The sequence below is a fragment of the Providencia sp. wls1916 genome (assembly GCF_009706585.1).
GTDB classification, from domain to species: Bacteria; Pseudomonadota; Gammaproteobacteria; order Enterobacterales; family Enterobacteriaceae; genus Providencia; species Providencia lanzhouensis.
The window spans coordinates 1-57,671 of sequence record NZ_WLUL01000022.1 but is presented as its reverse complement, the minus strand read 5'-3'; the positions used below and the strand labels follow the sequence as shown (position 1 = coordinate 57,671).

At 42.9% G+C, this 57,671-nt stretch carries 50 protein-coding genes, 3 tRNA genes, 1 other RNA gene and 1 pseudogene (1 of these 55 running past the window's edge); 42 read left to right on the top strand and 13 right to left on the bottom strand.

Annotation, left to right across the window (positions count from 1 at the left end):
- The 3 genes in view from kdpB to kdpF are tightly spaced (at most 13 nt apart) and all read right to left on the bottom strand, a layout consistent with a single transcriptional unit that may run on beyond the window.
- Positions 1-2,040, bottom strand: the 5' portion of a protein-coding gene (gene kdpB, locus GKR61_RS15915; protein WP_036947835.1) for a potassium-transporting ATPase subunit KdpB. Its footprint begins 24 nt before the window's first position; 2,040 of the gene's 2,064 nt are visible here — the first part of the coding sequence; it begins with the start codon at positions 2,038-2,040; its stop codon lies beyond the left edge, outside the window.
- Positions 2,041-2,053: 13 nt separating this feature from the next.
- Positions 2,054-3,757: a potassium-transporting ATPase subunit KdpA gene (kdpA, locus tag GKR61_RS15910; RefSeq protein ID WP_036947830.1), complete on the bottom strand. Its 1,704-nt coding sequence runs from the start codon at positions 3,755-3,757 to the stop codon at positions 2,054-2,056.
- A 1-nt stretch (position 3,758) separates the two neighbouring features.
- Complete coding sequence (gene kdpF, locus GKR61_RS17985; protein WP_071524944.1) at positions 3,759-3,848, bottom strand: K(+)-transporting ATPase subunit F; 90 nt, start codon at positions 3,846-3,848, stop codon at positions 3,759-3,761.
- Positions 3,849-4,299: 451 nt separating this feature from the next.
- On the opposite strand from kdpF, the gene GKR61_RS15900 reads away from it, so the two are divergent.
- The 3 genes from GKR61_RS15900 to GKR61_RS15890 all read left to right on the top strand — a co-directional run bounded on the left by GKR61_RS15900 (position 4,300) and on the right by GKR61_RS15890 (position 7,220).
- Positions 4,300-4,506: a YbfA family protein gene (locus GKR61_RS15900; protein ID WP_036947824.1), complete on the top strand. Its 207-nt coding sequence runs from the start codon at positions 4,300-4,302 to the stop codon at positions 4,504-4,506.
- Positions 4,507-4,786: 280 nt separating this feature from the next.
- On the top strand, positions 4,787-6,283 hold the full coding sequence (locus GKR61_RS15895; protein ID WP_154600184.1) for a C69 family dipeptidase: 1,497 nt from the start codon (positions 4,787-4,789) through the stop codon (positions 6,281-6,283).
- A gap of 193 nt (positions 6,284-6,476) precedes the next feature.
- Positions 6,477-7,220 (top strand): type 2 GTP cyclohydrolase I, encoded by a 744-nt coding sequence (locus GKR61_RS15890; protein ID WP_036947820.1) that lies wholly within the window; start codon positions 6,477-6,479, stop codon positions 7,218-7,220.
- A 185-nt stretch (positions 7,221-7,405) separates the two neighbouring features.
- Here the strand turns inward: GKR61_RS15890 and GKR61_RS15885 are convergent, their stop codons facing one another.
- Positions 7,406-8,530 (bottom strand): multidrug effflux MFS transporter, encoded by a 1,125-nt coding sequence (locus GKR61_RS15885; RefSeq protein ID WP_036947818.1) that lies wholly within the window; start codon positions 8,528-8,530, stop codon positions 7,406-7,408.
- Positions 8,531-8,640: 110 nt separating this feature from the next.
- Here GKR61_RS15885 and GKR61_RS15880 point away from each other — a divergent pair, with 110 nt between their 5' ends.
- Entirely contained in the window at positions 8,641-9,417 is a 777-nt protein-coding gene (locus tag GKR61_RS15880) for an AraC family transcriptional regulator (protein ID WP_108479380.1), read from the top strand.
- 68 nt (positions 9,418-9,485) lie between these two features.
- On the opposite strand, the gene GKR61_RS15875 is transcribed toward GKR61_RS15880, so the two are convergent.
- Positions 9,486-10,772: a citrate synthase gene (locus tag GKR61_RS15875; protein WP_036947815.1), complete on the bottom strand. Its 1,287-nt coding sequence runs from the start codon at positions 10,770-10,772 to the stop codon at positions 9,486-9,488.
- A gap of 652 nt (positions 10,773-11,424) precedes the next feature.
- Here GKR61_RS15875 and sdhC point away from each other — a divergent pair.
- The 23 genes from sdhC to GKR61_RS15760 all read left to right on the top strand — a co-directional run bounded on the left by sdhC (position 11,425) and on the right by GKR61_RS15760 (position 31,818).
- Positions 11,425-11,814 carry a succinate dehydrogenase cytochrome b556 subunit gene (sdhC, locus tag GKR61_RS15870; protein WP_004909059.1) on the top strand — a complete coding sequence of 130 codons (390 nt, stop codon included), beginning with the start codon at positions 11,425-11,427 and terminating at the stop codon, positions 11,812-11,814.
- Positions 11,808-12,152, top strand: a complete 345-nt coding sequence (gene sdhD / locus GKR61_RS15865; RefSeq protein WP_036947812.1) for a succinate dehydrogenase membrane anchor subunit — start codon at positions 11,808-11,810, stop codon at positions 12,150-12,152. Before sdhC ends, sdhD begins: the two co-directional genes overlap by 7 nt.
- Position 12,153: 1 nt before the next feature.
- The gene (gene sdhA, locus GKR61_RS15860; protein ID WP_108479381.1) at positions 12,154-13,920 is read left to right on the top strand and encodes a succinate dehydrogenase flavoprotein subunit; all 1,767 of its coding nucleotides are present in this window, start codon (positions 12,154-12,156) and stop codon (positions 13,918-13,920) included.
- Between the two features lie 35 nt (positions 13,921-13,955).
- Complete coding sequence (locus GKR61_RS15855; protein ID WP_036947808.1) at positions 13,956-14,672, top strand: succinate dehydrogenase iron-sulfur subunit; 717 nt, start codon at positions 13,956-13,958, stop codon at positions 14,670-14,672.
- A gap of 378 nt (positions 14,673-15,050) precedes the next feature.
- Positions 15,051-17,858, top strand: coding sequence for a 2-oxoglutarate dehydrogenase E1 component (sucA, locus tag GKR61_RS15850; RefSeq protein WP_108479382.1), 2,808 nt, complete (start codon positions 15,051-15,053; stop codon positions 17,856-17,858).
- Between the two features lie 14 nt (positions 17,859-17,872).
- Positions 17,873-19,081 (top strand): 2-oxoglutarate dehydrogenase complex dihydrolipoyllysine-residue succinyltransferase, encoded by a 1,209-nt coding sequence (gene odhB / locus GKR61_RS15845; RefSeq protein ID WP_036947796.1) that lies wholly within the window; start codon positions 17,873-17,875, stop codon positions 19,079-19,081.
- 132 nt (positions 19,082-19,213) lie between these two features.
- Positions 19,214-20,380 (top strand): ADP-forming succinate--CoA ligase subunit beta, encoded by a 1,167-nt coding sequence (gene sucC / locus GKR61_RS15840; protein WP_006660449.1) that lies wholly within the window; start codon positions 19,214-19,216, stop codon positions 20,378-20,380.
- Entirely contained in the window at positions 20,380-21,252 is an 873-nt protein-coding gene (gene sucD, locus GKR61_RS15835) for a succinate--CoA ligase subunit alpha (RefSeq protein WP_036947794.1), read from the top strand. The genes sucC and sucD overlap by 1 nt, the downstream gene beginning before the upstream one ends.
- Before the next feature lie 828 nt (positions 21,253-22,080).
- Positions 22,081-23,649 (top strand): cytochrome ubiquinol oxidase subunit I, encoded by a 1,569-nt coding sequence (cydA, locus tag GKR61_RS15830; protein WP_154639896.1) that lies wholly within the window; start codon positions 22,081-22,083, stop codon positions 23,647-23,649.
- Between the two features lie 14 nt (positions 23,650-23,663).
- Positions 23,664-24,803, top strand: coding sequence for a cytochrome d ubiquinol oxidase subunit II (cydB, locus tag GKR61_RS15825; RefSeq protein ID WP_036947789.1), 1,140 nt, complete (start codon positions 23,664-23,666; stop codon positions 24,801-24,803).
- Positions 24,804-24,815: 12 nt separating this feature from the next.
- Positions 24,816-24,938 (top strand): cytochrome bd-I oxidase subunit CydX, encoded by a 123-nt coding sequence (cydX, locus tag GKR61_RS15820; protein WP_006660445.1) that lies wholly within the window; start codon positions 24,816-24,818, stop codon positions 24,936-24,938.
- Positions 24,939-24,943: 5 nt separating this feature from the next.
- The gene (gene ybgE / locus GKR61_RS15815) at positions 24,944-25,231 is read left to right on the top strand and encodes a cyd operon protein YbgE (RefSeq protein WP_036947787.1); all 288 of its coding nucleotides are present in this window, start codon (positions 24,944-24,946) and stop codon (positions 25,229-25,231) included.
- 135 nt (positions 25,232-25,366) lie between these two features.
- Positions 25,367-25,762, top strand: coding sequence for a tol-pal system-associated acyl-CoA thioesterase (gene ybgC / locus GKR61_RS15810; RefSeq protein WP_036947785.1), 396 nt, complete (start codon positions 25,367-25,369; stop codon positions 25,760-25,762).
- Positions 25,759-26,442 (top strand): Tol-Pal system protein TolQ, encoded by a 684-nt coding sequence (gene tolQ, locus GKR61_RS15805; protein WP_036947783.1) that lies wholly within the window; start codon positions 25,759-25,761, stop codon positions 26,440-26,442. The genes ybgC and tolQ overlap by 4 nt, the downstream gene beginning before the upstream one ends.
- An 18-nt stretch (positions 26,443-26,460) precedes the next feature.
- Positions 26,461-26,883 carry a colicin uptake protein TolR gene (gene tolR / locus GKR61_RS15800; RefSeq protein WP_036947778.1) on the top strand — a complete coding sequence of 141 codons (423 nt, stop codon included), beginning with the start codon at positions 26,461-26,463 and terminating at the stop codon, positions 26,881-26,883.
- A 70-nt stretch (positions 26,884-26,953) separates the two neighbouring features.
- The gene (gene tolA / locus GKR61_RS15795) at positions 26,954-28,090 is read left to right on the top strand and encodes a cell envelope integrity protein TolA (protein WP_036947774.1); all 1,137 of its coding nucleotides are present in this window, start codon (positions 26,954-26,956) and stop codon (positions 28,088-28,090) included.
- Positions 28,091-28,234: 144 nt separating this feature from the next.
- The gene (gene tolB / locus GKR61_RS15790; RefSeq protein ID WP_036947763.1) at positions 28,235-29,527 is read left to right on the top strand and encodes a Tol-Pal system beta propeller repeat protein TolB; all 1,293 of its coding nucleotides are present in this window, start codon (positions 28,235-28,237) and stop codon (positions 29,525-29,527) included.
- A gap of 43 nt (positions 29,528-29,570) precedes the next feature.
- Positions 29,571-30,068, top strand: a complete 498-nt coding sequence (gene pal, locus GKR61_RS15785) for a peptidoglycan-associated lipoprotein Pal (RefSeq protein ID WP_006660438.1) — start codon at positions 29,571-29,573, stop codon at positions 30,066-30,068.
- Between the two features lie 22 nt (positions 30,069-30,090).
- The gene (gene cpoB / locus GKR61_RS15780; RefSeq protein WP_036947759.1) at positions 30,091-30,873 is read left to right on the top strand and encodes a cell division protein CpoB; all 783 of its coding nucleotides are present in this window, start codon (positions 30,091-30,093) and stop codon (positions 30,871-30,873) included.
- Positions 30,874-31,078: 205 nt separating this feature from the next.
- Positions 31,079-31,154 (top strand) — tRNA-Lys (locus GKR61_RS15775).
- Positions 31,155-31,324: 170 nt separating this feature from the next.
- A tRNA-Lys gene (locus tag GKR61_RS15770) sits at positions 31,325-31,400 on the top strand.
- 171 nt (positions 31,401-31,571) lie between these two features.
- A tRNA-Lys gene (locus tag GKR61_RS15765) sits at positions 31,572-31,647 on the top strand.
- Between the two features lie 42 nt (positions 31,648-31,689).
- Positions 31,690-31,818: non-coding RNA, RtT sRNA (locus GKR61_RS15760), on the top strand.
- 47 nt (positions 31,819-31,865) lie between these two features.
- Here GKR61_RS15760 and GKR61_RS15755 read toward each other — a convergent pair.
- Positions 31,866-32,741: an aminoglycoside 6-adenylyltransferase gene (locus tag GKR61_RS15755; protein ID WP_154633856.1), complete on the bottom strand. Its 876-nt coding sequence runs from the start codon at positions 32,739-32,741 to the stop codon at positions 31,866-31,868.
- Positions 32,742-32,980: 239 nt separating this feature from the next.
- Here GKR61_RS15755 and nadA point away from each other — a divergent pair.
- From nadA to GKR61_RS15735, 4 genes and pseudogenes are all read left to right on the top strand, one after another.
- A pseudogene (nadA, locus tag GKR61_RS15750) lies at positions 32,981-34,020 on the top strand (quinolinate synthase NadA).
- Between the two features lie 95 nt (positions 34,021-34,115).
- Positions 34,116-34,838 (top strand): nicotinamide riboside transporter PnuC, encoded by a 723-nt coding sequence (gene pnuC / locus GKR61_RS15745; protein ID WP_036950573.1) that lies wholly within the window; start codon positions 34,116-34,118, stop codon positions 34,836-34,838.
- A gap of 332 nt (positions 34,839-35,170) precedes the next feature.
- Positions 35,171-36,226 (top strand): 3-deoxy-7-phosphoheptulonate synthase AroG, encoded by a 1,056-nt coding sequence (gene aroG / locus GKR61_RS15740; RefSeq protein WP_036950570.1) that lies wholly within the window; start codon positions 35,171-35,173, stop codon positions 36,224-36,226.
- 233 nt (positions 36,227-36,459) lie between these two features.
- Positions 36,460-37,431 carry a hypothetical protein gene (locus GKR61_RS15735; protein ID WP_154600188.1) on the top strand — a complete coding sequence of 324 codons (972 nt, stop codon included), beginning with the start codon at positions 36,460-36,462 and terminating at the stop codon, positions 37,429-37,431.
- 48 nt (positions 37,432-37,479) lie between these two features.
- Here GKR61_RS15735 and GKR61_RS15730 read toward each other — a convergent pair whose 3' ends face one another.
- The 4 genes from GKR61_RS15730 to modE form a co-directional block, all read right to left on the bottom strand.
- The gene (locus tag GKR61_RS15730) at positions 37,480-38,214 is read right to left on the bottom strand and encodes a hypothetical protein (protein ID WP_154639895.1); all 735 of its coding nucleotides are present in this window, start codon (positions 38,212-38,214) and stop codon (positions 37,480-37,482) included.
- Positions 38,215-38,389: 175 nt separating this feature from the next.
- Complete coding sequence (gene gpmA / locus GKR61_RS15725) at positions 38,390-39,142, bottom strand: 2,3-diphosphoglycerate-dependent phosphoglycerate mutase (RefSeq protein ID WP_036950561.1); 753 nt, start codon at positions 39,140-39,142, stop codon at positions 38,390-38,392.
- Between the two features lie 373 nt (positions 39,143-39,515).
- Positions 39,516-40,994 (bottom strand): molybdate ABC transporter ATP-binding protein ModF, encoded by a 1,479-nt coding sequence (gene modF, locus GKR61_RS15720; RefSeq protein ID WP_036950558.1) that lies wholly within the window; start codon positions 40,992-40,994, stop codon positions 39,516-39,518.
- A 134-nt stretch (positions 40,995-41,128) separates the two neighbouring features.
- Entirely contained in the window at positions 41,129-41,917 is a 789-nt protein-coding gene (gene modE / locus GKR61_RS15715; protein ID WP_036950555.1) for a molybdenum-dependent transcriptional regulator, read from the bottom strand.
- Positions 41,918-42,108: 191 nt separating this feature from the next.
- Between modE and GKR61_RS15710 the strand changes: the two genes are divergently transcribed.
- Entirely contained in the window at positions 42,109-42,261 is a 153-nt protein-coding gene (locus GKR61_RS15710) for an AcrZ family multidrug efflux pump-associated protein (protein WP_036950553.1), read from the top strand.
- A gap of 82 nt (positions 42,262-42,343) precedes the next feature.
- Here GKR61_RS15710 and GKR61_RS15705 read toward each other — a convergent pair whose 3' ends face one another.
- Positions 42,344-43,399, bottom strand: a complete 1,056-nt coding sequence (locus GKR61_RS15705; RefSeq protein WP_195848398.1) for an ElaD/SseL family deubiquitinase — start codon at positions 43,397-43,399, stop codon at positions 42,344-42,346.
- Positions 43,400-43,662: 263 nt separating this feature from the next.
- On the opposite strand from GKR61_RS15705, the gene modA reads away from it, so the two are divergent.
- From modA to modC, 3 genes are read left to right on the top strand one after another with little or no spacing between them, the layout of a single operon-like run.
- Positions 43,663-44,439: a molybdate ABC transporter substrate-binding protein gene (gene modA / locus GKR61_RS15700; protein ID WP_036950547.1), complete on the top strand. Its 777-nt coding sequence runs from the start codon at positions 43,663-43,665 to the stop codon at positions 44,437-44,439.
- Positions 44,440-44,461: 22 nt separating this feature from the next.
- The gene (gene modB, locus GKR61_RS15695) at positions 44,462-45,151 is read left to right on the top strand and encodes a molybdate ABC transporter permease subunit (protein ID WP_036950542.1); all 690 of its coding nucleotides are present in this window, start codon (positions 44,462-44,464) and stop codon (positions 45,149-45,151) included.
- A 1-nt stretch (position 45,152) separates the two neighbouring features.
- On the top strand, positions 45,153-46,220 hold the full coding sequence (gene modC, locus GKR61_RS15690) for a molybdenum ABC transporter ATP-binding protein ModC (RefSeq protein WP_036950539.1): 1,068 nt from the start codon (positions 45,153-45,155) through the stop codon (positions 46,218-46,220).
- Positions 46,221-47,008: 788 nt separating this feature from the next.
- Here modC and GKR61_RS15685 read toward each other — a convergent pair.
- Positions 47,009-47,827, bottom strand: coding sequence for a pyridoxal phosphatase (locus GKR61_RS15685; RefSeq protein WP_036949795.1), 819 nt, complete (start codon positions 47,825-47,827; stop codon positions 47,009-47,011).
- Positions 47,828-48,039: 212 nt separating this feature from the next.
- On the opposite strand from GKR61_RS15685, the gene pgl reads away from it, so the two are divergent.
- On the top strand, positions 48,040-49,020 hold the full coding sequence (gene pgl / locus GKR61_RS15680; RefSeq protein WP_036949793.1) for a 6-phosphogluconolactonase: 981 nt from the start codon (positions 48,040-48,042) through the stop codon (positions 49,018-49,020).
- Between the two features lie 47 nt (positions 49,021-49,067).
- Here pgl and bioA read toward each other — a convergent pair whose 3' ends face one another.
- A complete protein-coding gene (gene bioA / locus GKR61_RS15675) occupies positions 49,068-50,339 on the bottom strand; it encodes an adenosylmethionine--8-amino-7-oxononanoate transaminase (RefSeq protein ID WP_154600191.1) in 1,272 nt (423 codons plus the stop codon).
- A 159-nt stretch (positions 50,340-50,498) separates the two neighbouring features.
- On the opposite strand from bioA, the gene bioB reads away from it, so the two are divergent.
- The 6 genes from bioB to GKR61_RS15645 all read left to right on the top strand — a co-directional run.
- Complete coding sequence (gene bioB, locus GKR61_RS15670) at positions 50,499-51,485, top strand: biotin synthase BioB (protein ID WP_051422575.1); 987 nt, start codon at positions 50,499-50,501, stop codon at positions 51,483-51,485.
- On the top strand, positions 51,485-52,642 hold the full coding sequence (bioF, locus tag GKR61_RS15665) for an 8-amino-7-oxononanoate synthase (protein WP_154639894.1): 1,158 nt from the start codon (positions 51,485-51,487) through the stop codon (positions 52,640-52,642). Before bioB ends, bioF begins: the two co-directional genes overlap by 1 nt.
- Positions 52,620-53,435 (top strand): malonyl-ACP O-methyltransferase BioC, encoded by an 816-nt coding sequence (gene bioC, locus GKR61_RS15660; protein WP_036949785.1) that lies wholly within the window; start codon positions 52,620-52,622, stop codon positions 53,433-53,435. The genes bioF and bioC overlap by 23 nt, the downstream gene beginning before the upstream one ends.
- On the top strand, positions 53,428-54,102 hold the full coding sequence (bioD, locus tag GKR61_RS15655; RefSeq protein WP_036949783.1) for a dethiobiotin synthase: 675 nt from the start codon (positions 53,428-53,430) through the stop codon (positions 54,100-54,102). Before bioC ends, bioD begins: the two co-directional genes overlap by 8 nt.
- 624 nt (positions 54,103-54,726) lie before the next feature.
- Entirely contained in the window at positions 54,727-56,745 is a 2,019-nt protein-coding gene (gene uvrB / locus GKR61_RS15650; RefSeq protein ID WP_036949781.1) for an excinuclease ABC subunit UvrB, read from the top strand.
- A 222-nt stretch (positions 56,746-56,967) separates the two neighbouring features.
- The coding region (locus tag GKR61_RS15645) for an Rpn family recombination-promoting nuclease/putative transposase (RefSeq protein WP_154599953.1) at positions 56,968-57,671 on the top strand (704 nt) is incomplete at its 3' end.

Below are 57,671 nucleotides of genomic sequence, written 5' to 3'. Positions count from 1 at the left end.
CATATCGATAAGTTTGATCCCCACAAATGGGACAATCAATCCGCCTAACCCATACAGGCTCAAGTTACGCTGTAAAAGTGATTGAGAACTCATTGGGCGATAATTTACCCCTTTTAATGCCAGTGGAATTAAGAACACGATAATCAAGGCATTAAAAATAACCGCCGACAGCAATGCCGATGCAGGTGAGTGCAAATGCATAATATTCAAGGCATTGAGCTGCGGCCATGTGACCGCAAAACAGGCCGGAATAATCGCGAAGTATTTGGCAATATCGTTGGCAATACTGAATGTGGTCAATGAGCCGCGAGTCATCAGCATTTGTTTACCAATATGCACCACTTCAATCAGCTTGGTTGGGTTGGAATCTAAATCCACCATGTTACCGGCTTCTTTCGCCGCTTGCGTACCCGAGTTCATGGCAACCGCTACATCTGCTTGTGCTAATGCAGGGGCATCGTTGGTGCCGTCTCCTGTCATGGCGACTAAGCGACCTTCCGATTGATATTGGCGGATTAACGCAAGTTTTGCTTCGGGGGTGGCTTCAGCTAAGAAATCATCCACGCCTGCTTCTGCCGCGATTGCCGCTGCGGTTAGGTGGTTATCCCCCGTGATCATCACAGTTTTGATCCCCATCGCACGCATTTGTGCAAAACGCTCTTTCATGCCGCCTTTGACGATGTCTTTGAGCGCCACCACGCCGAGAACCGTTTGGCTATCAACCACCACTAACGGTGTTCCCCCTGTCTGCGCCACTTGTTCAACAAGTTTGTCGGCTTCGACTGGGAATTTGCCGTGGTTAGCTTCTACATAGCGGCGAATAGCGTCAGCAGAACCTTTGCGGATCATGCGTTCGCCGACGTTTACACCGCTCATGCGCGTCATCGCGGAGAAGGGCACAAAGGTGGCGTTCATGGCGTGAATATCACGCTCGCGTAAATTGAATTTCTGTTTTGCAAGCACCACAATACTGCGCCCTTCAGGGGTTTCATCTGCCAGAGACGAGAGTTGAGCAGCATCCGCTAATTGTTGCTCCGAAACTCCACTTAACGGTAAAAACTCAGAGGCTTGACGGTTTCCGAGGGTGATAGTACCCGTTTTGTCCAGTAACAGGACATCAACGTCTCCCGCTGCTTCCACGGCACGTCCGCTGGTGGCAATTACGTTGGCGCCCAGCATACGACTCATGCCGGCAACACCAATGGAAGAAAGTAGCCCGCCAATGGTGGTAGGAATAAGGCAGATCAGCAGGGCAATCAATACAATGATAGACACTGCGCCGCCTGCACCTGCGTATTCCGTAGCAAACAAGGTGAATGGATATAACGTTGCACAGACTAAAACAAAGATAATGGTCAGTGCGGTTAATAAGATAGTGAGCGCGATTTCATTGGGAGTTTTACGGCGCTGTGCGCCTTCCACCATGGAGATCATGCGGTCTAAGAATGTTTCACCCGGGTTAACCGTACATTCGACGATCAGCCAGTCAGAAAGTACGCGGGTTCCTCCTGTGACTGATGAAAAATCGCCACCGGATTCACGGATCACCGGCGCGGATTCGCCTGTAATGGCACTTTCATCCACTGATGCGCCGCCTTCAATCACTTCGCCATCACAAGGGATGGTTTCCCCTGCACGGATCAGGACGATATCGCCTTTGCGTAGTTGGTCTGAACTGACCATTTCTTGTGGCGCATCAAGAGAGGCAGTCGCCAGTTTAGTTGCACGGCTTTGCTGTTTGACGCCTTTTAAACTCTGAGCTTGAGCCTTACTACGACCTTCCGCTAAAGCTTCTGCAAAGTTGGCAAACAGCACCGTAAACCATAGCCATAAAGTGACCATGCCACTAAACCAAGCATTGCCTTCACTATAGCCAGCGACCATCGCTATCCATAATAAAGTCGTAATAATACTGCCGATGTAAACCACGAACATGACTGGGTTACGCCATTGTGCTTGTGGTGTCAGTTTTTTAATGGCATCAATTGTCGATTGGCGAACCAGTTTGCTATCAAATAATTGTGTTTTTTGATTTTTCATTTTTTCACCCTCATTATGCCGCTAACCAAATTTGCAGATGTTCCGCGATTGGCCCTAACGCAAGCGCAGGGACAAAAGTCAGCGCACCAATGAGAAGAACTGTCATGATTAATAAACCGATAAACAGTGGACCGTGTGTCGGCAATGTCGCAAGGCTAGCCGCTTGTGGTTTTTTCACTGCCATAGAGCCTGCGATAGCTAATACAGGGAAAATCACACCGAAACGTCCGAGGAACATGGCTAATGCCAGCATCACGTTGTAATACGGCGTGTTCGCGCTTAATCCTGCAAATGCACTGCCGTTGTTGTTGGCTGCGGATGAGAAAGCGTATAACACTTCGCTAAATCCGTGAGCGCCAGGGTTAAGAATGCCGGCACGTCCTGCTTCGGTCATCAGTGAAATAGTGGTACCAAGTAGCACTAAAGTTGGCGTAACAAGAATTGCCAGTGCCACCATTTTCATTTCACGTACTTCGATTTTTTTACCGAGGTATTCAGGAGTACGACCAATCATCAATCCCGCTAAGAACACGGCAAGTAAAACAAACAGCAACATGCCGTATAAACCTGAACCGACTCCACCAAAGACAACTTCACCAATTTGCATCAGCCACATAGGAACCATGCCACCTAATGCAGTGTAAGAATCGTGCATTGAGTTCACAGCACCACAAGATGCCGCGGTGGTGACGACGGCGTATAACGCAGATCCTAATGTGCCAAAGCGGCTTTCTTTTCCTTCAAGGTTGGCTGTGCTGCTAGCGTGTAGCTCCCCTAAGAATGGGTTGCCGACATATTCTTCATGGATCACAACGGCGGCGGCAATCACGAAAATAATCGCCATTGCCCATAACAGGGCGTGACCTTGCTTGTTATCACAAACGGTACGACCAAAAGCAAAGCAAAGTGCCGTTGGAATAAGGAAGATAGCCAGCATTTGAACAAAGTTGCTTAATGCCGTTGGGTTTTCAAATGGGTGAGATGAGTTAGCCCCAAAGAATCCGCCACCATTGGTCCCTAATAATTTGATGGCTTCTTGGGAGGCAACAGGCCCCATTGGTAACAGTTGCGGCGCACTATCAAGGTTGTTACTCAAAACATAAGGGGAGAAGTTTTGAATAACCCCTTGGCTGACAAAGAATAACGCAAAAATAATGGCTAATGGCAGCAGGAGATACAGCGTGATACGCGCTAAATCAACCCAAGCATTACCAATCGTTTTGCTACCGTGGCGTGAAAATGCACGGATAAGTGCAAACACGACGGCTATCCCTGTCGCTGCCGAAAGGAAGTTCTGTACGGTTAACCCGACCATTTGGCTCAGATAGCTTAGGGTATTTTCCCCGCTATAAGATTGCCAGTTGGTATTGGCAACAAAACTAATTGCTGTATTAAAAGCTAAGTCCCAGCTCATTCCCGGATAATGCTGAGGGTTGAGTGGTAACGAGCCTTGGCACATTAAAATGACGAATAGTAAGCCAAAACCTAGCAGGTTAAATAGCAAAATGGCGATGGCATATTGCCAGTAATTCATCTCAGGGAGATCGCGCCCCACTTGTTTGATGCCGCTTAATCGCCAAAATACGGATTCACTTTTGGCAATAGCACGCGGCATATCACCATCAATCAGATAAGCAATAAAGTTGCCGAGTGGTTTTGCTAACAGCATCAGAACCAGTAAAAAACTGGCGATCAATAAAAACGCATAGGTGGCCATATCAGAAATTCTCCGCGTTGAGCAGGGCATAAATCAGATAAACCAGCAGTACAACAACAAGAACTGCCCCAGAAATGGAAAGTAGCGACATTGTTATCTCCTTATTATTTCCATTGCGCTAGGTTAGGCATTTGCTTGTAAAGAAGCTGATAAAAAAACAAGGTGGGGTGTAAAAATAGTATAAAAATGCCCAATTAAAATCGCCTCGTGATGATAGAGGGATTCTCTAAGTATAGTGTGTTAATTAAATGTAATTTATTTGTTTGTTTTATACGGTATCTTGCTACATTTTGTAATAAAGCAACGAAACTGAGTCAAAAAGTTAATTTATTTTATATTTAAGTGGTCAGATGAGTAGTTTAATTACACAAATTGCGCTATTATAGATTCCGTTAATGAAGATTAACCTTGGTGTTCGATTTTAGTGCCTCTTTGATGATTTACGTTCAATGCGAATTGAGTTAAATGTGAATTAAGTAAAATAGAAGTAAAGAGCAAGACTGGAATCGGCAAAATTAAGTGGCTACTGAAGGAGGATATCGATGTCCACATATCAAGAATATTCCCGTAATCAGGTACTTTTACGCCGCACTGCTGCTGTAACAGCTGGCATTATTGCGTTTCCGGTTATGGTTTTTTACCCAAAAAGAGCAAGATTTTATAGCTACCTGCATAAAGTCTGGGCTAAAACGAGCGATAAACCTGTATGGTTGGCTAGCTCGGAAATGACGATGGAAAGCCATCGTTAATCAGTGATTCAATTCACTAAAAAGATATCCCTACAATAATTTAATTGTGGGGATTTTTTTATATAAAAATCATAATAATTAATTCCTATACTTCAATGTTATTTAAATTAAAGCCATGTTATTTAATTTGAAATTTAAATAAATTAACTTATTTGACACTGAGAAGTGAATCACGGTAATTGTCTTTATCTCATTGCTAATATCCATTCCCAATAAAATTAGATTTTATTTTATTAAAATCCAAAAGATATTTAATTATAAATAGCAAATGAGGAATATCATGATTCTATTTAAAAAATGTGTTATTGCATTGTCAATTAATATCGCATTAATATCATCGGGGTTGGCCTGTACCACGCTACTTGCAGGCAGTGAAGCCACGAATGATGGCTCGCTAATTATCGCGAGAAGCGCTGACAGCAGTGCATTAAAGGCTCAGCATTTTGTAATACATCCAGCAAAGAAAAATCAATCCGGAATATACAGTACAAAAGAACATAATGGTGCTAATAATTTCACCTACCCATTACCAAAAAATTCATTACGATATACAACTGTGCCAAATTGGAAAACACAATTACATGGTGCAACTGGATTTAATGAATTAGGTGTAGGAGTTAGTGGTACCGAATCTATATTTGCTTCTCCTAAAGCATTAGCGTTTGATCCCTATGTTGAAGAAACGGGAATTACCGAAGATGATATTCCAGATGTACTTCTTTCTCGTGCAAAAACAGCCCGTGAAGCGGTGGAGCTTTTAGGTGATATTATTGAAACCCAAGGTGCTGGTGAAGGTTTTGGTGTTGCTGTCGTCGATAAAAATGAACTGTGGTATTTAGAAACAGGGACGGGGCATCAATGGATGGCTCAAAAAATTGCAAAAGATAAATATTTTGCAACGGGTAATCAGGGGCGTTTACAAGCATTTGAGGTGAATAATCCCGATATGCTTGGTTCTAAAAACCTCGTTGAATTTGCAGTAGAAAAGGGTTTATACAACCCTGCTAAAGATGGCGCATTCAATTTCTCTAAAGCCTATACGCGTGATGATGAGCGTGATCGTGATTATAACGACCCACGAGTTTGGATCATTCAGCAGCAGTTTAATCCGTCGTTAAAACAAGATATTGCAGATGGTCGAAATTTTGCGCCTTTCTTAACTCCAGAGAAAAAAGTGTCTGTCGAAGAAGCGAAAGCCATGCTACGTAATCACTTTGAAGGCACGGAGCATGATCCGTATACCAACGGCTTAAATGGAAAAGAGCCATGGCGACCAATCAGTGTGTTTAGAACCTACGAGGCTCATGTGATGCAAGTACGTCCGGAGCTACCGCAAGAAATTGGTGAAGTGACATATGTTGGTCTAGGAATGGCTGATTTGACCGCGTTTGTTCCTTTCTATAGTGGGTTAGAAGCTTATCCAAAACATTATGGTATTGGGACAGACAAGGCAGACAGCGATTCTATTTATTGGAAATACCGTAAGTTACAAACATTAGTGATGACGGACTACCCTAAATTGGCGCCTATTGTTAAAAAAGCCTATCAAGAGTGGGAAGCGAAAACGGCGTTAGAGCAAAAAGCTATGGAAGTGAATTATTTAAAAATGGCGAAAACAGATAAAGCCGCCGCCAATAAAATGCTTAACAAATTTAATTTGGATGTGATGGCAAGCGCCGAGAAGTTAACTGAGGATTTAACTAACCAACTTTTCACTATTCGAACTGAAGATATTCAATCTGATATTTTCTTTGCGAATAAATCTAAGAAAGACTAAAAATAGTCGCAATTCTGTAAACTAAAAAAGGCTCTCAGTGGGGAGCCTTTTGTTTAATTCTCTCTCTTTCAAATTTAACTGAATTCTTCAGCTTGTGTGAGTTTGCCAATAAATACAGCAGAAAAAAATGTCATTTACGTTTATGCTAATTGAATACGAATATGTAGGAATTCAGTAGATAAAGGACACGATTATGCATAATTTTAAGTTAGAAGAACTGATTAACGACGAGCTGAAAGTCAGTGAAATCCAAGACTATGCTCCAAATGGATTACAAGTAGAGGGTCGCCCCCACGTTAAAAAAATCGTGACAGGCGTGACGGCTTGCCAAGCATTATTGGATGAAGCGGTCAGACTCAATGCCGATGCTGTGATTGTGCATCATGGCTACTTTTGGAAAAACGAACCGGCCATTATCAAAGGCATGAAAAGAAATCGCCTAAAAACGTTACTGGCGAATGACATTAACCTGTACGGTTATCACCTACCATTAGATGCTCACCCAGTATTAGGCAACAATGTGCAACTGGCTCATATTATGGGCGTGCAAGTCAATGGCAACATTGAGCCACTGATGCCATTTGGCTTTTTCGACCAACCCATTACCCCAGCGGAATTAACCCAACGTTTAGAAACACGCTTAGGGCGCAAAGTATTGCATTGTGGCGACAACGCCAAAGAAGAAATTCGTCAAATTGCATGGTGTACTGGCGGTGGTCAGGGCTTTATTATGCAAGCGGCGGAGTTTGGTGTAGATGCCTTTGTGACAGGGGAAGTGTCAGAACAAACTATTCATATCGCAAGAGAAATGGGGATCCATTTCTACAGCGCAGGGCACCACGCAACAGAGCGTTATGGGATTAAGGCGTTGACGGAGTGGTTGAATGATAATCATGAGGTAAATGCTACCTTCATCGATATCGATAACCCCGCCTAATTTTTTTCGTCATATTTCGCGCTGTAGCGTTGTTGGCTTCACTCACTAACCCTAGTCACATACTTTTGTATGCTCCTAGGGATTAGCTCATTTGCCGCCTAGCTACAACGCGAACTATTTAGAAAATAGCTATGTAATAAAGATAATTTGATTTTTTTCCGTTAAATATCAAATTTAAGTTTGATTTAAGTCCGGTATTTTAAAGCCACTAAAACCAGAATTAAGCTTGAAGTGATAAGCACTAATCCTAGGTTTTGAACCTCGCCGGCGGCCATTAATCCGAGAGCTAATCCTAAATAGTAAAACAAACCTAAAATTGCGCCGGCGGTGCCTTTTCTGTCTTGATAATGATCCAGAGCGTGCGCCAAAATATTCGGGATTGCGATCCCATATCCCACCACAATGCCCATTATTGGTAGCACAAACCCAATATGACCTTGTAATAGATAAACTAAGCCGCCGCTGATTAAAGAAACGCCACTTGCCAGTTTAACGAGCTTTTCGGGTGACCACTTTTTCGTCAATAATGTGCGATTGATCAGCGAACCGAGACCAACACCAAACGCTAACAGAATTCCAGTTAGACCAAATTGTTGTTGGTTGAACGCTAATTGCTCAAAAATGAAAGGTCCAAGCTGATAGTAACTGAATAAATTAATGTTGAAAAATGCAATCAACATCACATTTTGGAAAATTCGTTTATCCCCTAACATGTGTAAAAACGTGGTTAAAAATGGGGTTTTGATCACGTTCTGTGGTTTGGTCTCAGGAAGCTTATAACATGACCATAACAAAAGTATGGCGGCTAAAAGAGCCAAACCCATAAAAACGGCTCGGTAACTACCTAGCCAAACTAAGCTGGCACCGAAAATCATCCCAAGCGCGGGGCTTATCGCTAAGGCGATACCCATCACAGAGAAAACTTTGGCTAACGTATGACCTTGAAAACTGTCACGCATCATGGTTTGTGTGCCAATAGAACCTACCGCAGCGCCAAACGCAGATAACATACGCAGTAACAGTAACCCATAGAAATGTGAGACAAAAAGTGTGCTTACAGAGGCAATTCCATACAGAAATAACCCAAGCAAAATAGTGGGACGACGACCAATCACATCACACATTCTGCCCCAAAATACGACACCAAAAGCGAAAGAAAAGAAATACAGCGAAAGTGTTTGAGAGGCTTGCTCGGCATTCACCTGAAATGCAGCCGCAATATCTGTTAACGCAGGGCTATATAGGGTTTCGACAATTTGCGGAAACATCATCAGCGCTATTGCTAAAGATAATGAAAGTACGCGCTCCATATTGATTTACCTATTTATTTTCAATGTGTGTGGAATGGCGCAAAGTTTAGTGGCTTTTTATTTGTCTTATTACAATAATAAAGACAATAAATATCAAAAAAGAGACATTTATGGCGTGGTTATTACAGACGGATGAGTTTCAAACTCACTGGTATGATACCCCCGTATTGGGGATTGCAGCCCAAATGGGGCAACATGATTCAGGAGCGCATACCCATGAAATGGGGCAGTTATTATTTACACAACAAGGCTGTATTCGCATTAGCTTACAGAATGAAATTTCGTTACTACCGCCAGGGAGAGTCGCGTGGATCCCACCATTTACACAGCATCGAGCACAAATGCGAGCTTCGGTAGGGTATCGGTCTGTTTACCTAAGCCAAGAATATGCAGAGCAAATCTCTGATCAGGTGTCTATTTTAAGTATCTCTCCTTTGCTTCGAGAACTGTTGGAACGCATCGCGGTGGCGCCTTTTGAGAGTGACTGGCGAGAAGGGAGACTAGCAAGGTTACTTCCTGTTTTTATTGATGAATTACAATGTGCAACAAAGGAACCTACGCTACTTTCTTTACCTCAAGACCGGCGTTTTAAGTCCCTTGACCTAGAGCGACTTCCTCCGCCTCTAAATCAATTAGCTCAAACGGTTGGTGCCAGTGAGAAAACGATTACTCGAGTTTTTCTAAAAGAGACAGGAATGAGTTATCAGGCGTGGCGACAACAATGGCGGTTTATCAAAGGGATAGAGTTATTAGCACAGGAGAAAAGCTATGGATTTATTACTCAAGAGTTAGGTTTAGCCAGTGACAGCGCATTTATTAGTTTTTTCCGCAAAATGAGCGGGATGACACCGCGGGAATACAGCGGTGAATCAAGACTAAAAAAATAGAATAAATATAGAATGTTAGACATTTAAAAGCCCCGAATCTTCGAGGCTTTAGTGATGAGTGAGTTAAATTATTTTTTGTCTAACTCAGAACTGAATTCACGTCTGTCGTAGCCAGTATACAGTTGGCGAGGACGCGCAATTTTCAGACCTTCATCGTGCATTTCGTTCCAATGTGCAATCCAACCAATGGTACGTGCAATCGCGAAGATAACAGTAAACATTGAAGATGGAATCCCCATTGCTTTCAGGATGATACCTGAGTAGAAGTCAACGTTAGGGTACAGTTTCTTCTCAATGAAGTACGGGTCGTTCAGTGCGATACGTTCTAATTCCATGGCCACTTCAAGCAGGCTATCATTTAAACCCAGCTCGTTCAGTACTTCATGGCAAGTTTCACGCATAACGGTAGCGCGTGGGTCATGGTTTTTATAAACACGGTGACCGAAGCCCATTAAGCGGAAAGAGTCGTTTTTATCTTTTGCACGTTCGATAAATGCTGGGATGTGCTCAACAGTTTGAATCTCTTCAAGCATACGTAGGCATGCTTCGTTAGCGCCACCATGAGCAGGTCCCCACAGAGACGCGATACCTGCTGCAATACACGCAAATGGGTTAGCACCGGAAGAACCAGCGGTACGGACTGTTGAGGTTGATGCGTTTTGTTCGTGGTCAGCGTGTAGGATCAAAATTCTGTCCATTGCGCGCTCAAGTACTGGGTTAACCACATATTCTTCACATGGTGTAGAGAACATCATGTGCAAGAAGTTACCCGCGTAAGATAAATCATTACGAGGATAAACAAAAGGTTGACCAATAGAGTATTTATAACACATCGCTGCAACGGTCGGCATTTTAGACAGCAGACGGTAAGCGGTGATTTCACGGTGGCGAGGGTTATTAACGTCTAATGCATCGTGGTAGAATGCTGCTAGAGCACCTGTTACCCCACACAGAACTGCCATTGGGTGAGAGTCACGACGGAATCCATTAAGCATACGAGTGATTTGCTCATGGATCATGGTGTGGCGGGTCACCGTATTTTTAAATGTATTGTACTGTTCTTGGGTTGGTGCTTCGCCGTATAACAGGATATAACAGACTTCAAGGTATGAGGCTTGAGTGGCGAGTTGATCAATTGGGAAACCACGGTGGAGTAGAACGCCTTTATCACCATCGATATAGGTAATTTTTGACTCACAGGATGCGGTAGAAGTAAAACCGGGGTCGTATGTGAAGAACCCTTTAGAACCTAAAGCTCGTACATCGATAACATCTTGGCCAATGGTTGGGCTTAGGATGTCTAGTTCGAAATCACCTTTACTTCCAGTCATTATCTTAGCTTTGTTATCAGCCATTTACGGTCTCCTTAGCGCTTGATAATCCACACTCAACAACCCAGAACTCAGCGTTATACTGCGTCTTTGAGCATTGTTCTATCGGTGTGTTGAGAAAATCAGCGGGATATCACATAAAACCTTGAAATCCGGCAACCAATATCAATACCGATAACAATGTGGTTAGGTTGTTTGCGAGTGTATAGGGCGTTATGTTCTTTTTTTGTTGTTTTCTCTACAATATCATTATTTGTGGTAAGGGAAACAACTTTCATAACTTTTGTTTATACTTGCATACTCATTCACATTACTACACGACCCTGGGTCATCCGTAACGTATTCAGATAAATCTGTCAGGCATATATGTAAGATAAATGTTGAATCATTGTCAAATAAGATAAGCACATTTATATAAAATGTTTAAATCGTGATCCTTCTCACTGTTCGGGCTAAATGTCTCCAAACCTTTTGTGTGGGAATTGTAATAGCAATGTGAAGACTTTATACTGGCGCCAGGTCTCCGGATTACCCTGAGTAGGAGTTCCCAGCGTGATCAGTATGCAACTTTATTCAAACATGATGGATTAAAGTTTGTGTTAAGTTGCATTTTGTACCCCTGTCGCTGTCTGATTTCCACCCCAGGTCCGGAGGATGGAAAATAATAAAGAGCTGTGTGGGCAAAATTGTGAAAAAACAAAGACCTGTCAACCTTGATTTGCAGACGATTCACTTTCCGATTACTGCAATATCGTCGATCTTGCACCGTGTCTCTGGCGTCATTACTCTCATCGCAGTTGGTATTCTGCTTTGGTTGCTAGGGACTTCTCTCTCCTCTCCAGAAGGTTTTCAATACGCGTCTGAAATAATGACTGGCTTTTTTGCCAAGTTCATTCTTTGGGGGATCTTAACAGCGCTGGCGTACCACATTTGTGGTGGTATTCGTCATATGCTGATGGATTTCGGTTGTGTTGATGAAACCCTTGCTGCGGGCAACTCATCCGCAAAAATTACATTCGTAATTACTGTAATTCTGGCAATTCTGGCGGGGATCTTAGTATGGTAAGTAATGCATCAGCTTTAGGCCGTACTGGTATCCAGGACTGGCTGCTAATCCGTGGTTCGGCGATCGTTATCGTCCTCTACGTACTCTACATTGTTGGCTTCGTAGCAATTAATGATATTACCTATGAAGTATGGCGTGGCTTCTTTGCCTCCTCTGTGACCAAAGTATTCACCATCCTCACATTGTTCTCAATTCTTGTGCATGCCTGGATTGGTATGTGGCAAGTACTGACTGACTATGTTAAGCCGCTGGCGATTCGCTTAGTGCTGCAACTGGCCATTGTGGTTGGTTTACTGGCTTACTTAATTTACGGAACAATTGTTGTGTGGGGTGCATAAAATGAATCTGCCAATCAGAGAGTTTGACGCTATCGTTATCGGTGCGGGCGGTGCAGGTATGCGCGCAGCACTACAAATTTCTCAACAAGGCCTATCTTGTGCTTTGTTATCTAAAGTTTTTCCAACTCGTTCTCATACTGTGTCAGCGCAAGGTGGTATCACTGTTGCACTTGGTAACACACACCCTGACAACTGGGAATGGCACATGTACGACACCGTTAAAGGTTCCGACTATATCGGTGACCAAGACGCTATCGAATACATGTGTAAAACAGGACCGGAAGCTATCCTTGAATTAGAACATATGGGATTGCCTTTCTCTCGCCTTGATGATGGACGTATTTATCAACGTCCATTCGGTGGTCAGTCTAAGAATTTCGGTGGCGAGCAAGCGGCACGTACTGCTGCGGCAGCTGACCGTACTGGTCACGCACTGTTACATACTTTGTATCAGCAAAACTTAAAAAACCACACTACGATTTTCTCTGAATGGTATGCACTGGATTTAGTGAAAAACCAAGATGGCGATATCGTAGGTTGTACTGCAATCTGTATGGAAACGGGCGAGCTGGTTTACTTCAAAGCGAAAGCAACCATCTTAGCAACTGGCGGTGCAGGTCGTATTTACCAATCCACCACTAACGCACACATCAATACGGGTGACGGTGTTGGTATGGCCGTACGTGCTGGCGTTCCATTACAAGATATGGAAATGTGGCAGTTCCACCCAACGGGTATCGCTGGCGCAGGTGTTCTGGTCACAGAAGGCTGTCGTGGTGAAGGTGGTTACCTGCTGAATAAAGATGGCGAGCGTTTCATGGAACGTTATGCACCAAACGCGAAAGACCTTGCTGGTCGTGATGTTGTTGCACGTTCAATCATGATTGAAATTCGTGAGGGCCGTGGTTGTGATGGCCCATGGGGTCCACACGCGAAACTGAAACTGGACCACTTAGGAAAAGATGTTCTGGAATCTCGCTTACCGGGTATCCTTGAATTATCTCGTACTTTTGCTCACGTTGACCCAGTTAAAGAGCCAATCCCAGTTATCCCAACTTGTCACTATATGATGGGTGGTATTCCAACTAAAGTGACGGGTCAAGCAATTCGCTATAACGAAAAAGGCGAAGACGAAGTGATTCCGGGTCTGTTTGCTGTGGGTGAGATTGCTTGTGTATCTGTACACGGCGCTAACCGTTTAGGTGGTAACTCCCTACTTGACCTCGTAGTTTTTGGTCGTTCTGCTGGCTTACACTTAAATGAATCCATCATGGAACAAGGTCCAATGCGTGATGCGTCTGAATCAGACATCGATGCAGCAATGGCTCGTTTCAATCGTTGGGAAAATGCGCGTACGGGTGAAGATCCAACTGATATCCGTAAAGCGCTGCAATCTTGTATGCAGAACAACTTCTCCGTATTCCGTGAAGGGGATGCAATGGCGAAGGGCTTAGAAGAACTGAAAGAAATCCGTGAACGTCTGAAAAATGCGCGTCTGGATGACACTTCAACTGAGTTCAATACCCAACGTATCGAATGTTTAGAGCTGGATAACCTGATGGAAACTGCTTATGCAACTGCACAAGCTGCAAACTTCCGTACAGAGAGCCGTGGTGCTCACAGTCGCTTTGACTTCCCAGATCGTGATGATGCAAATTGGTTATGTCACTCATTATATCTACCGCAATCTGAAACGATGACTCGTCGTGAAGTGAACATGCAACCTAAGTTGCGTGAAGCCTTCCCACCGAAGATTCGTACTTATTAATGCGTGGTGTTAATCCAGTTGCGGAGAAATAAACTATGAAACTAGAATTTTCGATTTATCGCTACAATCCTGATGTAGACAATGCGCCACGTATGCAAGATTACACCCTTGAAGTGAAAGAAGGGCGTGACATGATGCTGCTGGATGCGTTAATTCAGTTAAAAGAACAAGATCCAACACTCTCATTCCGTCGTTCTTGCCGTGAAGGTGTATGTGGTTCTGATGGTCTGAACATGAACGGTAAAAACGGACTGGCTTGTATTACGCCATTGTCTGCTTTAACCCGTAGTGGTAAAAAAATTGTGATCCGTCCATTGCCCGGTCTGCCAGTGATTCGTGACCTGATCATCGACATGACGCAATTTTATACTCAATATGAAAAAATTCGTCCGTATCTTCTTAATGATAATAAGAATCCGCCGGCGCGCGAAAACTTACAGCTACCAGAACAACGTGAAAAACTTGATGGTCTTTACGAGTGTATTCTGTGTGCATGCTGTTCAACTTCATGCCCATCTTTCTGGTGGAATCCGGACAAATTTATCGGTCCTGCAGGTCTGCTCGCTGCCTATAGATTCTTAATTGACAGTCGCGATACTGAAACAGATTCACGATTAGATGATCTGAACGACGCTTTTAGTGTTTTCCGCTGTCATAGCATCATGAATTGTGTCAATGTATGCCCTAAAGGACTAAATCCAACGAAAGCTATCGGTCACATTAAGTCTATGTTATTGAAACATAGCGCCTAAATCGATACAGCCTGCGGCGCTTAGGTGCCGTAGGCTAAATTTGGATAGCACAAAATACGTACTTAAAGTAAAAAATAAGCGTAAAGTAAGTATAAGTCTTAAATTGAATCACTGAAACGTAAAGTAAAAAGTCAAAAAGTGAAAGTAAAAAGCCAACTGCAAAACAAGATGAAGACACTTGCGAAAGCAAGGAACCTTTAAAAACCGTAGACAGTTTTTAAAGGTTCCTTAAAAGGGAAACCCTTAATTGATAAGAGGGACTCCCAAAGTGAGAACATGCAAAAAGCACGTCCAAGAGAACCTTTATCGAGGTCGCTTAAATGCGGCGATTAGTTAACCACGGCGAAAACTAAAGCTTATAAAGCTTAAGGGATCACAATGCAGAACGGCGTAATGAAGGACTGGCTGGATTCAAGCTTTCTGGCAGGCGCGAACCAGTCTTATATAGAACAGCTCTATGAAGATTATCTGACTGACCCTAATTCCGTAGATGTCGAATGGAGAGAAATCTTCCAGCAACTACCTGGAGCGGGTAATAGCGGTGAGCAATTACATTCGCAAGCACGAGACTACTTCCGTCGCTTAGCAAAAGATTCTACCCGTTACCACACCTCTGTTAGCGATCCAACGATCGACGCAAAACAAGTTAAAGTTTTGCAGCTCATCAATGCCTTCCGCTTCCGCGGACATCAAAATGCAAATCTCGACCCGTTAGGACTTTGGAAACGCGAAGCCGTTCCAGATCTGGACCCTACATTCCATAACCTAACCAAAGAAGATTTCGACGAAACTTTCAACGTGGGTTCATTTGCAATTGGCAAAGAAACCATGAAACTCAGCGAACTATATGACCACCTGAAACGCATCTATTGCGGTTCCATTGGTGCGGAATATATGCACATTACTAACACAGAAGAAAAACGTTGGATCCAACAACGTTTAGAGTCTGTGAATGTTGCGCAGCAATTTTCTAAAGAAGAAAAACGTCGCTTCTTAGCTGAATTAACAGCAGCAGAAGGTCTTGAGCGTTACCTTGGTGCAAAATTCCCAGGTGCAAAACGTTTCTCTTTAGAAGGTGGCGATGCACTGATCCCAATGCTGAAGGATCTTATCCATCATGCAGGCAAACAAGACACTCGTGAAGTGGTGCTTGGTATGGCGCACCGTGGCCGCCTAAACGTCCTGATCAACATTCTGGGTAAAAAACCAGCCGAATTATTTGATGAATTTGCTGGTAAGCATAAAGACCATTCAAGCGCAGGTGACGTTAAATATCACCAAGGTTTCTCTTCTGATTTCGAAACGGCGGGTTCCCGTGTTCACTTAGCACTGGCATTTAACCCATCACACTTAGAAATCGTAAGCCCAGTGGTTATCGGTTCTGTACGTGCTCGCCGTGACCGTCTGGACGAAGGTCGTAGTAATATGGTTCTGCCAATCACCATTCACGGTGACTCAGCAGTAACTGGTCAAGGTGTTGTACAAGAAACCCTGAACATGTCTCAGGCTCGTGGTTATGAAGTTGGCGGTACCATGCGTATCGTTATCAACAACCAAGTTGGTTTCACAACCTCAAACCCGAAAGACACGCGTTCAACAGAATACTGTACTGATATCGTGAAAATGGTGCAGGCGCCTATTTTCCACGTTAATGCTGATGACCCTGAAGCGGTTGCATTCGTGACTCGCTTAGCCTTAGATTTCCGTAACACCTTTAAGCGCGATGTGATGATCGACTTAGTGTGCTACCGCCGTCATGGACATAACGAAGCTGATGAGCCAAGTGCAACTCAGCCAATCATGTACCAAAAAATTAAACAGCACCCAACCCCACGTAAAATCTACGCAGATCGTTTAATCGAAGCTGGCGTGGTTTCTGCGAATGAAGTCACTGAAATGGTTAACCTGTATCGTGACGCGTTAGATCGTGGTGACTGTGTTGTTGAAGAATATCGTGAAATGGGGCTGCATTCTTACACTTGGGAACCGTACTTAAATCATGAGTGGAATGAGCAATACAAATCTAACTACGATATTAAACGTTTAACTGAGTTAGCGACTAAGCTGAGCACGATCCCTGAAGGTATCGTTGCGCAATCTCGTGTTGAGAAAATTTATTCTGACCGCGCTGAAATGGCGAAAGGCGAAAAATTACTTGATTGGGGTGCGGCAGAAACTCTGGCTTACGGTACGTTAGTTGATGAAGGTATTCCAATCCGTTTATCTGGTGAAGATGCGGGGCGTGGTACGTTCTTCCACCGTCATGCAGTTGTTCACAACCAAACTAATGGCTCTGTTTACGTACCTCTGCAAAATGTTCATAGCGGCCAAGGCGTATTCAACGTTTGGGACTCTGTTCTGACTGAAAACGCAGTATTGGCATTTGAGTATGGCTATGCAACAACTGAACCGCGCGCGCTGACTATTTGGGAAGCTCAGTTCGGTGACTTTGCTAACTGTGCGCAAGTTGTTATCGACCAATTCATTAGCTCTGGTGAGCAAAAATGGGGTCGTATGTGTGGTCTGGTTATGCTACTGCCTCATGGTTATGAAGGTCAGGGTCCAGAGCACTCATCTGCACGTTTAGAGCGTTACCTGCAACTGTGTGCAGATCAAAACATGCAAGTGTGTGTGCCATCAACACCAGCCCAGGTTTATCACATGTTACGCCGTCAAGCACTGCGCGATATGCGTCGTCCTCTGATTGTTATGTCACCTAAGTCACTGTTACGTCATCCATTAGCAGTTTCTAGCATGGATGAGCTGGCGAATGGTTCATTCCAACCAGTTATCGGTGAAATTGATGAAATTAATCCGAAAGATGTGAAACGCGTCGTTATGTGTTCCGGTAAAGTTTATTACGATTTATTAGAACAACGTCGTAAGAAAGAGCAAAAAGATGTGGCTATCGTGCGTATTGAACAGCTGTATCCGTTCCCACGCGAAGATATCCAAAAAGTATTCGCTCAGTACGCTCATGTGAAAGATTTCGTTTGGTGCCAAGAAGAGCCACTAAACCAAGGTGCTTGGTATTGCAGCCAGCACAATTTCCATGAAGCTATCCCAGCAGGCGCAACTTTACGCTATGCGGGTCGAGCAGCTTCTTCTTCTCCAGCAGTTGGTTATACCTCCGTTCACCAGGAACAACAAGCGGCCCTGGTTAATGACGCTTTGAACATTGCATAATTAAAGGATAGAAAATGAGTAGCGTAGAAATTCTTGTTCCCGATCTTCCTGAATCCGTCGCTGATGCAGCGGTTGCCACATGGCATAAAAAACCAGGTGACAGTGTTCAGCGTGACGAAGTTCTGGTTGAGATCGAAACAGACAAAGTTGTTCTTGAAGTTCCTGCAAGTGAAGCAGGTGTTCTGGAAGCCATTATTGAAGAAGAAGGCGCAACTGTTTTATCTAAACAGTTACTAGGTCGCATTCGTTTAGGCGATAGCACAGGTATCCCTGCTGAAGTTAAAGAAGCAGCACCTGCACCAGCAGCACGTCAAACGGCGAGCTTAGAAGAAGAAAGTAATGATGCGCTGAGCCCAGCGATTCGTCGTCTGGTCGCTGAGCATAACCTGAACCCTGCGGATATCAAAGGGACTGGTGTTGGCGGTCGTCTGACTCGTGAAGATGTTGAAAAACATTTAGCAGCTAAACCAGCTGCGGCACCTGCGGCTCAAGCACCAGCTGCAGCTCAAGCACCATTAGCTCACCGTAGTGAAAAACGTGTTCCGATGACTCGCCTGCGTAAACGTATTGCAGAGCGTCTGTTGGAAGCGAAAAACAGCACGGCGATGTTAACAACCTTCAACGAAATCAACATGCAGCCTATTAAAGACCTGCGTGCACAGTACGGTGAAGCATTTGAAAAACGTCACGGTGTACGTTTAGGCTTTATGTCTTTCTACATTAAGGCGGCGGTTGAAGCACTGAAGCGCTATCCAGAAGTGAACGCTTCTATCGATGGTTCGGACGTGGTTTACCATAACTATTTCGATATCAGTATTGCGGTATCAACACCGCGTGGCCTGGTAACCCCAGTTCTGCGTGATGTGGATGCAATGAGCATGGCTGATATCGAGAAAAATATTAAAGAGCTGGCTGTCAAAGGTCGCGACGGTAAATTAACTGTTGAAGATTTAAGTGGCGGTAACTTCACTATTACTAACGGTGGTGTGTTCGGTTCTCTGATGTCTACTCCAATCATTAACCCACCACAAAGCGCAATCTTAGGCATGCATGCCATCAAAGACCGCCCAATGGCAGTTAATGGTAAGGTAGAAATTCTTCCAATGATGTATTTAGCGCTGTCTTATGACCACCGTTTAATCGATGGTCGTGAATCAGTTGGCTTCTTAGTGGCTATCAAAGATATGTTGGAAGATCCAACTCGTTTACTGCTAGACGTATAGAAACATAACAGGGCAGGGGGACAACCTGTCCGGTCTGAGGTAACCGATGCAGCCAGTTTGCTGGCTGCTAAATCTGTAACAATTGCAAGGGGCGATAAACGCTCCTCCAGACTCAATTATGGATAGAACATCATGAATTTACACGAGTATCAGGCAAAACAGCTTTTTACACGCTATGGTTTACCAGCACCAACTGGTTATGCCTGTTCATCAGTAGAAGAAGCAGTAGCTGCGGCGAAAAAAATCGGTAATGGTCCATGGGTTATCAAATGCCAAGTTCACGCAGGTGGACGCGGTAAAGCTGGCGGCGTAAAAGTTACAAAAGATATCAATGACATCCGTGAATTTGCTGAAAAATGGTTAGGTAAGAATCTGGTTACTTACCAAACTGATGCAAATGGTCAGCCGGTTAACCAAATTTTGGTTGAAAGCGCGACTGACATCGCTAAAGAACTGTATTTAGGTGCAGTCGTGGACCGTGGTACACGTCGCGTTGTATTCATGGCTTCAACTGAAGGCGGCGTTGAAATTGAAAAAGTTGCTGAAGAAACACCAGAACTGATCCACAAAGCCGTTATCGATCCGCTGACTGGCCCAATGCCATATCAAGGTCGTGAACTGGCATTCAAATTAGGCTTAACGGGTAAACAAGTTAGCCAATTCGCTAAAATCTTCATGGGCTTAGCAACCATGTTCTTAGAGCGTGATTTAGCGCTGATCGAAGTTAACCCATTAGTTATCAATACTGAAGGCGATTTAGTTTGCTTAGATGGTAAATTAGGCGTGGATAGCAACGCTCTGTATCGTCAAGCTGAAATGCGTGAAATGCACGATCCATCTCAAGAAGATGCACGTGAAGCTCAAGCGGCTAAGTGGGAACTTAACTACGTTGCTCTGGATGGTAATATCGGCTGTATGGTTAACGGTGCGGGCCTTGCAATGGGTACCATGGATATCGTTAAACTGCACGGCGGTGCGCCAGCTAACTTCCTTGACGTTGGTGGCGGTGCAACCAAAGAACGCGTAACTGAAGCGTTTAAAATTATTCTTTCGGATAAGAGCGTTAAAGCTGTATTCGTAAACATTTTTGGTGGTATCGTTCGCTGTGACCTGATTGCAGACGGCATCATTGGTGCAGTAGAAGAAGTTGGCGTGAATGTACCAGTAGTTGTACGTTTAGAAGGTAACAATGCAGAGTTAGGTGCGAAAAAACTGGCAGACAGCGGCTTAAATATTATCGCTGCAAACAGCCTGACAGATGCAGCTAAGAAAGCAGTAGCAGCGGCGGAGGCTAAATAATGTCTATTTTAATCGATAAAAACACCAAAGTAATTTGCCAAGGATTCACTGGCGGTCAAGGTACTTTCCACTCCGAACAAGCTATTGCTTACGGTACAAAAATGGTTGGCGGTGTAACGCCAGGTAAAGGTGGTACAACTCACCTAGGTTTGCCGGTATTTAACACTGTGCGTGAAGCAGTAGAAGCAACCGGTGCAACAGCATCTGTTATCTACGTACCAGCACCATTTTGTAAGGATTCTATCCTTGAAGCGATTGATGCAGGCATCAAACTGATCATCACTATCACAGAAGGTATTCCAACACTGGATATGCTGACTGTTAAAGTGAAATTAGACGAAGCTGGCGTTCGTATGATTGGCCCTAACTGCCCAGGTGTTATCACTCCGGGCGAGTGCAAAATCGGTATCCAACCTGGCCACATTCATATGCCAGGTAAAGTTGGTATCGTTTCACGTTCAGGTACACTGACTTATGAAGCGGTAAAACAAACAACGGATGCAGGTTTAGGTCAATCAACTTGCGTTGGTATCGGTGGTGACCCAATTCCTGGTTCAAACTTTATCGATATCCTGAAATTATTCCAAGAAGACCCACAAACTGAAGCGATCGTGATGATCGGTGAAATCGGTGGTAACGCGGAAGAAGAAGCGGCTGCATACATCAAAGAGCACGTCACTAAGCCAGTTGTTGGCTATATCGCGGGTGTAACTGCACCTAAAGGTAAGCGTATGGGACATGCTGGTGCAATTATCGCTGGTGGTAAAGGTACTGCTGACGAGAAATTTGCTGCTTTAGAAGCCGCTGGCGTGAAAACTGTACGTAGCTTGGCTGATATCGGCGATGCTGTGAAGTCTATGCTAAACAAATAAGCGCAATATGAGCTTATAGCTCGTATCACGTAAGAGACGAAGCCCGTGCTTTCTAGGAAGCGCGGGTTTTTTTATGGCTAATAACTGTACTTATTTCATGTAATTTCTACTAAAAGCTTAAAATGTAGGGTTTTTAGTGAGTAATACCAAAATAAGTCAGCATAAATAGTACGTTTTGGGTAAGTTTATTATTGAATATGAAATAGCACAAAATGGGAAATGGTCTAATTTGATATTAGATCAATTTTTTTATTTTTAGATTATTTTGATTAACTGAATATAGGGCTTTTTTTACGATAATTATCTTTATTAATAAATAAAGTAATAATTTAGAAATGGGCTGCTATTATAAATAAGCATTCTTTTTTAGATTGAGAAAAACAAAAGTTATCATTTTGTTTTAATCTTATTAAAAAAGTAAAAAAACCTATATCAATTAAAATAACAGATAGTTAACAACTGTCTAACTATTATTTGAATCGGGTCGAGAGCAATTAACAAGTGAGAAAAAATTGACGTAAATCAATTTATTACCACTAGCTTTATTTGCCCAAATTGCTTAAATTGGTGCTCGATCAAATACTCATTTTTCTATTAAAGGGTATAATTATTGATATAACTTCAGAATTCAAATCTGAATCACGTAAAAGAAGTTTATTGTATGTGAAGATAGGCGTACTATTATTATGGTAGGTTTTTTCTTTTACTTTTGTTAATTATTTGTTGTTTTGAGGCATTTTTTGCTGGTAGTTAAGAGGCTTTCCCGTTTAACACTGGAAGCTGGGTTGCCGCAAGTCGGTGTCTTCCTGCTAGGAGCAAGGAGTCAAGATGTTTGATATTGTCGAACTGTCACGATTACAGTTTGCCTTAACTGCGATGTATCACTTCCTGTTCGTTCCATTAACGCTCGGTATGGCGTTTTTGCTTGCGATTATGGAGACGGTATATGTGCTGTCTGGTAAACAAATTTATAAAGATATGACTAAGTTCTGGGGCAAGTTATTTGGTATTAACTTCGCTCTGGGTGTGGCGACTGGTCTGACTATGGAGTTCCAATTCGGGACTAACTGGTCATACTACGCCCACTATGTTGGAGATATCTTCGGTGCGCCTCTGGCAATCGAAGGTCTGATGGCATTCTTCTTAGAATCTACCTTTGTTGGTTTATTCTTCTTCGGTTGGGATCGTTTAAGCAAAACTCAGCACCTTGCGGTGACTTGGTTAGTTGCTTTAGGTTCTAACTTCTCTGCGCTGTGGATTCTGGTTGCGAACGGTTGGATGCAAAACCCTATCGCTGCAGACTTCAACTACGAAACAATGCGTATGGAAATGGTTAGCTTCTCTGAGCTAGTCCTGAACCCAGTTGCGCAAGTTAAATTCGTTCACACAGTTGCTGCTGGTTATTGTACTGGTGCCATGTTCATTCTGGGTATCAGCTCTTACTACATGCTTAAAGGTCGTGACTTGGCATTCGCTAAGCGCTCTTTTGCAATTGCTGCAAGCTTTGGTGTGGCTGCTGTTCTCTCTGTTATCGTTCTTGGTGATGAATCAGGTTACGAAATGGGTGACGTGCAGAAAACGAAGCTGGCCGCTGTTGAAGCAGAGTGGGAAACCCATGCGCCTCCAGCTGCATTTAACCTAATCGCATTCCCAAGCAATGAGAAACAAGAGAATACATTCTCTATCTCAATTCCATGGGCGATGGGTATTATTGCAACGCGTTCTATCGACACGCCAGTATTAGGTCTGAAAGATCTGATGAAGCAACACGAAGTCCGTATCCGTAACGGTATGGTTTCTTATGGTCAATTACAACAGCTGTTAGCTGGTGATAAGAGCCCAGAACTGCGTGCTGCATTCGAAGCAAGTAAAAAAGACCTTGGCTATGGTCTTCTGTTAAAACAATACACACCAAACGTTGTTGATGCGACAGAAGAACAAATTCAGAAAGCGGTTAAAGACAGTATTCCTAATGTTGCACCACTGTTCTGGGCATTCCGTATCATGGTTGCAGTTGGCTTCGCGTTACTGTTAATCATCGGTTGGGCATTCCTGTCAGTTGTTCGTAACCGTATTGGTAAGAGCAAACTGCTGCTTCGTCTGGCTCTGTTTGGTATTCCATTACCATGGATTGCTATTGAATCAGGCTGGTTCGTGGCTGAGTATGGTCGTCAACCGTGGGCAATTGGTGAAGTGTTACCGGTTTCGGTCGCACACTCTAACTTAACCCCACAAGACCTGATCTTCTCTATGGCTCTGATCTGTGGTCTGTATACACTGTTCTTGATTGCCGAAATGTTCTTAATGTTCAAATTCGCTCGCAAAGGACCTAGCAGCCTGAAAACCGGTCGTTACCATTTTGAACAGAAAAATAGTTCAGCACACGACGTTCAGTAAACAGGAGTCCACTTATGTTTGATTATGAAGTTCTTCGATTTGTGTGGTGGATCCTTATCGGCGTACTGCTGATTGGATTTGCCGTCACGGATGGCTTTGACATGGGCGTAGGCTTCTTATTACCTATCTTAGGTAAAACAGATACTGAACGCCGCGTTATGATTAATGCTGTTGCACCGCACTGGGATGGTAACCAAGTTTGGTTAATCACTGCGGGTGGTGCGATGTTCGCTGCATGGCCTCAGGTTTATGCTGCTTCATTCTCTGGCTTCTATGTCGCTATGATTTTGGTATTAGCTGCATTGTTCTTCCGTCCGGTTGGTTTCGACTACCGTTCTAAACTGGAGAACCCAAAATGGCGTAGCATGTGGGACTGGGGTCTGTTCATCGGTGGTTTCGTGCCTCCGTTAGTTATCGGTGTTGCGTTTGGTAACCTGTTACTGGGTGTTCCACTACAAATCGATAACCAGCAGTATCTGACTTATACCGGTAACCTGTTTGGTCTGCTGAACCCATACGGTCTGTTAGCTGGCGTTGTCGGTTTAATGATGATTGTTACCCAAGGTGCAACTTATCTGCAAATGCGTACAACTGGCGAACTGCACTTACGTACCCGTAAAGCAACTTACATCTGTGCGTTTATCACTTTAGCTGCTTTTGCTGGTGCTGGCGTATGGTTAGTGATGGGTATCGATGGTTATGTTGTGACTTCAACGATTGATACATTAAGCCCGTCTAACCCACTGAACAAAACTGTAGAAGTTGTTTCTGGTGCATGGTTAACTAACTTTAATACGTATCCAATCCTGTGGGCTTTACCTGGTCTGGGTCTGGCATTACCACTGTTAACGATGATTGCAACTAAAGCAGATAAAAATGGTTGGGCGTTCCTGTTCTCATCATTGACTATCGCTTGCATTATCTTGACATGTGGTGTTGCAATGTTCCCGTTCGTCATGCCTTCAAGCATCATGCCAAATGCAAGCTTGACCATGTGGGATGCGACATCTAGCCTGTTCACTCTGCAAGTTATGACTGTGGTTGCTATCATTTTTGTTCCAATTATTCTGTGTTACACCGCTTGGTGTTACTACAAAATGTTTGGCCGTTTGGACAAAAACTTTATCGAAAGCAACAAGCATTCACTGTATTAAGGAGCATAACATATGTGGTATTTCGCCTGGATCCTCGGCACTCTGTTAGCTTGTAGTTTTGCAGTGATTGCAGCATTAGCCCTTGAGCACTCTGAAAGTGCAAAAGAAGCTAAAACAGCTAAAGATGGTGAGTAAATAGTATGCTGATGGATAAATCCTATCAGCTATTAGGAAAGGGCCCGATAAGGGCCCTTATCCTTATATTAGCTTTAGTAACCGCTGGCGCAGTAATGTGGGATCCTTCCCTGTTTGCAGCCAATACCAGTGCATTTCCAATCTGGCAAGGTCTTCTCATGATATGGGCAACTTGCAGCGCCATCATTTTTGGAGTGGGTTTCCTACCCAATAAATTGATGTGGCGAGTGCTGTTCCACCCATTACCTGCCGCCATCATTCTTATCTGGGGACTTGTAAAAGTCTTTAGTTAATCTAAATTCAGATTGTGGGTCATGCGACCCGCAATTATTTTTGATATCTTTACCTGCAAAGTGATTCCAAAGCGGCACTGTCTTGCGTATAGTGACACCGTTAATTAATTTAACCTAAGACGGAGTGGTTTTTTTATGTTATTTCGCTGGCCTGTCCGCGTGTATTATGAAGATACAGATGCGGGGGGAGTTGTATATCATGCACGTTATCTGGCTTTTTTTGAGCGGGCAAGAACAGAAATGTTGCGGAATAAAGGTATTAACCAACAAAGTTTACTCGCTGAGAACCTTGGTTTTGTCGTCCGTAGTATGACCATTGACTTTATTAAGGGCGCTCGGTTAGATGACCTGCTGGAAGTAGAAACGGAAGTCGTTGAAATAAAACGCGCTTCTTTACTCTTTCAGCAAAGGTTAGTTGATTTGCAAGGTAACTTGCTTTGTGGGGCGACAGCCCTAATTGCTTGTGTGGACACATCTAAAATGAAGCCGAAAGCGCTTCCTAAGTCTATTGTCGCGGAGTTTAAGCAGTGACTGACATGAATATCTTGGATTTATTCCTAAAAGCGAGCCTATTGGTTCAGCTGATTATGTTCGTTTTGATCGGTTTTTCTATTGCATCGTGGGCGATTATTATCCAGAGAACAAAAGTTTTAAATGCCGCCACGCGCGAAGCGGAAGCATTTGAAGATAAATTCTGGTCAGGTATCGAGCTGTCCCGATTATATAAAGAAAGCCAAGCTCGCCGTGATGCATTAGGTGGTGCAGAACAAATTTTTTACTCTGGCTTCAAAGAGTTTGTTCGCTTACATCAAGCTAATATTCATGCGCCTGATGCGGTAGTTACTGGTGCATCTCGTGCTATGCGCATTTCGATGAATCGTGAGTTGGAATCCGTTGAATCGCATATCCCATTTTTAGGTACCGTAGGATCAATTAGCCCTTATATTGGTCTGTTTGGTACCGTTTGGGGGATCATGCATGCTTTTATCGCACTGGGTGCGGTAAAACAAGCAACATTACAAATGGTTGCTCCGGGTATTGCGGAAGCTCTGATCGCAACAGCAATCGGTCTATTTGCTGCAATTCCAGCTGTTATGGCGTACAACCGCTTAAATTTACGTGTGAATAAACTTGAGCAAAGCTACGATAACTTTATGGAAGAATTCCTAGCTATCCTGCATCGTCAAGCATTCTCTGCTGATAAGAAATAAGACGGGGAGAAAAAGCGAATGGCGCGCAATAGTCGCAGACGTGAGCTAAAATCCGAAATCAACATTGTTCCATTACTGGACGTATTGTTGGTGCTTTTGCTGATTTTCATGGCAACTGCACCCATTATCTCTCAGAGCGTGGAAGTTGATTTGCCGGATGCAACAGATACCCAAACCGTCTCATCCAGTGATAATCCGCCCGTCATTTTAGAAGTGGCGGGTGTTGATCAATATAATTTATTGGTCGATGGTGAGCGCATGGAGTTACTGCCACCTGAACAAATTTCAGCAGTCGCAAAAGAGCAGTTAGAAAAAAATCCGAAAACGATTTTCCTAATTGGTGGTGCGAAAGAAGTTCCTTATGACGAAGTCATTAAGGCGCTGAACATGTTACATGGTGCTGGGATCAAATCTGTTGGTTTGATGACTCAACCTATTTAATTTGCTGACGCCACTTTGAGAGTGGCGCGGATATACTTGAAAAGAATCGATTCTTTTTTTGGAAACCAGAGTGGGAAAGACAAAAGAGAAACAAGATGATTTGAAGCGCTCATTATTGATGTCAGCTGGGCTGCACATCTTATTGATTGCTTTGATCGTTATAGGCTCTTTAGTGACAGTCGTCCAACTTGGCGGCGGTGGGGAAGAGGGAACGGTCATTGATGCTGTGATGGTCGATCCAGGCGCAGTTGTTGAGCAATATAATCAATCTCAGCAGCAGCAAAAAAGCTCCCAGCAAGTAGCTAAAGAACGTAAAGAACAGCAACAAAAACAAGATGCTGAGCTAAGAGAAAAGCAAGAGCAGGAACAAAAACGTCTGCAAAAACTTGAAGAAGAACGGATCCAAACTCAGCGAGAAACCGAACAACAGCAAAAACAAGCTGAAGAGCAGAAAAAACAAGCCTTAGATGCGGCTAAAAAAGCGAAGGAAGAGCAAAAAATAGCGGAAGAAGCTGCTGCTCAAGCCAAAGCTGAAAAAGAAAAACTCGTAAAAGAGCAAGCGGCAGCGAAAGAAAAAGCTGACGCACAAGCTAAGAAAGAAGCTGAAGCTGCTAAGGCTAAGGCAGAAAAAGAAGCTAAAGAAAAAGCGGAAGCTGACGCTAAAGCTAAAGCTGATAAAGAAGCCAAAGCTAAAGCTGATGCTAAAGCGAAAGCTGACAAAGAAGCTAAGGCTAAGGCAGATAAAGAAGCTAAAGAAAAAGCGGACAAAGAAGCTAAAGCAAAAGCAGCTAAAGCCAAAGCTGAAGCTGCGAAAAGTGCATCATCTGTTGATGATTTGCTGGGTGATTTAACTGCATCAGGGCCAAGCAAGCAAGGTGGACAAACAGCTGCGGGTAGCGGTGGTGGTAAAAAATCAGGCGCATCGAATGCTGATGTTGATAGCTATGCCGGTAAAATTAAGGCTGCTGTTCAAAGTAAATTCTATGACTCAGAAAGTTATCGTGGACGTACTTGTGAACTGCAATTGAAGTTAGCACCAGATGGATTATTGGTGAATATTTCACCGAAAAATAATCCAGCAAATGATCCCGCGTTATGTGAGGCGGCAATGAGAGCAGCAAAACTTGCGACTATGCCAAAACCACCTAGCAGAGAGGTCTATGATACGTTTAATAAATCGGGTAGCACATTGGTATTTAAGCCTTGATTTTCAACAACTCAGAGCAGTCTGTATTGTAAATTTTGAGGCAATGTAATAAATAGTTTGTGTGCTATCTAGTTTTGTTAGTATACCTTTGTTAAAATTCAGCGAATTATTGCGGTGGTGAATATCGCAGTAAGGGAGATTAGGATGAAGCATGCGTTTAAAATAGTTCTCGGGTTCTTAATGCTATGGGCTACTGTTGCTCAGGCAGAGATCCGTATTGAGATTACTGAAGGTGTTAACTCAGCTCAGCCAATTGGCGTTGTCCCATTTAAATGGGCTGGCGCGGGTGCGCCGCCACAAGAAGTGGGCGGAATTGTCGGTGCTGATTTACGCAATAGTGGTAAATTTAACCCTATTGAACCAAGCCGCATGCCTCAGCAACCTGGCACGGCTTCAGAAGTGACGCCAGAAGCTTGGACTGCGTTAGGCATTAACGCGGTTGTTGTTGGTCAAGTTCAACCAGCAGCTGATGGTAGCTTTGTTGTTAGCTATCAGTTAGTGGATGTTGCCGCTAACCCAGGTGCAGTTTTAGCGCAAAACCAATTTAAAGTGACCAAAGATTGGTTACGCTATGCAGCGCATACTGCAAGTGATGAAGTATTTGAGAAATTGACTGGCATCCGTGGTGCTTTCCGTACACGTATTGCTTACGTGGTGAAGACCAACGGCGGTCAATATCCGTTTGAATTACGAGTTTCTGACTATGACGGTTTTAACCAATTCACGGTTCACCGTTCGCCAGAACCTTTAATGTCGCCAGCTTGGTCACCAGATGGCCAAAAGATTGCGTACGTAACGTTTGAAAGTGGTAGTTCTGCGCTAGTTATCCAGACTCTATCAAGTGGTGCGGTTCGTCAGGTTGCATCATTCCCACGTCATAATGGGGCACCTGCATTCTCACCAGATGGGACTAAACTAGCTTTTGCTCTGTCTAAGACAGGCAGCCTGAATTTATATGTGATGGACTTAGGTAGTGGTCAAATTCGTCAAGTAACAGATGGTCGTAGTAACAATACTGAACCAAGCTGGATGCCGGATAGCCAAACTTTAGTTTATACCTCTGATCAGGCAGGACGTCCGCAGATTTATAAAATGAATATTAATGGTGGTAGTCCTGTTCGTGTCTCCTATGAAGGATCACAAAATCAGGATGCTGATGTAAGCCCGGATGGAACTTTCTTAGTGATGGTCAGCTCCGGGGGCGGTCAGCAACATATCGCCAAACAGGATCTGGCAACGGGTAACGTTGAATATTTAACGTCAACGTTTCTAGATGAAACGCCGAGTATCGCACCTAACGGCACTATGGTAATTTATAGCTCCTCTCAAGGCTTGGGGACTATATTGCAGCTAGTTTCGACCGACGGGCGTTTCAAAGCGCGTCTTCCGGCAACCGATGGACAGGTTAAATTCCCTGCCTGGTCGCCGTATCTGTGATGCATAATAATAATGTGTGGCAAAAATATTAAGGATCAAAACGATGCAACTGAATAAAGTGCTTAAAGGGCTGATGATCGCATTACCAATCATGGCAGTCGCAGCTTGTAGCTCTAACAAAAACAACGACCAAACTGGTGATGATTCTTCTATGAATCAAACTAACACTGGTCTGTCTGCGGAAGAGCTGGCACGTCAGCAAATGGAACAACTGCAACAGAACAACACTGTTTACTTTGGTTTCGATAAATACAACGTATCTCCAGAGTACGCTGAAATGTTAGATGCACACGCAGCATTCCTGCGTAGCAACCCATCTGTACGTGTTGTTGTTGAAGGCCATGCGGATGAGCGCGGTACTCCAGAATACAACATCGCACTGGGCGAGCGTCGTGCTAACGCAGTTAAAATGTATCTGCAAAGCAAAGGCGTTTCAGGTGACCAAGTTTCACTGGTTTCTTACGGTAAAGAAAAACCAGCTGTGTTAGGTCACACTGAAGCAGACTACGCGAAAAACCGTCGTGCAGTCATTGCATACTAATAGATAAGCGAAATTATCTATTATGAACAGTAACTTCAGACAATTACTAGTTGGTCTGTCGTTATTGGTTGGCGTAGCGGCCCCTTGGGCCGCTATTGCCCAAGCGCCAATCAACAATGTCGGATCGGGTTCTTCCGCAGACCGCCTCACTCAACTTGAGACCGCTGTTAGCTCTCAAGGTCAAATGATTTATCAAATCCAGCAGCAATTAGCCGATAACCAACGTGATATTGATATGTTACGTGGACAGATTCAAGAAAGTGAATACAAATTGAATCAAGTTGTTGAGCGCCAAAAAGATTTGTACATGCAATTAGACAAAGCGAGTGGTGGTGATTCTTCAAGCTCTTCAGATGCAACTGATACTAGTGCATCAAATGCGCAATCATCTTCTTCAGATACGCCAGCTGCAAGCTCCGGCGGTAATGAAAAAGATGATTACAATGCAGCTGTTAAACTGGCAATGGAAAGTAAGTCCAAAGCACAGATTGATGAAGCGATTGGTGCATTACAAGGGTTTATCAAAACATATCCAAAATCTGGATATCAATCGAATGCCAACTATTGGCTAGGACAGTTAAACTACAACAAAGGTAGCAAGGATGACGCCGCATTCTACTTTGCGACTGTAGTTAAGCAGTATCCTAAGTCTCAAAAAAGCAGTGAAGCCTTATTTAAAGTGGGGTTGATCATGCAAGATAAGGGACAGAAAGATAAAGCGAAGGCTGTTTACCAGCAGGTATTACAACAATACCCAAATAGTTCTGGTGCAAAACTTGCAGAGAAGAAGCTCAGTACACTGTAATTGATAACCCCGAAGCGATGTAGCCGAATATTTCGGGGTTATCCGTATGTTTAGTGTGCACTTAATCTTTTTTTTAAAAAAAACCATTGCACCCTCGTCAGAAATCAGTAATATAAGCCGCCGTTGATACGAGAAAGCGCGGGTTGATAAATCCGAGTCATATCAGCAAGAATCGATTAAACATTGATTCTAAAAACATTTAGATGGGTCGTTAGCTCAGTTGGTAGAGCAGTTGACTTTTAATCAATTGGTCGCAGGTTCGAATCCTGCACGACCCACCATCTAAATCAGTAAACAATTTAAGCAGCAAAGATGGGGCGTTAGCTCAGTTGGTAGAATTGTTAACTGTTAATAAGATGGTTGCAGGTTCAACCCGTAGGGTGAGACCGAAGGTCGAAGAATTCTGTACGTTCTCGATATTATATTAGTACAGAAAATCAAAAAATTAGATGGGTCGTTAGCTCAGTTGGTAGAGCAGTTGACTTTTAATCAATTGGTCGCAGGTTCGAATCCTGCACGACCCACCATCTAAAAGCAGTAAACAATTTAAGCATTTCAGATGGGTCGTTAGTTCAGTTGGTAGAATTGTTAACTGTTAATAAGATGGTTGCAGGTTCAACCCGTAGGGTGAGACCGAAGGTCGAAGAATTCTGTACGTTCTCGATATTATATTAGTACAGAAAATCAAAAAATTAGATGGGTCGTTAGCTCAGTTGGTAGAGCAGTTGACTTTTAATCAATTGGTCGCAGGTTCGAATCCTGCACGACCCACCATCTCAAGTAAACTCCCCAATCCTAAACAACTCTGTCATTTGCATATTGTACGTTGAGTGTAGGTGAGAAGCTGCGTTCAGGTTCGAGCCGAGCGAAGCGAGACAGCATTGCGCTTGTCGCAACGACCCGAAGGGCGAGGGCAAAGTCCGAGTAATCCTGCACGACCCACCATCTCAAGTACCCCAAAAACCAGCATTCCCTCGCCAGCCTAATACCATTTATTCCAGATTTTCAGGAATTAATCCATTATCCTTTAAGATCCCGATAACAATTTCTTGCACTTTTAAACCTACCGCTCGGTTATCTTGATAACCAAACAGTTCAATGGCTTCAGTCATCGCTTCCATAAAATGGCCCATCAAGCAATGTAGAGATAATGCAGCTTTTTGCGCAGTGCTACAGTCAAAAATCATTTCAGTTGCTTGAATAACACGCACAGGCATCCATTGCTGGTAATGTTTACCGTTATACCAAACATCATGCTGTGTATTTCCATGAGCAACAGTTTGTTCAAGTAAACTGAGAAAAAAGCGTTTCATGTCAGTGCTTCTTGACCAAGCACTCCATAGCTCATTACGCGTTAATGCAATTGCTACTTGGTGTGCTTCAAACCAAAAATCCGTAACCAGTTCATTAAACTGATGTTCACTTAACGGTGCAGGTTTTAATACGCGAGGATTAGGCGACGGTAGTGCATCCGTGATCCCGGTTTTATCTAACAGCACCATGAAACCACGTGAGTAAGTACTATCTAACCCTTGTTGCTGCATTTTGAGTAATCGAGAAGGTTCTGCAAATGTAAAATCTACTTTGCGCCCCTCTTCATAAATTACTAAGCAGGTGGGATCTTCTGGCTCATTTTCACCACCATTTTCTAAATGTAATGCGATTAATGGATTGGCAATAAGGCTAACCCATTGTTTATCATTGAAAAGTGCAGTCACACCATGACCAATGAGTTCAATATCGATGTCTGAATAGCCATCGATGTCTAATTCTCTCCCTCTAGATCCAGTCAGTATGACGGCTTCGATTCTAGGTTCGAGTAGTGAAATAGAAATTATTTTATTTAATAGCGTTGCAGGTGATTCCATAACTAACCTATTGGAGTTAACAGAAGCCACTAAGATACCGACAAATGAGGATAAAAGCGAAAAACAAATCGTGAAAAAGGGCACTATGATAAAATCATTCGCTTATAGGTGAAAAGGTTGGAGACATCTTAGCCAAATAAGCGTATCTTGTTTAGTATATAAAACAAAAGTATGTAGAATTAGGGGTTTTATGAATATTTATAAGCATAAAATAACTTTCTACTAAACAGAGGCAAGAAATGAGCGAGTTTATCGATTTTGACCATGCTGTTTATCCTTTTCCTCCTAAGCCAGCACTGTTAAATACCGATCAGAAAGCATTTTATCGTGAGCGCATTAAGCAATTATTGGTCGAAAAAAATGCGGTGATCATAGCCCATTACTATACCGATCCTGAAATACAAGCATTAGCTGAAGAAACTGGCGGCTGTGTTGCCGACTCCCTTGAGATGGCGCGTTTTGGCGCTCGACATGATGCATCAACCCTTGTTGTTGCTGGCGTACGATTTATGGGGGAAACAGCCAAAATCCTAAGCCCAGAAAAAAATGTCTTGATGCCAACACTCGACGCACAATGCTCGCTGGATATTGGCTGCCCAGACGAAGAATTTGCCCGCTTCTGTGATGCTCACCCAGACAGAACTGTGGTGGTGTATGCGAACACGTCAGCCGCGGTAAAGGCCCGTGCAGATTGGGTCGTGACATCCAGTATTGCGGTGGAGTTGATTGAACACTTAGATAGCCTCGGCGAAAAGATTATTTGGGCGCCGGATAAGCACTTAGGGCGCTATGTTCAACAACAAACTGGCGCGGATATTCTTTGTTGGCAAGGGGCTTGTATCGTTCACGATGAATTTAAGACCCAATCATTAGAGAAAATGAAAGCCATGTATCCTGAAGCGGCGGTATTGGTTCATCCTGAATCGCCTCAGGCGGTTGTAGATTTAGCGGATGCTGTCGGTTCAACTAGCCAACTGATTAAAGCTGCACAAACGTTACCTAACCCATCCATGATAGTAGCGACCGATAAGGGTATTTTTTATAAAATGCAGCAAGCGTGTCCAGATAAGTCACTGTATATTGCTCCAACGGCAGGTGAGGGGCCACATGTAGAACTTGTGCCCATTGTCCTTGGATGGCAATGAATGGCTTACAGGCGATTACAGCGGCTTTAGAAGGCAATGGTATCGAGCACCAAATTCATGTAGACGCACAGCTGCGTGAAAAAGCCCTATTACCATTGGATAAAATGTTAAAGTTTGCAGAAAGTCTAAAATAACAACCAAAAATGAGCGGTTTAATTTCAAATAAGTTAACCGTGTGATATTGATGAGCAATGCTATTTTAACGATGAATGATAAATAGGATTTGAAAATGGAGTTTTTTAGCACCGCAAATACGTTAGTGCAGATCCCTGTATGGGGAACTATTTATGACCTTTCGTATATTGAAGCTGTTGGCACAATAGCGGGTTTATTGTGTATTCTATTGGCAAGCTTTGAAAAAACTATCAACTACTTATTTGGTCTCATTAATGTGACCTTATTCGCAGTGATTTTTTTCCAAATTCAGTTATACGCTAATTTGCTTTTACAGGTATTTTTCTTCGGCGCCAATATTTATGGTTGGTATGCATGGAGTCGCGTATCAAATGCTCAAGAAGCAGAGCTGAAAATCCGTTGGCTAAGTCTTCCTAAGGCGTTAACAACGCTGGTTATTTCGGTTTTAGCTATTATTTTCCTTACCTTTAATATTGATGCGGCATTTGGGCGCCTTGCAACTTGGGCGGTTGAATTATTAAACCTATTTGGCGCTAACTTAACCTTACCAACGCTAGATCCAGATGCTTTCCCATTCTGGGATTCCACAATGACTGTGTTATCTGTGGTAGCGATGATTTTAATGACTCGTAAGTATGTAGAAAACTGGCTACTCTGGGTAGTGATTAACGTTATTAGTATTGTGATTTTCTTTATCCAAGGCGTTTATGCAATGTCACTGGAATATTTAATTCTGCTTGGTATTGCATTGAATGGTTCTCGGTTGTGGATCAAATCCGCGAAAGAAAATGGCTCAACGGCGTTATCTCGTGACTAAGCTTCTTGTTAAGTTAGTTACTCAATAGGAAAAAATGCAAAAAACGGTTAAAGTAACATCATCGTTATTTAGCCGTTTCTTTATATTTTTACTCTGTATTATCCCTCAACTGTTTAGCTATTGTGCTAGATATCACTGTTTCACCTCATTTTATAATCAGAAGCGGAATAATGAGTGATTATCTCGCCATTTTGGCTGTTTACAGATGGCTAGGGAACAGTTAGATTGAAAATTCGATACCTGTCGCATTTTAAGTTAATTGTTAGCTATTGAGACTCAAAAAGGTATGTAACTCAACTTTAGGAAAAATAATAAACATTGGATATGCCAGTATGAACTATCAGAACGATGACGTCAGAGTAAAACAAATAAAAGAATTATTACCCCCTATTGCACTGCTTGAAAAATTTCCAGCAACCGATAAAGCGGCGTTTACCGTTCATGAAGCTCGTCATGCTATTCACAATATCCTAGTAGGGAAAGATGACCGTCTAGTCGTTGTCATTGGTCCATGTTCTATTCACGATACAAAAGCGGCTTTGGAATACGCTGAGCGCTTGAAAAAACTTCGTGAAGAGTTAAAAGATTCTTTAGAAATTGTGATGCGTGTTTATTTTGAAAAACCGCGTACTACAGTTGGTTGGAAAGGATTAATTAACGATCCTCATATGGATCATAGTTTTGATATTAACGAAGGGTTACGTATCGCGCGCGAGCTGCTGCTAACGATCAATGACCAGGGCTTACCAACGGCGGGTGAATTCCTCGATGTGATCAGCCCACAATATGTGGCGGATTTAATGAGCTGGGGCGCCATTGGTGCGCGCACCACTGAATCACAAATCCACCGTGAATTAGCTTCCGGCTTATCTTGCCCTGTAGGGTTTAAAAACGGAACTGATGGCACAATTAAAATTGCGATTGATGCTATTAATTCAGCGCGCTCGGCGCACAGTTTCTTATCGGTCACTAAATGGGGTCATTCAGCGATTGTGAATACAAGCGGAAACCCTGACTGCCATATTATTTTACGTGGTGGCAAAACGCCAAATTACAGCGCTGAACATGTTAAAGACGTGCGTGAAGGGTTAACGAATGCAGGGCTTATCCCAAGCATTATGATCGACTTTAGTCATGCGAACAGCAGCAAGAAATTTGAAAAACAGATGGAAGTTGCAACGGATGTTAGCGCCCAGCTTAGCAATGGCGATCGCTCAATTACGGGTGTGATGATCGAAAGCCACCTAGTTGAAGGTAACCAGAATTTAGAATCTGGCGAGCCTTTGGTTTACGGTAAGAGTGTCACTGATGCGTGTATTGGTTGGGATGATACGGAAAAAGTTTTACGTCAATTATCCGATGCGGTGATTGCTCGTCGTAATAAATAGATTAATAAAAATTGCTATAAAATGAAGCCAGTTCTGTAATAGAACTGGCTTCATTTTTATAAACGTATCTAATTGAAATTTTAATGAAATAAACAATATTGCAATGATATTTTATATTATTTATTTTTATTTGAATTAATCCCATATAAAAACTAAATTTGTTTTTCCACTTTAATTTAATTAATGTATTTTTGGTTTTTTCATATACTTATTTAATTAAATGGAGCTTATTTATGACTGGTGAATTATTTAATAAAGATGATTATATTAATCATCTTATAGATTTGGATAATTTTGTTTCTTTTACGGAGGAGGCTATTTTAGGGGCGGAATATTCAGTTGAAAAATATAAAATGGCACGTTCGGAGTTTAATTCAAAGTTTAATGAGATTTTTGATATAACATCAGATTCATATAACCGAAATATTACATATGAAGAACATGCAATCGCTAAAGAACATTTAGCTTATCTTGATTCTCATTTCAATAAAATGGTTGAGTGTATCGAGATTTATAAAAAGATAGCTATTGAAGTAAGAAGCTATTTGAACAACCCAGCTAATAGAAAAGAAGATGCTTTTTCGATTTTAGAAAAATTTGGAGAAATAAAAGCTAATATTCCTGCTATTCCCGTAATGAGTAATGAGCTCCGTGAGAAAATAGCTCAGTTTGATCCACGTCTTAATGATATTTTGCTAAAGTTAAACAGTGAGGCTATAAACTATCGTGGTAATTTTTTATATTTAAATCAAGTGGCTAACAATTTGAATGCAACGATATATAATTATGATAAATATGGGGAGTATAAAGGAAGTAGTTATCTTAATCATCAGGAGATATTTAGTAAAAATATAGTTGAATCTAAAAATAGAGTTGATTTATTGAAACAAAGTATAGATGTAGGGAAACTTAGTGGATATGAATTAGAACAGGCACAAAAAGAAATTTATAATCGAGAAGAAAACATTGAAAAAATAACCGATTTTTCTAATAGAATTAGTGAAATAATTTCAAGTGTCGAAGCGGAGGAGAAAAATAAAAATAATGATAGAATGTTAGATTTTATTAATATTTCTAATTATGAAAATTTTGATAATTTATCTATTACAATTGCCGGGTTTAAGGTTTTTGAATCTACAATCATTCAAAAAATAGCTGACAATTATAATATAGGGAATATGCCTCCAGCAATAACTGTAAATTAAAATAGTCCTCTGCCAGTACATTTATTGGCAGAGGTTTTTATTTGTAATTTAAAATCTATCAATAAGATTTTTAATCTTGGTATTATCCTCAGGTGTTACATTCATAGGATTTGCAGAAAGCTTTATTTCATCGCCATCAACTTTCGCGATAAAAAACAGTTTTCCTTTCTCTGTCTTTATATATTTCACATCTTTGAGTGGGATACGGTAACAATAAGCAAAGATATTCGGGCGAATATAAAAATGTGCATCTTTGATCGCCAAGTAGGTAGTGCTACTCGCTTTTTTACCAAAGAAACCTAAGAAAATTGCCAGTACAAATAAAAACATACCTAGGCTTTGGCTTAATACAATCAGTACGATACCTAAAATCGCAATCGGGAATACCATCATTGTATTGCTGCGTTTATTCATCGGGATACTGACGTCGAAAGGCACATTAATGGTGGTATCAAATGGCGTGAGTTGGTGGTAACGCCAGCGGATGGCAGAAAAGACCATACCCATCGCAAACACAATGGTAATTGGCATTAATGCGACGCTGCTGACCACGGCCAGAACAATAGCGAATGTAGGCTTATAATTGAGAACCATCATGCTGACGATTTGCAGAGGGAAGCTGACACACGCAATGATCATCAATGTTTTCATCAGATCAGGGTTTGCGCTGCCAGCAGGGCCTTCAAGAGTCATTTCCCCTGTTTGTAACATATACAGTAGCGCACCTAAAATACTGGCGCTGAGGATCAACCCCACCCAGACATAAAGATTAAACTTATTCATTATCTTGTTTTATAAACCTTTCAGTGAATTTTCCCTATGATAGTCGGTTCTCGGTGTTTTCGACACTCTGAGGTGATGGATTTTATAATCAAACTCGAAAAATAAAGAAAAATGCCAATAAAAAAGGGCTAAGCCATTGGCTTAACCCTCAATAGGCATAAAGAAAAGTTAGTAATTACTTCGCTTTACCTTGGTTTGCAACCGCCGCTTGTTTTGCTGCGATTTCATCTTGGTTACCCAGATAGTAGCGCTTGATTGGTTTCATGTTCTCATCGAACTCATAAACCAGTGGCACTGCTGTTGGGATGTTCAGGTTCAGAATTTCTTCTTCACCCATGTTGTCCAAGTATTTAACCAGAGCACGCAGTGAGTTACCGTGAGCGGCAATGATCACTTTCTCACCTTTTTCAACACGTGGCTTAATCACTTCTTCCCAGTAAGGAACAACGCGATCGATAGTGGTTGCTAAGCTTTCAGTCACTGGTAATTCAGATGGTTTTAAGTTTGCGTAACGTGGGTCGTGACCAGGGAAACGCTCATCATCTTTAGTCAGGTCTGGTGGGGTAATTGCAAAACCGCGACGCCACAGTTTCACTTGTTCATCACCGTATTTTGCCGCGGTTTCTGATTTGTCTAAGCCTTGCAGTGCACCGTAATGACGCTCGTTTAATTTCCAGCTTTTTTCAACTGGCAGCCATTGCTGTTCAACTTGATCCAGAATGTTCCATAAGGTGTGGATGGCACGTTTCAGAACGGAGGTATAAGCGAAATCAAAAACAAAACCTTCTTTTTTCAGAAGTTGACCTGCATTTTTGGCTTCTTCACGACCTTTCTCTGACAGTTCTACATCAGTCCAACCGGTGAAGCGGTTTTCTTTGTTCCACTCACTCTCACCGTGTCTTACTAAAACCAGTTTAGTTACAGCCATAGCTAAAACTCCTATCAGTACATTCAAATTAGAAATGAATTATTGCTGACCTACATTATAGGGATAGTCGTCCCGAACGCTAGTGACAACATGACGTTTTCTCAGTTTCAAGTCAAAAAAAGCAATAATATCTTGGGATTAGTGGTTTTAATTTAACTTAAGATTAGACGAAACGATTTAGTCTATTAGGTGTTTTAGCACCGTGTCACTGGCTCAGTAAATCAGAAGGTATGCCATAGATTTAACCCTAAGTGAATCGATACAGCAAGTGAAAAATTCAATAATAATATGTGCTGGATTAATTTATTGGGAAATTTGATAAGGGGTAATAAATGATGCTGGTAAGTAAATACTTACCAGCAGGATAGCAAGGTTATAATTCTGAGACAATTTCAATATCGTAGCGGTATTTATCCCCATCAGGGACAAACTTCAGGCGATGGGTAATGCACGATGGCGCATCTTCTTGGTGATGTGAAACAAACAATAGCTGAGTATTTCCTCGGCTAAGCATGATATCGATAAAACGTAATACCAGCAGGCGATTTAGCCCATCAAGCCCTTGAAGAGGTTCATCCAAAATAAGCATGGTAGGGTGTTTAACCAAAGCGCGAGCAATCAGAATTAATCGCTGTTGACCCCACGATAAGCTATGAAATGGTTGTTGAGCCGTTTGTGGTGCAAATCCAAGCAGTGCTAGCCATTCATAAGCTAACTGAACTTGGCGGTCTGAAGGTGTTTGATACAGACCGATGGAGTCATGGAAACCGGAAATAATTACGTTAAGTACACTGGTTGCCACACGATACTCTTGATGAATACTGTTACTGACATAGCCAATATGGCGCTTAATATCCCAAATCGTTTCTCCGCTGCCGCGACGGCGTCCAAACAAGGTTAAATCATTACTATAACCTTGAGGATGGTCACCAGTGATCAGGCTTAACAATGTGGATTTACCCGCACCATTTTCACCAATGATCTGCCAATGTTCTCCGGGATTAACTTGCCAATTCAGCTCATGTAAAATGGGTTTATCGTTGTAGCTAACGACACCATTGTTTAAAACAATACGTGGTGTCTCTGTATCTAGAGCCTCTTCAATCGTGGGATCTTCTTGTTCAGGAATAGTGAGTTGCTTGATTTTTTCACTGTGTTGTAGCTGGTGGATTAGGGTGTTAGCAAGCACTGACTCTCTATCTCCACTTAGAGTGAGTTTACAGTCAGCGACAACACCAATGTGCTCAACAAAATCGGGAATCTCATCAAATCGATTGAGAACTAATACCAAAGTGAGACCTTTATCATGCAGACTAAATAGCAGTTCGCTAAGATTGCTTCGTGAATAGATATCTAAGCCATCAAAAGGTTCATCGAGGATCAGTAAGTCTGGAGAGCTCATCAAAGTTTGGCACAGTAAGACTTTGCGAGTTTCCCCGGTAGACAGATATTTAAAGCGGCGTGATAGCAAATCGCTGATACCAAATTTAGCCGCAAGTTCTAAGCACAATTCATTATCTTTATGATGAAGTTGAATAATTTCCGCGGCAGTAAAGCCCGTATCGTCTTCATTTTCACTGAGTAAGTCGGTGTTATTACGTTGCCACTCTTCTGCGATGATTTTTTGTAGCTGCTCAAAAGAGAGGCGGATAGGGGACTTGAAGCCGCTTTGGGTGATTCCGGTAAGGGATTTCAACTCCCCAGAGAGTACGCGTGCTAGCGATGATTTTCCGCTACCATTGGCACCAATAAAAGCCCAGCTTTCACCCGAATGAATTTCGAGATGAGGAATATCGAGCGTTTGGGTCTCGCTCAGCTTAAAGCACCCATTTTGTATTGTTATCGAGCTCATTTAGCTTCCTTATCATTGACCTGCCTGCTACCACAAATAATCAGGTTTACAGGTAAAGTCAATAAGTCGACATGAGGGGGAAGCTAAAAAATAGCGAATTAGGAGCAATATTAGGGGCGTTAACCCCTAAAAATCTAACAAAGTGTAGCGATAATCACTTGGTCGGCATTAAATAGCGCTGTAATCGGGTCGTTAATCGCCAGTTTTAACGCATCAACTTCTTGATTTGATAAGGTAGAGCAGAGTGTTTCTCCACCCGTTAAAGCGACAAGGATCTCGCTGTTTTCAGGGCCTCTTTCGAGGGTTGAAACGGTGCCTGCCAGTTGATTATCAAAATGGGTTTCGCTTGGTTGTTTGGTCAATTTGACCCACGGCGCTTTAATCAGAGCGAGGACTTCTTTCCCTTCAACTAAGCCAAGGCGGTTAGCGCTGGACTCGGTTAGTGCGGCATTAATGACAGTTTTCTTGTCGGCCAATTTCACTTGAACATGCTGTAAAACATGGTTGTGATCTCGAGCAATCAGAGTACCAAAAAATTGGTTTCGGGCACTGGTTTGCAATGAAAAGCGAGAGATTGCAGCGAGTAAACTATCAAGGGGAAGGCTATCATCTTTGAGCACATCAAAGGCTTTTTGTTGAATTTGCCCCAGTAAATCATAGAGCTGGATTAATCTTTCTCCATACTGGGTGAGAGTGGTTCCGCCGCCACCTTTGCCTCCGGTTGATCTATCCAGCAGAATATCATCGGTCAGTTGGTTCATTTCATTGATGGCATCCCATGCACTTTTATAGCTGATCCCTGCAAGTTTAGCGCCTTGGCTAATCGATCCTGTTGCTTTTATCTGCTTTAATAGCGCAATTCGGCGAGGGTCGGCAAATAAACTTCCCTGTAGCTTCAATGTAAGTAAGATTTCGGCCTGCATTGTTTAAAATCTCCCTGCTAGGATTGTGGCGGCAAAGGCAAAAAGCACATTTAGTATGTTGCTAGTATAATAATTTGTCTAAAATAGTATGCAATATAATGCTATTGTGCGTTATTATTTTTGTTATATTGATTTTTCCCTCGTCAGCGTATCAGAATGCTGGTGAGCACAGTATCACTGAAGAGGCTTAGATGTTAGAACTTATCAAAAGTTTGGGTTTTGCCCTATTAATGGTTCCGGTTGTAATGGTATTGATCATGGGTCTGATCTATGGCTTAGGTTCATTCTTTAACCTATTGTCTAAAGCGCATGTTCCGCATCACCATAATACTGAAAATAAGTAATACATAGCGAGCTTAGCTCGAATTAATCCTAGCCCCTTGATTGTGCATGCAGTCAAGGGGCTTTTCGTTTTAGTAGAGCGCTTTAAAATAAATGATGTTGGTCATCGTAATAGTTTGAAAACAACTCTCTGCGGTTTTGAATATTAAACTCTTGTTGTTCTTCTACGGATTTTTCTGGGAAATTTTTGTGGAATGTTTTGAGGATATCTATTGGATCTTGTTGTGTGTTCTCAGTTAATTTTTTGATTGCTTCAAGAACAAATAGCCCACAACCATTTGGCACGTATTGTTGAATATTCCCTTCAATAAAGGTCATATTATCACCAGCCCCAACAACTTGAGCGGCATCCATGAGTTGTTCACGAATTTCGGGCGCGAGTCCAGTGAATGAATTGAATACCACACTATCGGTTTTCTGTGTCAATTGATCTCGATAAAGTGCAAGCAAAATCCAATGCTCGTGGACATTGATGGGGAATAATTCAAGTTGATTCAATCCCTGCGAATTTTTCTCTTTTTGTTCAATATTTTCCTTCAAAAAATCTAACCCACTTAGAGTAAGAGGCATTGCGCTATTGATGGTTATATTAGATGGTAAGGCGTTGAGGGCTTTATTCTCGGAATCAATTTCATCGCTGGTGACCATTCTATTTGTATCCCAAAGTGTTGATTCTGTTCTATCATCTTTGAATAACAGGGTGCTTAATCCAATCTTATCCATGAGGTTTTTTATGGATGAACCAATAATATAGAGGAGCTTAGACGGTTTTTTTAACTTTGAATCGTCAAAGTGGTTTGCGAGTTTTTTGTCGGTATATAGTTGGTATAACGTTTCACTGGTTTTCTGTATTTCCTTATCAATTCCTTTCTTTGCTGGCTGTTTACCACTGAATAAATCGAATAGGATATTTTCGGCTTTTTTTCCTGAAGAGCCTTGGCGTAGGGCGATATTGTGTAGTAACTCAATACTGTTTAAATCGCCATTTCCTGCCTGTTTTCCCAAAACATCCAACGTTTCTGGATTGATCTCTTCATCAAATAATCGATTAAATTGTTCGGTCGTTAATCCGCTTATGTAATTATTTTGGGTTGGAGCGCGTACTACCTGTGTGGGAATCATACCTTTTCCTTTTTTCATGACGCATGGCAAAAAAATTGAATTAAACATTCAAATGTAAATGATTTGTGCCGATAAAATTACAAAGGAAATATATTTAAGGCTATATAAAAGCGATGATGCTAAGACCCAAAAATCCTGCGGTGTAATTAGCATGATAAGTATCCCATTGAGAAAAAGTGGATGAGTTCTTGAGCTAGCACACTTTTATGTATTGTTTGACTTTAAGTTATCGCTGTATCTTGATATATATAGCGAGTTAAATAATACAATGGTGGATTAACATGAAAAAAGGTTTGATATCTCTGGTTGCGGGTGCCACGTTAACACTGACTATGGCAGGTAATAGCTTCGCGGCTGAAAAAATTACCGTATTTGCGGCGGCATCACTGACTAATGCACTGAATGAAATTTCAGAGCAATATAAGAAAGAAACGAATGTTGAGGTAGTCGCTTCATATGCTTCTTCTTCAACGCTGGCTCGCCAGATTGAGCAAGGCGCACCCGCAAACATGTTTATCTCTGCTGACCAGCAGTGGATGGATTTTGCGATTGATAAAAATCTGATGGTTAAAGACACCCGCTATACTTTATTAGGTAACGAGCTAGTGTTGATTGCACCAAAAGATTCAAAAATCGATAAAGTGGAAATTAACAAACAGACAGATTGGAAAAAACTGTTAGATGGCGGCCGCTTAGCAGTCGGCGACCCTGATCACGTTCCTGTTGGGATTTATGCAAAAGAAGCATTGACCTATTTAGGAGCTTGGGAAACGGTTGACCCATTATTAGCGCGTACTAACAACGTACGTAGCGGAATGGCACTCGTTGAGCGCCAAGAAGCACCATTAGGTATTGTGTACGGCTCTGATGCTGTTGCAAGCCAAAAAGTAAAAGTAGTGGGTATTTTCCCTGCAGACACTCATAAACCTGTTGAATATCCAATGGGAATTGTGAAAGATCAGGATAATAAAGCGACCCGTGATTACTATGAATACCTGAAAACCCCAGCGGCTTCAGAAATATTCAAGCGTTACGGCTTCACTCCAAATCAAAAATAATTAAGAGATCATATCGTTGCAGATGTTAAGTCCATATGAATGGGAAGCGATTTACCTCAGTTTAAAAGTTTCCAGCGTGGCGGTGCTATTTAGCTTACCGTTTGGTATTTTGATGGCTTGGGTATTAGTCCGCTGCCATTTTCCTGGCAAAACATTGCTCGACAGTATTATCCACTTACCACTGGTGCTACCGCCAGTGGTAGTGGGATATTTGCTACTCGTCAGTATGGGGAAGCGAGGATTTATTGGCGAATGGCTGTATGACTGGTTTGGTTTCAGTTTTACATTCAGTTGGCGCGGCGCGGCATTGGCATCGGCGGTGGTCGCATTTCCATTAATGGTGAGAGCGATACGCTTAGCGCTAGAAGCTGTAGATAAAAAGCTGGAACAAGCCGCACGAACCCTTGGCGCGAGCCCATTAAGAGTTTTTTTCACGATCACCATTCCATTATCGTTGCCGGGAATTATTGTCGGTACGGTTTTAGCTTTTGCACGTTCTCTTGGCGAATTTGGGGCAACTATTACGTTTGTGTCTAATATTCCAGGGGAAACTCAGACAATCCCACTCGCTATGTATACATTGATAGAAACGCCGGGAGCAGAAACTGATGCGGCGCGTCTGTGCATTATTGCGATTGTCTTAGCATTAATTTCGTTATTAATTTCAGAATGGCTCACCCGTTGGGGCAAGAAGCGTCTGGGGGTAGCCTAGTATGTTAGAACTAAATTTCGCGCAAAAATTGGGTGATTTACAAATGGAAGTGAATACCCAGCTACCCACAGAAAGTATCACCGCAGTTTTTGGATTATCAGGTGCGGGAAAAACATCACTAATCAACGTGATAGGCGGGTTAACTAAACCAAATAAAGGGCGTATCGTTCTCAATGGACGCACGCTGGTGGATATCGAAAAAGGGATCTGCTTGCCCCCTGAAAAGCGTCATATTGGCTATGTTTTCCAAGATGCTCGGTTATTTCCCCACTACCGCGTAAAAAGCAATTTACGCTACGGTATGGCGCCGCAAATGAAAGAGCGATTCGACGATATCGTTGAATTATTGGGGATTGAAAAATTACTAAATCGCTTCCCAATGACTCTCTCTGGTGGGGAAAAACAGCGGGTGGCGATTGGGCGTGCATTATTAACAGCGCCTGAAATTCTGTTGATGGACGAGCCATTAGCCTCCCTTGATCTCCCACGTAAGCGTGAATTATTGCCTTACTTAGAAAAGCTCTCCCAAGACGTTAAAATCCCGATTTTGTATGTCAGTCATAGCCTCGATGAAATTCTGCGTTTGGCAGATAAAGTTATCGTCATGGCGCAAGGTAAAGTGAAGGCGTTTGGCCCCCTAGAAGAGGTATGGGCAAGTAGCGCATTACGCCCTTGGTTACAGCAAGAAACCTTGAGTAGCGTGTTGAGTGTGGAGGTGCATAGCCAGCACCCTGATTATCAAATGACGGCGGTGATGGTGGGTAATCAAAAATTGTGGATCCCTCGCGTAGATGTAGATAAAAACAGTGCGTTGCGATTACGTATTGATGCATCTGATGTCTCTTTAGTGCTTGAAAAACCTTCAGTGAGCAGTATCCGTAATATTCTTTCTGCGGAAGTAGTGGAATGGATAGAGGATGGCGAGCAAGTGGATGTGAAGTTAGATTTGGGGGATGAGCACTATTTATGGGCAAGGATCACGCGCTGGGCTAGGGATGAACTTTCGATTCGTAAAGGACGGAAGGTGTTTGCGCAGGTTAAGTCGGCATCTCTTTCTAAAACGTTCTAAAGGCTCGTCGTTCTTCACACCACAGCGTTGTTGACTTCATTAACTCACCCTAGTCACATACTTGTGTATGCTCCTAGGGATGAGTGAATTTGTCGCCTAGCTGCAATGCGAATAACTTAGAGCCTTGCTCCGAGTCGTTCTTCACACCGCAGCGTTGTTGATTTCATTAGCTAGTAAACGTATCTATGATTTAGACTTGCAGCTTGTTGGTAAGCTCTATAGATAAAAAATAAAAAACCTCGCTTGGCGTTGCGAGGTTTTTATGCAGAATCACTTGCCAGCGATTCTGTGTGATGCTTCAAATTTAAACAGGCCAAGTATAACGAAACTGAGAATCAATTGCAAATTCCTGCCTACTAAGTATACTCCACATACTCCGAATTAGATTGATAAATTTGTGATATCACCATAGAGAAAGTTATTTACTGTTTCCTTTAAATTTAACTATTTCAGTTGGTTAGGTTATAGATTATGAATTTGTATAACTATAACTAGTCCCTCAGGTTTGGCGACCTGAAAGCCTTAATTCTATGTGTGATGCTTCAAATTTAAACAGGATGAATTCTGTAGGGGCTAGTTGTATAGGTAAGCAGATTAGTCGCACATCTTTGATGTCGAAAGATATCTAAGGTGGTTGAACATGTTGAAATTAATTACATTAATTCTCGATCTAATGCGTTCAATTCTAGAATTGGTCGGATACTTCCTTTAGGAAGGGAGAAAAACCGCGTAAGCGGTTTTTCTTTTTATGCGGATATAGACATCTTTAAGTTAGCCAGAATGATGTTTTACAAAACATATTTACGGATCACTTCGGCGATACCGGGTTCGGTATTAACGCGAGTCACTAACTTGGCTTGCTGCTTGATTTCATCAACTGCATTTCCCATAGCAACTCCTAAACCTGCTGTGGTTAGCATACTTAAATCATTGAAATTATCGCCGAAAGCAACCACATCATTCATGCTCATGCCTTGGGCTTCGACCCATTCTTTCAGGCGCTGACCTTTGCTATTACCTTTGCGACCCACATCCACCTGATCTTCCCATGACCATTCGCAATCTAAGTCCAATTCTGACTCAATTTCACGAACAACATCGTGCAGGCGTTGGTGATCTGGCGAGGTAACTGCAAATTTCCAAATATATTCATACTGATTGAGCGCATGAGCGAAATCTTCGATAAATTCGAAAGTTGGACGCTGGTGTTGAGGTAAAGATTGCGCCCAATTTAATGTACGCGTCACACCTTCAGTTTTCGTGTGATACAGCATCGCGTTATCGACATACATTAAGTGTTGAATATCGGAGCCACGCAGTTTATCAATCAGTAAGGCGGCAGAATCGACCGTCATTGGGTTCGACTCTAAGACTTTTTTACCTAAATAGTCATACAGATAGGTACCGTTACAGCAAATTGCGGGGGTATCTAAGTCAAGCGTCTGATAAAACGGATGAATGGCCACATGGTGGCGACCTGTCACAATGATGACTTTGACCCCTTGTCGACGGGCTTCATTCAGAGCTTCTAAAGATTCGGGCAGAATTTTTTTCTGGTGATCAAGTAGCGTTCCATCGAGATCAAGGGCAATAACACGGTATGACATAAACGACTCCATATGATTTTTTCGGATTCATTTTAGGGCTTTATGATAACTGAAGTTGATTAGTGTTTATACACTAAACTGTGCGGCGCAGGTTTTTAGTGGTTATTGGGTTTTTAACCGTAATTTGGTTTTTTAGTGGCAATTTGATTTTTTTTCGGTATAGTCAGTCAATCATTTCATTCGATGATTTTACTATCAATCAAGGAGTCAGGATGGATCAGGTTGTTTATGTTGCCAGCCCAGAAACCCAACAAATTCACGTTTGGGCGATGAATCAAGTGGGTGAACTTTCACTACTGCAAACCGTGAGTACACCGGGGCAAGTGCAGCCAATGGTGGTGAGCCACGATAAAAAGCATCTGTATATCGGGGTCGGACCTCACCTGAGTGTTGTGACCTATGATATTGAACCTCAAGGTACATTACGTTTTAAAGCACAAACCTGCGTACCAGGAAAACCTGTGCATTTATCGCTGGATAATAGCGGTAAATTCCTGTTTGTCCCTTCATACCACCAGCACAATTTAGCCGTATTACCGATTGGTAGTGACGGCGTTGCTGGGGCCCCAATTCAGGTCATCGAAGGATTACGCCATCCGCATTCATCCCATATGGACGCTGATAATCAGCAGCTGTGGGTACCATGTTTAGGCGAAGATCATATTCGTTTATTTGATTTGGCAAACAATGGTTATCTTACCGAAGCCACCGCCGATCAAATCACGACAGCGCCAAAAGCGGGACCTCGTCATTTAGCGCTACACCCTCGAGAAAAAGTGATTTACTGCTTGAATGAACTGGATTCCACGATCAACGTTTATCATAAATTTACGCGTTACCGTGAAATGCAGAATGTAGCATTGTATCCAGAGGGGAATCAGAGCCAGCGTTGGGCGGCGGATATTCATATCACGCCAAATGGTCGTTATTTATATGCGAGTGAACGTTCAGAGAGTTACTTAGCTCACTATCAAGTTTCTGAGAATGGTTGCGAGTTAAGTTTAGTTGGACGCTACCCAACACAAGCGCAGCCTCGTGGTTTTAACATTGACCCATCAGGGCGTTTCTTGGTGTCAAGCGGACAAAAATCCGATCATATTTCCGTGTCAGAGATTGACTCTATCACTGGAAAATTAACTGAATTAGCGCGTTATAAAGCCTCTACAGGCTGTATGTGGGTGACATTCCGTTAATGGTTGATAAGCCTGCCGCTGTGTGAATAACCCAGCGACAGGTTTCATTACGCGGTAAGCACTTTTTCCATTGCTTGAGTTATTTTGCTTAGCTGCTCTGGGGTAATAATATACGGCGGCATCACATAAATAAGCTTACCAAATGGGCGTACCCATACCCCTTCAGCCACAAAAATTTTCTGCAATTCGGCCGTATTGACCGGCTGCTTCATCTCAATCACACCAATAGTGCCTAGCACCCGAACATTTTGAACACAGGAATAACGGGCAAGGGGAAGTAACTCCGTTTTCAGTTGCTGCTCAATGTTGGCAACAGTCTCTTGCCATGGGCTTTCTAGCAATAATTTCAAACTGGCATTGGCAACGGCACAGGCTAATGGATTTCCCATAAAGGTCGGTCCGTGCATAAAGCAGCCTGCTTCTCCATTACTTATTGTCTCAGCCACATGACGGGTTGCGATAGTGGCAGAGAGCGTCATATACCCTCCCGTCAAACCTTTTCCTAGGCACATGATATCAGGTGAAATTTCCGCATGCTGGCAAGCGAATAACTTTCCGGTACGACCAAACCCTGTGGCGATTTCATCCGCAATGAGCAGTAATCCGTAACGGTCACAAAGCTCACGAACGCCTTTGAGGTAATTAGGATGATAAAAACGCATTCCTCCCGCACCTTGAACGATAGGTTCGAGGATGATCGCGGCAATGTCCTGATGATTTTCGGCAAGTTGATGCTTGAGTGGCTGAAGATCATTTTCATTCCACTCGTCATGGAAACCACACTGAGGTGCATCGACAAAAATATGGGGCGGTAAATAACCTTTGTATAAACCGTGCATCGAGTTGTCAGGATCACACACCGCCATCGCACCAAAAGTATCGCCATGGTAACCATGACGTAATGTGAGGATTCGCTGGCGTTTTTCACCGCGAGCTTGCCAGTATTGCAGCGCCATTTTTAAGGAAACTTCTACGGCGACTGAGCCAGAATCCGCAAGAAAAACACACTCGAGTGGCTCTGGGGTGATGGCAACCAGGTGTTTGCATAATGCAATGGCGGGTGGATGGGTAATGCCCCCGAACATCACGTGAGACATTTTCGCTAGTTGGTCGGTGACCGCTTGATTGAGCACTGGGTGATTATAGCCATGGATGGTTGCCCACCACGATGACATCCCGTCAATCAGTCTTCTACCATCTTCCATAATCAGCTCCGCACCTTCTGCGGCAACGATTGGATAGGCAGGAATAGGGTGGCTCATTGAGGTGTAAGGATGCCAAATGTGCTTGGCATCAAAAGCAATATCACAACTGTCCATTATTATCTTTCGTCAACTTTTTTTAGATCATTTAGTTGACATGATAATCGCAATATTTAAACTGGCAACAACTTTTTCAACTGGAGAGTTCCCGTGAGCCAACTAAAACAATGTTCAGTAAAAAACTGGACAATAAAACAAGCTAACGAACTGTTTTCAATGCCGTTTTTCGAATTACTATTTCAAGCACAGCAAGTACATCGCCAACATTTTGACCCGCAACAAGTGCAAGTGAGCACGTTGCTGTCTATCAAAACAGGGGCATGTCCTGAAGATTGTAAGTATTGCGCTCAGAGTGCGCGGTATAAAACAGGCTTAGAAACTGAGCGCTTGATGGAAGTCCAGCAAGTGGTTGAATCGGCGAAAAAAGCCAAAAATGCCGGTTCTACGCGTTTTTGTATGGGGGCTGCATGGCGTAACCCGAAAGAGCGTGATATGCCTTACCTTGAAATGATGGTCAAGGAAGTGAAAGCGTTAGGCATGGAAACGTGCATGACGCTGGGGATGATTGATGATTCGCAAGCGGGTCGCTTAGCGGACGCGGGCTTGGATTACTATAACCATAACCTTGATACCTCACCGGAATATTACGGCAATATTATCACCACGCGAACTTACCAAGATCGTTTAGATACGCTAGATAACGTGCGTAATGCGGGAATTAAAGTTTGCTCGGGTGGGATTTTGGGCTTAGGTGAAAAAGTCAGTGACCGTGCGGCATTACTCGTGCAGCTGGCTAACTTACCAAAACCACCAGAGAGCGTGCCTATCAATATGTTGATGAAGGTTGAAGGTACTCCAATGGCTGATAATGAAGATGTCGATCCATTTGATTTTATTCGTACCATTGCAGTGGCGCGGATCATGATGCCAAGCTCCTATGTGCGTTTATCCGCAGGTCGCGAACATATGAACGAGCAAACGCAGGCGCTGTGTTTTATGGCAGGTGCGAACTCTGTTTTCTATGGCTGCAAACTGTTAACTACGCCAAACCCTGATGAAAACAAAGATATTGCGCTGTTTAAAAAGCTGAATATCAACCCTGAACGTATCGAAATGGAAGACGGGGAAGATCTACAAGCAGCGAAACTGGCAGAAACACTGTTAACCGCTGACAATCCGCAATTCTATAATGCGGCAGTCTGATGGCCTGGTCATCGTTTATCGATAGCCAATTGCAGAAGCGTAAAGACGCTTCTGCATGGCGTGAGCGCAGATGTATTGAAAAAAGCTCTGGTCGGGAACTCCATTTTCAAGGCAGAAGCTACCTGAATTTTTCGTCGAATGATTATTTAGGGCTGAGCCAACACCCTGAAATTATCCGTGCTTGGCAGCAAGGTGCGCAAGAGTATGGAGTAGGAAGTGGCGGCTCTGGACATATCACGGGGTTCACTCACGCTCATCACCAAGCGGAGCAGAAGCTGGCGGATTGGCTAGGCTATCCACGTGCCATTTTGTTTATTTCTGGCTTTGCCGCTAACCATGCCTTGATCACCGCGTTAATGACGGCGGAAGACCGTATTCTGGCTGATAAACTCAGCCATGCTTCTTTGTTAGAAGGGGCGATGCATTCCCAAGCCCAGTTACGACGCTTTAGCCACAATAGCGTTGATTCCTTAGAAAAATTAATCAGCAAGCCCCATACAGCGAAAACGTTAGTAGTGACGGAAGGGGTGTTCAGCATGGATGGGGACAGTGCACCACTTGATGAACTGCAAACACTGGCTCACGCTCACAATGCATGGTTGATGGTGGATGATGCTCATGGACTTGGGATCTGGGGCAAGCAAGGGCGTGGTAGTTGTGATGAATATGGTATTAAGCCCGATATTCTCGTGGCCACTTTTGGTAAAGCCGTTGGCGTTAGCGGGGCAGCGGTGTTGTGTGATGAACGCTCTGCGGACTTTTTAATTCAAGCGGCTCGTCACCTTATTTACAGCACCTCAATGCCTCCAGCTCAAGCTGTTGCTATCTCGGCGGCGGTAGGAGAAATTCAACAAGCGGATGAACAGCGGGCTCAATTACAGCGCAATATTCACTATTTTAAGCGCCAGCTTAATTTACCGGATATGCATCTGGTGGATTCAAATACAGCTATCCAACCGTTAATTGTCGGGGATAACGAAAAGAGTTTGCAGTTATCACAATTTTTGCGCGAGAAAGGCATTTGGGTTCAAGCAATTAGACCGCCAACGGTTCCTCCGGGGAGTGCTAGATTACGCATGACACTAAGTGCTGCTCACCAGCAAGACGATATCGACAAATTATTGGAGGCACTCAATGAATTTGTCTTTGTATCATGATGAGACGAGTTTATCGCGAAATACGCAAGAAAAAGCCAAGATAGCGTCGGCATTTGGGCGTGCAGCCTCTCGCTATGATTCTCTGGCTAGCTATCAACAAAATAGCGGTAAGCAGCTGCTTAGCTTATTAGAAAGCCACGGGGTAATAGAGACGCCTATGTTTTCTCAACAGGTATTAGATGCAGGTTGTGGAACAGGGTTTTTTAGCCAAATTATCAAACAGACGGGAGCGCATGTGACGGCGCTTGACCTCTCTGCGGGCATGCTAGATGTCGCGCGAAACAAGCAATCGGCGCACTGTTATGTGTGTGGGGATATGGATACGCTTCCTTTTGAGGATGCCAGTTTTGATTGGGTATTTTCGAATTTGGCCATTCAGTGGTGCGATGATTTATCTCATGCTCTGGGTGAGTTATACCGCGTGACAAAGCCAGGAGGAATTATCGGTTTTACCACCTTAGCGGAGCACTCCCTTGGCGAGCTTTCGGCGGCTTGGAAAGCGTTGGATGATTCCCCTCATGTAAACCGTTTTTTACCCTACTCAAACATTGTTAAGAGCTGTCAGGGCTGGCGTAGCCAACTTTATCAACAAGCGGACACTCTCTATTTTTCGAACCTCATTGAATTACTTAATTCAGTGAAGGGAATCGGTGCAACTCACTTAACTGCGGGTCGCCAAGCGGGGCTGATGACTCGTCAGCGTTTGCAGCAACTCAGCTCAGTATATCCAAGTACTGAGAAAGGGCTGCCATTAACCTATCAAACTGTATTTGGAATTATTTATCGTGACTAAAACGTATTTTGTAACCGGAACGGATACCGAAATTGGCAAAACCATGTCGAGCTGTGCATTGTTACAAGCAGCTAATCTGCAAGGGCTAAAAACCGTAGGATATAAGCCAGTAGCTTCTGGTAGCGAAATGACCGCACAAGGTTTGCGTAATAGCGATGCACTACAGCTTCAAGCGAATAGCCGCGTCGTAGTACCTTATGAGCAAATTAATCCCATCATTTTTGAAGCGCCGACGTCACCTCACATTGTCAGTGAAAAAACTGGGCAGTCCATTGAGTTTTCCGTGATGACTCAAGGACTAAAACAGCTACAAGCACAGGCGGAATGGGTGTTAGTGGAAGGAGCTGGCGGTTGGTATACCCCATTATCTGCCGAACAAACCTACGCAGATTGGGTGGTTGAACAGCGGTTACCCGTGATTTTAGTGGTAGGTGTGAAGCTTGGGTGTATTAACCATGCGGTATTAACTGCGCAAGCCGTGAAAGCCTCAGGGTTATCGTTAGTTGGTTGGATTGCGAATGAAGTGGAACCCGCGGGCACTTATCAACAAGAATATCTCACTGCACTGAAACGGATGATCGATGCGCCATGCTTAGGGATCATCCCGCATATCAAAAGCCAATCTACCGATTCTTTAGGGCAATATTTAAACCTTTCCTATCTTTAAGATCCCTTAAAAATCTTAGTAAACCCGCTATACAATTAGGTATGGTGGGAGTACGCCTTTTACTTGTTTTCGCCGATCTTTTTTAACGTTAATGATCCTTTTTTTGTCAAGTTTCATAGGAAAAATACTAAGTAGTTTCCGTAAAAAAACAGAATATTTTTCTTTTGTCACGAATGGAGAGTAAAAACACTTTCATCATTTCGCCATATTTCTGTCATTTTATCGCCAAACCGTAAAATGAGCATGCTACGGGAGTGCATGAGGCGGAAGGGCTTCCAGAGTTATCCACTATTTCTGTGGATAACCTTGTGAATTAACATTCAAAAACCATTCTAATGCTAGGTGACAAGCGGCTTTGCCTTTATTTGATGTGATTCTGGGCTTTTATGTAATTTTGTTTAAATACAATTAGTTAAATAAAAGCAAGCGTTCTATTTAGATTTGCGTTAAAGCCTAAAAGTCGAAAAGCATAAAATATCTCCTTTCAAAAAGGTCAAGTTTTATTTTGGGGATAACATTTTCGTAAACAGATTTCAACCTCATAAAAAGGAAATTTATCACCAGCACTTGAAGCTGGTTTTTTATCCAGTATCATAGGCGAGAGATTATTAAAGAGGCATAACTATGAGCAAGGATTTTAAACTGTATTCTGATTTTCAGCCGGGAGGCGATCAGCCTGAGGCGATTCGTAAATTAAGAGAAGGATTAGAAGATGGTCTTGCTCATCAAACCTTGCTAGGGGTTACTGGATCAGGGAAAACGTTTACAATTGCGAACGTTATCGCGCAAGAAAATCGACCAACGATGTTGATGGCGCATAACAAAACCTTGGCGGCACAACTCTACAGCGAAATGAAAGCCTTCTTTCCTGAGAACGCAGTGGAGTATTTCGTTTCTTACTATGATTATTATCAGCCTGAGGCGTATGTCCCCAGCTCAGATACCTTTATTGAGAAAGATGCCTCGGTAAACGAACATATTGAGCAGATGCGTTTGTCTGCAACCAAAGCTTTACTTGAGCGCCGTGATGTCATTGTTGTGGCATCGGTCTCTGCAATTTATGGGTTGGGTGATCCTGACAGTTATTTGAAAATGATGCTGCACTTGACTGATGGCATGATCATTGATCAGCGCTCTATTTTGCGCCGCCTTGCAGATTTGCAGTATACCCGTAATGACCAAGCATTCACGCGAGGAACATTCCGCGTTCGTGGCGAAGTAATCGATATTTTCCCAGCAGAATCCGATGAGTATGCATTAAGAGTTGAACTCTTTGATGATGAAGTGGAGCGATTATCGTTGTTTGACCCGTTAACTGGGGCTATTCAACATAGAGTACCACGCTTTACCGTTTACCCTAAAACTCACTATGTGACGCCAAGAGAACGGATCCTTGAGGCGATGGAAAATATCAAAGTCGAGTTAGCGGATAGGCGCAAAGTGCTGCTAGAGAATCATAAGCTCCTGGAAGAGCAGCGGATCACTCAGCGCACCCAATTTGACTTGGAAATGATGAATGAGCTGGGATACTGCTCAGGTATTGAAAACTATTCACGTTATCTCTCAGGGCGTGCACCGGGCGAGCCACCGCCAACATTATTTGATTATTTACCTGCTGATGGTTTGCTGGTTGTGGATGAGTCTCACGTCACTATCCCACAAATTGGGGCGATGTATAAAGGTGACCGTTCTCGTAAAGAGACTCTTGTAGAGTATGGTTTCCGACTGCCTTCTGCCCTCGATAACCGCCCAATGCGTTTTGAAGAATTTGAAGCTTTAGCGCCTCAAACTATCTATGTGTCAGCGACACCGGGTAATTATGAGCTGGATAAGTCGGGGCAGGAAGTGATTGAGCAGGTAGTTAGGCCGACAGGGCTGCTTGATCCGCTGATTGAAGTACGTCCGGTGGCAACGCAGGTGGATGACTTACTTTCTGAAATTCGTATTCGCGTTCAGAAACAGGAGCGCGTGCTGGTCACCACACTAACCAAACGCATGGCGGAAGACCTCACCGAATATTTAGAAGAGCATGGGGAGCGAGTTCGCTATCTACACTCAGATATCGACACAGTGGAACGTGTTGAAATTATCCGTGATTTACGTCTTGGTGAGTTTGATGTACTGGTTGGGATCAACTTATTGCGAGAAGGTTTGGATATGCCAGAAGTTTCGTTGGTGGCTATCCTTGATGCTGATAAAGAAGGTTTCTTACGTTCAGAACGTTCACTGATCCAAACCATCGGTCGTGCAGCGCGTAACTTGAACGGTAAAGCCATTTTGTATGGGGATAGAATCACTAACTCCATGGAAAAAGCGATTGCTGAGACAGAGCGACGCCGTGCCAAACAGATGGCGTTTAACGAAGCCCATGGTATCACGCCTAAAGGCTTGAACAAGAAAGTGGGGGACATCCTCCAGATTGGTCACAAAGTGGGTGGTAAAGGGAAAGGGCGCGGTAAAGAGAGCATCAAAGATGAATCTCTGCTTAATGTTCAGTCCATGTCAACGAAAGAGCTGGAGCAGCGTATTTCTCAACTGGAAGCGCAGATGTATAAACATGCTCAAGATCTGGAATTTGAAGCTGCTGCGCGGGTTCGCGATGAGTTACAAACACTACGAAACCAATTTATCGCCAATTCGTAATTTTTAAAAATCGCTAAAAAATACGCTAATTTATTAAGTGCCTCTTAGCGCTGCAATATGCGGGTTAAGGGGCTTTTTTATGAATGGAATAAGTTAGTAAAGTTATTTATAACAATAAGTTAGCCTGTCAAGTAATTTGCGGTAATTAGGACTAACTTTTTCTCACACTTGCAAAAATATTGGTTAGTATCTCGTCACCTTATGAACCAAGACGAGGCCGAGATGGCGACCCAATCAATTGTAGCTCCTCATGATTCAACCTTTAAAGGCTTTATGAGCAAAGTGGATAATGCGCGGGATTTTTTTGAAGTCCATCTTCCTAATCGCATTAAGCACCTCTGCAATTTTGATACCTTGAAGTTGGCCAGTGCTTCATTTGTGGATAAAACATTGCGCTCTCGTTTCTCGGACATGCTCTATTCCGTTCAAACACTCAGGGGGAAGGGGTATTTTTATTTCTTGGTTGAGCATCAATCTTCCCCCGATAAGCTGATGGGCTGGCGGCTGATGCATTACGCATTTTGCGCAATGAATCAGCATTTGCAGCAAGGGCACCAAACTTTGCCGCTGGTGGTTCCCATCCTGTTTTATCATGGTAATCAATCTCCTTATCCTTACTCCCAGTCATGGACGGATTGCTTTGAGTGGTCTGATTTAGCGCATGATTTGTACTGTAATCCACTGCCATTAGTGGATGTCACGGTGGCAAGCGACGATGAACTTGTGAATCACCGAAAAGTCGCCGCGATGGAGCTAGTTCTCAAACATGCTTCTTTGAAAGATGACCTGATGGTTCTATCAAAGCGCTTAGCGCAGGTAATCAAGGAGAACGAAAACCACCGTGATGACGTTATTTTAATCATCAACTATCTGTTTAGTGTGATGGATACGCCGACATACAAGAAGATAGTCAAAACATTAATAGA

Coding starts and splice junctions, on each gene's coding strand:
- GKR61_RS15730 (WP_154639895.1), bottom strand. CDS start 38,214: ATGAATAAGTTTAATCTTTATGTCTGGGTGGGGTTGATCCTCAGCGCC.
- kdpF (WP_071524944.1), bottom strand. CDS start 3,848: ATGTCGCTACTTTCCATTTCTGGGGCAGTTCTTGTTGTTGTACTGCTG.
- GKR61_RS15705 (WP_195848398.1), bottom strand. CDS start 43,399: ATGAAAAAAGGAAAAGGTATGATTCCCACACAGGTAGTACGCGCTCCA.
- GKR61_RS15885 (WP_036947818.1), bottom strand. CDS start 8,530: ATGGAGCGCGTACTTTCATTATCTTTAGCAATAGCGCTGATGATGTTT.
- kdpA (WP_036947830.1), bottom strand. CDS start 3,757: ATGGCCACCTATGCGTTTTTATTGATCGCCAGTTTTTTACTGGTTCTG.
- ybgC (WP_036947785.1), top strand. CDS start 25,367: ATGTTATTTCGCTGGCCTGTCCGCGTGTATTATGAAGATACAGATGCG.
- ybgE (WP_036947787.1), top strand. CDS start 24,944: ATGCTGATGGATAAATCCTATCAGCTATTAGGAAAGGGCCCGATAAGG.
- sucA (WP_108479382.1), top strand. CDS start 15,051: ATGCAGAACGGCGTAATGAAGGACTGGCTGGATTCAAGCTTTCTGGCA.
- bioB (WP_051422575.1), top strand. CDS start 50,499: ATGCCGTTTTTCGAATTACTATTTCAAGCACAGCAAGTACATCGCCAA.
- cydA (WP_154639896.1), top strand. CDS start 22,081: ATGTTTGATATTGTCGAACTGTCACGATTACAGTTTGCCTTAACTGCG.
- modF (WP_036950558.1), bottom strand. CDS start 40,994: ATGAGCTCGATAACAATACAAAATGGGTGCTTTAAGCTGAGCGAGACC.
- pgl (WP_036949793.1), top strand. CDS start 48,040: ATGGATCAGGTTGTTTATGTTGCCAGCCCAGAAACCCAACAAATTCAC.
- bioC (WP_036949785.1), top strand. CDS start 52,620: ATGAATTTGTCTTTGTATCATGATGAGACGAGTTTATCGCGAAATACG.
- sucD (WP_036947794.1), top strand. CDS start 20,380: ATGTCTATTTTAATCGATAAAAACACCAAAGTAATTTGCCAAGGATTC.
- GKR61_RS15710 (WP_036950553.1), top strand. CDS start 42,109: ATGTTAGAACTTATCAAAAGTTTGGGTTTTGCCCTATTAATGGTTCCG.
- cpoB (WP_036947759.1), top strand. CDS start 30,091: ATGAACAGTAACTTCAGACAATTACTAGTTGGTCTGTCGTTATTGGTT.
- GKR61_RS15900 (WP_036947824.1), top strand. CDS start 4,300: ATGTCCACATATCAAGAATATTCCCGTAATCAGGTACTTTTACGCCGC.
- GKR61_RS15755 (WP_154633856.1), bottom strand. CDS start 32,741: ATGGAATCACCTGCAACGCTATTAAATAAAATAATTTCTATTTCACTA.
- GKR61_RS15890 (WP_036947820.1), top strand. CDS start 6,477: ATGCATAATTTTAAGTTAGAAGAACTGATTAACGACGAGCTGAAAGTC.
- bioF (WP_154639894.1), top strand. CDS start 51,485: ATGGCCTGGTCATCGTTTATCGATAGCCAATTGCAGAAGCGTAAAGAC.
- GKR61_RS15735 (WP_154600188.1), top strand. CDS start 36,460: ATGACTGGTGAATTATTTAATAAAGATGATTATATTAATCATCTTATA.
- bioA (WP_154600191.1), bottom strand. CDS start 50,339: ATGGACAGTTGTGATATTGCTTTTGATGCCAAGCACATTTGGCATCCT.
- odhB (WP_036947796.1), top strand. CDS start 17,873: ATGAGTAGCGTAGAAATTCTTGTTCCCGATCTTCCTGAATCCGTCGCT.
- sdhD (WP_036947812.1), top strand. CDS start 11,808: ATGGTAAGTAATGCATCAGCTTTAGGCCGTACTGGTATCCAGGACTGG.
- tolR (WP_036947778.1), top strand. CDS start 26,461: ATGGCGCGCAATAGTCGCAGACGTGAGCTAAAATCCGAAATCAACATT.
- GKR61_RS15880 (WP_108479380.1), top strand. CDS start 8,641: ATGGCGTGGTTATTACAGACGGATGAGTTTCAAACTCACTGGTATGAT.
- tolB (WP_036947763.1), top strand. CDS start 28,235: ATGAAGCATGCGTTTAAAATAGTTCTCGGGTTCTTAATGCTATGGGCT.
- aroG (WP_036950570.1), top strand. CDS start 35,171: ATGAACTATCAGAACGATGACGTCAGAGTAAAACAAATAAAAGAATTA.
- modC (WP_036950539.1), top strand. CDS start 45,153: ATGTTAGAACTAAATTTCGCGCAAAAATTGGGTGATTTACAAATGGAA.
- sdhA (WP_108479381.1), top strand. CDS start 12,154: ATGAATCTGCCAATCAGAGAGTTTGACGCTATCGTTATCGGTGCGGGC.
- pnuC (WP_036950573.1), top strand. CDS start 34,116: ATGGAGTTTTTTAGCACCGCAAATACGTTAGTGCAGATCCCTGTATGG.
- GKR61_RS15685 (WP_036949795.1), bottom strand. CDS start 47,827: ATGTCATACCGTGTTATTGCCCTTGATCTCGATGGAACGCTACTTGAT.
- GKR61_RS15875 (WP_036947815.1), bottom strand. CDS start 10,772: ATGGCTGATAACAAAGCTAAGATAATGACTGGAAGTAAAGGTGATTTC.
- uvrB (WP_036949781.1), top strand. CDS start 54,727: ATGAGCAAGGATTTTAAACTGTATTCTGATTTTCAGCCGGGAGGCGAT.
- GKR61_RS15855 (WP_036947808.1), top strand. CDS start 13,956: ATGAAACTAGAATTTTCGATTTATCGCTACAATCCTGATGTAGACAAT.
- modA (WP_036950547.1), top strand. CDS start 43,663: ATGAAAAAAGGTTTGATATCTCTGGTTGCGGGTGCCACGTTAACACTG.
- cydB (WP_036947789.1), top strand. CDS start 23,664: ATGTTTGATTATGAAGTTCTTCGATTTGTGTGGTGGATCCTTATCGGC.
- pal (WP_006660438.1), top strand. CDS start 29,571: ATGCAACTGAATAAAGTGCTTAAAGGGCTGATGATCGCATTACCAATC.
- sucC (WP_006660449.1), top strand. CDS start 19,214: ATGAATTTACACGAGTATCAGGCAAAACAGCTTTTTACACGCTATGGT.
- GKR61_RS15895 (WP_154600184.1), top strand. CDS start 4,787: ATGATTCTATTTAAAAAATGTGTTATTGCATTGTCAATTAATATCGCA.
- modB (WP_036950542.1), top strand. CDS start 44,462: ATGTTAAGTCCATATGAATGGGAAGCGATTTACCTCAGTTTAAAAGTT.
- gpmA (WP_036950561.1), bottom strand. CDS start 39,142: ATGGCTGTAACTAAACTGGTTTTAGTAAGACACGGTGAGAGTGAGTGG.
- cydX (WP_006660445.1), top strand. CDS start 24,816: ATGTGGTATTTCGCCTGGATCCTCGGCACTCTGTTAGCTTGTAGTTTT.
- modE (WP_036950555.1), bottom strand. CDS start 41,917: ATGCAGGCCGAAATCTTACTTACATTGAAGCTACAGGGAAGTTTATTT.